The sequence below is a fragment of the Sphingomonas sp. S-NIH.Pt3_0716 genome (assembly GCF_003950715.1).
GTDB classification, from domain to species: Bacteria; Pseudomonadota; Alphaproteobacteria; order Sphingomonadales; family Sphingomonadaceae; genus Sphingobium; species Sphingobium yanoikuyae_A.
This window is the reverse complement of sequence record NZ_QLJK01000015.1, coordinates 55,931-112,889: the sequence shown is the minus strand read 5'-3', so window position 1 is coordinate 112,889 and position 56,959 is coordinate 55,931. Positions and strand designations below refer to the sequence as shown.

General features: G+C 61.7%; 53 protein-coding genes, 1 tRNA gene and 1 riboswitch (2 of these 55 cut by a window edge). Of the genes, 21 read left to right on the top strand and 33 right to left on the bottom strand.

Going from position 1 to position 56,959, the window contains the following annotated elements:
- The 4 genes in view from BRX37_RS13930 to BRX37_RS13915 are tightly spaced (at most 32 nt apart) and all read right to left on the bottom strand, a layout consistent with a single transcriptional unit that may run on beyond the window.
- Positions 1 to 1,146, bottom strand: the 5' portion of a protein-coding gene (locus BRX37_RS13930) for a CRTAC1 family protein (protein WP_125987652.1). It extends 363 nt beyond the left edge of the window; 1,146 of the gene's 1,509 nt are visible here — the first part of the coding sequence; its start codon is at positions 1,144 to 1,146; the stop codon falls past the left edge of the window.
- Positions 1,147 to 1,165: 19 nt separating this feature from the next.
- Positions 1,166 to 2,467, bottom strand: coding sequence for an MFS transporter (locus BRX37_RS13925; protein WP_125987649.1), 1,302 nt, complete (start codon positions 2,465 to 2,467; stop codon positions 1,166 to 1,168).
- Between the two features lie 32 nt (positions 2,468 to 2,499).
- Positions 2,500 to 3,501, bottom strand: coding sequence for a FecR family protein (locus BRX37_RS13920; RefSeq protein ID WP_125987647.1), 1,002 nt, complete (start codon positions 3,499 to 3,501; stop codon positions 2,500 to 2,502).
- On the bottom strand, positions 3,461 to 4,048 hold the full coding sequence (locus BRX37_RS13915) for an RNA polymerase sigma factor (protein ID WP_026108886.1): 588 nt from the start codon (positions 4,046 to 4,048) through the stop codon (positions 3,461 to 3,463). Before BRX37_RS13915 ends, BRX37_RS13920 begins: the two co-directional genes overlap by 41 nt.
- Before the next feature lie 329 nt (positions 4,049 to 4,377).
- Between BRX37_RS13915 and BRX37_RS13910 the strand changes: the two genes are divergently transcribed.
- The 4 genes from BRX37_RS13910 to BRX37_RS13895 all read left to right on the top strand — a co-directional run bounded on the left by BRX37_RS13910 (position 4,378) and on the right by BRX37_RS13895 (position 14,909).
- A complete protein-coding gene (locus BRX37_RS13910; protein WP_318276685.1) occupies positions 4,378 to 7,095 on the top strand; it encodes a TonB-dependent receptor domain-containing protein in 2,718 nt (905 codons plus the stop codon).
- Between the two features lie 79 nt (positions 7,096 to 7,174).
- Complete coding sequence (locus BRX37_RS13905) at positions 7,175 to 9,262, top strand: acylase (protein WP_318276684.1); 2,088 nt, start codon at positions 7,175 to 7,177, stop codon at positions 9,260 to 9,262.
- A 343-nt stretch (positions 9,263 to 9,605) separates the two neighbouring features.
- Positions 9,606 to 12,467 (top strand): TonB-dependent receptor domain-containing protein, encoded by a 2,862-nt coding sequence (locus tag BRX37_RS13900; protein ID WP_125987682.1) that lies wholly within the window; start codon positions 9,606 to 9,608, stop codon positions 12,465 to 12,467.
- A gap of 171 nt (positions 12,468 to 12,638) precedes the next feature.
- Positions 12,639 to 14,909 carry an arylsulfatase gene (locus BRX37_RS13895; protein WP_125987680.1) on the top strand — a complete coding sequence of 757 codons (2,271 nt, stop codon included), beginning with the start codon at positions 12,639 to 12,641 and terminating at the stop codon, positions 14,907 to 14,909.
- Positions 14,910 to 14,969: 60 nt separating this feature from the next.
- Here the strand turns inward: BRX37_RS13895 and BRX37_RS13890 are convergent, their stop codons facing one another.
- The 6 genes from BRX37_RS13890 to cbiE all read right to left on the bottom strand — a co-directional run bounded on the left by BRX37_RS13890 (position 14,970) and on the right by cbiE (position 20,204).
- Positions 14,970 to 15,680 (bottom strand): TetR/AcrR family transcriptional regulator, encoded by a 711-nt coding sequence (locus tag BRX37_RS13890; RefSeq protein WP_125987641.1) that lies wholly within the window; start codon positions 15,678 to 15,680, stop codon positions 14,970 to 14,972.
- 121 nt (positions 15,681 to 15,801) lie between these two features.
- Positions 15,802 to 16,554: a precorrin-6A synthase (deacetylating) gene (gene cobF, locus BRX37_RS13885; protein WP_125987678.1), complete on the bottom strand. Its 753-nt coding sequence runs from the start codon at positions 16,552 to 16,554 to the stop codon at positions 15,802 to 15,804.
- A complete protein-coding gene (locus tag BRX37_RS13880; RefSeq protein ID WP_125987639.1) occupies positions 16,554 to 17,858 on the bottom strand; it encodes a cobyrinic acid a,c-diamide synthase CobB in 1,305 nt (434 codons plus the stop codon). Before BRX37_RS13880 ends, cobF begins: the two co-directional genes overlap by 1 nt.
- A complete protein-coding gene (gene cobM, locus BRX37_RS13875) occupies positions 17,855 to 18,640 on the bottom strand; it encodes a precorrin-4 C(11)-methyltransferase (RefSeq protein WP_125987637.1) in 786 nt (261 codons plus the stop codon). Before cobM ends, BRX37_RS13880 begins: the two co-directional genes overlap by 4 nt.
- Complete coding sequence (locus BRX37_RS13870) at positions 18,637 to 18,999, bottom strand: cobalamin biosynthesis protein (RefSeq protein ID WP_125987635.1); 363 nt, start codon at positions 18,997 to 18,999, stop codon at positions 18,637 to 18,639. The genes cobM and BRX37_RS13870 overlap by 4 nt, the downstream gene beginning before the upstream one ends.
- Complete coding sequence (cbiE, locus tag BRX37_RS13865) at positions 18,996 to 20,204, bottom strand: precorrin-6y C5,15-methyltransferase (decarboxylating) subunit CbiE (protein WP_125987633.1); 1,209 nt, start codon at positions 20,202 to 20,204, stop codon at positions 18,996 to 18,998. The genes BRX37_RS13870 and cbiE overlap by 4 nt, the downstream gene beginning before the upstream one ends.
- Here cbiE and BRX37_RS13860 point away from each other — a divergent pair.
- Positions 20,203 to 20,967, top strand: coding sequence for a cobalt-precorrin-6A reductase (locus BRX37_RS13860; RefSeq protein WP_125987676.1), 765 nt, complete (start codon positions 20,203 to 20,205; stop codon positions 20,965 to 20,967). The genes cbiE and BRX37_RS13860 overlap by 2 nt on opposite strands.
- Here BRX37_RS13860 and cobJ read toward each other — a convergent pair.
- From cobJ to BRX37_RS13835, 5 genes are all read right to left on the bottom strand, one after another.
- Positions 20,928 to 21,710: a precorrin-3B C(17)-methyltransferase gene (gene cobJ / locus BRX37_RS13855; RefSeq protein WP_125987631.1), complete on the bottom strand. Its 783-nt coding sequence runs from the start codon at positions 21,708 to 21,710 to the stop codon at positions 20,928 to 20,930. The genes BRX37_RS13860 and cobJ overlap by 40 nt on opposite strands.
- Positions 21,707 to 22,429, bottom strand: a complete 723-nt coding sequence (gene cobI, locus BRX37_RS13850) for a precorrin-2 C(20)-methyltransferase (protein WP_125987629.1) — start codon at positions 22,427 to 22,429, stop codon at positions 21,707 to 21,709. The genes cobJ and cobI overlap by 4 nt, the downstream gene beginning before the upstream one ends.
- Complete coding sequence (locus BRX37_RS13845) at positions 22,426 to 23,055, bottom strand: precorrin-8X methylmutase (RefSeq protein WP_125987627.1); 630 nt, start codon at positions 23,053 to 23,055, stop codon at positions 22,426 to 22,428. Before BRX37_RS13845 ends, cobI begins: the two co-directional genes overlap by 4 nt.
- On the bottom strand, positions 23,055 to 24,365 hold the full coding sequence (locus tag BRX37_RS13840; RefSeq protein ID WP_486056635.1) for a cobalamin biosynthesis protein CobG: 1,311 nt from the start codon (positions 24,363 to 24,365) through the stop codon (positions 23,055 to 23,057). The genes BRX37_RS13845 and BRX37_RS13840 overlap by 1 nt, the downstream gene beginning before the upstream one ends.
- 22 nt (positions 24,366 to 24,387) lie before the next feature.
- Positions 24,388 to 24,599, bottom strand: a riboswitch (cobalamin riboswitch).
- A 177-nt stretch (positions 24,600 to 24,776) separates the two neighbouring features.
- Positions 24,777 to 24,851, bottom strand: a tRNA-Gln gene (locus tag BRX37_RS13835).
- Between the two features lie 162 nt (positions 24,852 to 25,013).
- Between BRX37_RS13835 and BRX37_RS13830 the strand changes: the two genes are divergently transcribed.
- From BRX37_RS13830 to BRX37_RS13820, 3 genes are all read left to right on the top strand, one after another.
- The gene (locus BRX37_RS13830) at positions 25,014 to 25,523 is read left to right on the top strand and encodes a MarR family winged helix-turn-helix transcriptional regulator (RefSeq protein ID WP_037512438.1); all 510 of its coding nucleotides are present in this window, start codon (positions 25,014 to 25,016) and stop codon (positions 25,521 to 25,523) included.
- A 169-nt stretch (positions 25,524 to 25,692) separates the two neighbouring features.
- Entirely contained in the window at positions 25,693 to 26,016 is a 324-nt protein-coding gene (locus BRX37_RS13825; protein WP_010338154.1) for a hypothetical protein, read from the top strand.
- Positions 26,017 to 26,313: 297 nt separating this feature from the next.
- Positions 26,314 to 26,694: a hypothetical protein gene (locus BRX37_RS13820; RefSeq protein ID WP_164522461.1), complete on the top strand. Its 381-nt coding sequence runs from the start codon at positions 26,314 to 26,316 to the stop codon at positions 26,692 to 26,694.
- 332 nt (positions 26,695 to 27,026) lie between these two features.
- Here the strand turns inward: BRX37_RS13820 and BRX37_RS13815 are convergent, their stop codons facing one another.
- The 6 genes from BRX37_RS13815 to traA all read right to left on the bottom strand — a co-directional run bounded on the left by BRX37_RS13815 (position 27,027) and on the right by traA (position 37,338).
- Entirely contained in the window at positions 27,027 to 29,177 is a 2,151-nt protein-coding gene (locus tag BRX37_RS13815; protein WP_234780514.1) for a peptidase domain-containing ABC transporter, read from the bottom strand.
- Entirely contained in the window at positions 29,138 to 30,139 is a 1,002-nt protein-coding gene (locus BRX37_RS13810) for a beta-barrel domain-containing protein (protein ID WP_318276683.1), read from the bottom strand. The genes BRX37_RS13815 and BRX37_RS13810 overlap by 40 nt, the downstream gene beginning before the upstream one ends.
- Before the next feature lie 264 nt (positions 30,140 to 30,403).
- Complete coding sequence (locus BRX37_RS13805; protein ID WP_125987621.1) at positions 30,404 to 31,708, bottom strand: hypothetical protein; 1,305 nt, start codon at positions 31,706 to 31,708, stop codon at positions 30,404 to 30,406.
- A complete protein-coding gene (locus tag BRX37_RS13800; RefSeq protein WP_125987619.1) occupies positions 31,674 to 32,768 on the bottom strand; it encodes an MvdC/MvdD family ATP grasp protein in 1,095 nt (364 codons plus the stop codon). The genes BRX37_RS13805 and BRX37_RS13800 overlap by 35 nt, the downstream gene beginning before the upstream one ends.
- Positions 32,769 to 33,512: 744 nt before the next feature.
- The gene (locus tag BRX37_RS13795) at positions 33,513 to 34,274 is read right to left on the bottom strand and encodes a DUF6118 family protein (RefSeq protein WP_010338149.1); all 762 of its coding nucleotides are present in this window, start codon (positions 34,272 to 34,274) and stop codon (positions 33,513 to 33,515) included.
- A 16-nt stretch (positions 34,275 to 34,290) separates the two neighbouring features.
- Positions 34,291 to 37,338 carry a Ti-type conjugative transfer relaxase TraA gene (gene traA, locus BRX37_RS13790; RefSeq protein WP_010338148.1) on the bottom strand — a complete coding sequence of 1,016 codons (3,048 nt, stop codon included), beginning with the start codon at positions 37,336 to 37,338 and terminating at the stop codon, positions 34,291 to 34,293.
- A gap of 173 nt (positions 37,339 to 37,511) precedes the next feature.
- Here traA and traD point away from each other — a divergent pair, with 173 nt between their 5' ends.
- The 4 genes from traD to BRX37_RS13770 are packed head-to-tail and all read left to right on the top strand — an operon-like array spanning position 37,512 to position 40,021.
- Positions 37,512 to 37,817 carry a conjugal transfer protein TraD gene (traD, locus tag BRX37_RS13785; protein WP_010338147.1) on the top strand — a complete coding sequence of 102 codons (306 nt, stop codon included), beginning with the start codon at positions 37,512 to 37,514 and terminating at the stop codon, positions 37,815 to 37,817.
- Between the two features lie 22 nt (positions 37,818 to 37,839).
- Complete coding sequence (locus BRX37_RS13780) at positions 37,840 to 38,109, top strand: conjugal transfer protein TraD (RefSeq protein WP_010338145.1); 270 nt, start codon at positions 37,840 to 37,842, stop codon at positions 38,107 to 38,109.
- 56 nt (positions 38,110 to 38,165) lie between these two features.
- Positions 38,166 to 39,389, top strand: coding sequence for an aspartyl protease family protein (locus BRX37_RS13775; RefSeq protein WP_234780512.1), 1,224 nt, complete (start codon positions 38,166 to 38,168; stop codon positions 39,387 to 39,389).
- Positions 39,389 to 40,021, top strand: a complete 633-nt coding sequence (locus tag BRX37_RS13770) for a hypothetical protein (protein WP_010338143.1) — start codon at positions 39,389 to 39,391, stop codon at positions 40,019 to 40,021. Before BRX37_RS13775 ends, BRX37_RS13770 begins: the two co-directional genes overlap by 1 nt.
- Here BRX37_RS13770 and BRX37_RS13765 read toward each other — a convergent pair.
- From BRX37_RS13765 to BRX37_RS13750, 4 genes are read right to left on the bottom strand one after another with little or no spacing between them, the layout of a single operon-like run.
- Positions 40,013 to 40,546 (bottom strand): RNA polymerase sigma factor, encoded by a 534-nt coding sequence (locus BRX37_RS13765; RefSeq protein WP_010338142.1) that lies wholly within the window; start codon positions 40,544 to 40,546, stop codon positions 40,013 to 40,015. The genes BRX37_RS13770 and BRX37_RS13765 overlap by 9 nt on opposite strands.
- A complete protein-coding gene (locus BRX37_RS13760; RefSeq protein WP_125987617.1) occupies positions 40,543 to 41,121 on the bottom strand; it encodes an RNA polymerase sigma factor in 579 nt (192 codons plus the stop codon). Before BRX37_RS13760 ends, BRX37_RS13765 begins: the two co-directional genes overlap by 4 nt.
- Positions 41,114 to 42,037: a HEPN domain-containing protein gene (locus BRX37_RS13755; protein WP_010338140.1), complete on the bottom strand. Its 924-nt coding sequence runs from the start codon at positions 42,035 to 42,037 to the stop codon at positions 41,114 to 41,116. Before BRX37_RS13755 ends, BRX37_RS13760 begins: the two co-directional genes overlap by 8 nt.
- Positions 42,034 to 42,678 (bottom strand): hypothetical protein, encoded by a 645-nt coding sequence (locus BRX37_RS13750; protein ID WP_010338139.1) that lies wholly within the window; start codon positions 42,676 to 42,678, stop codon positions 42,034 to 42,036. The genes BRX37_RS13755 and BRX37_RS13750 overlap by 4 nt, the downstream gene beginning before the upstream one ends.
- A 136-nt stretch (positions 42,679 to 42,814) precedes the next feature.
- Between BRX37_RS13750 and BRX37_RS13745 the strand changes: the two genes are divergently transcribed.
- Together BRX37_RS13745 and BRX37_RS13740 are read left to right on the top strand one after the other, a co-directional pair.
- Positions 42,815 to 43,021, top strand: coding sequence for a ribbon-helix-helix domain-containing protein (locus BRX37_RS13745; protein WP_201038986.1), 207 nt, complete (start codon positions 42,815 to 42,817; stop codon positions 43,019 to 43,021).
- Positions 43,022 to 43,278: 257 nt separating this feature from the next.
- Positions 43,279 to 43,638 (top strand): lysozyme inhibitor LprI family protein, encoded by a 360-nt coding sequence (locus BRX37_RS13740; RefSeq protein ID WP_010338138.1) that lies wholly within the window; start codon positions 43,279 to 43,281, stop codon positions 43,636 to 43,638.
- 165 nt (positions 43,639 to 43,803) lie between these two features.
- On the opposite strand, the gene BRX37_RS13735 is transcribed toward BRX37_RS13740, so the two are convergent.
- Together BRX37_RS13735 and BRX37_RS13730 are read right to left on the bottom strand one after the other, a co-directional pair.
- Positions 43,804 to 44,229 carry a hypothetical protein gene (locus BRX37_RS13735; protein WP_125987615.1) on the bottom strand — a complete coding sequence of 142 codons (426 nt, stop codon included), beginning with the start codon at positions 44,227 to 44,229 and terminating at the stop codon, positions 43,804 to 43,806.
- Positions 44,230 to 44,632: 403 nt separating this feature from the next.
- Positions 44,633 to 46,534, bottom strand: a complete 1,902-nt coding sequence (locus BRX37_RS13730; protein WP_218964264.1) for an alpha/beta hydrolase family protein — start codon at positions 46,532 to 46,534, stop codon at positions 44,633 to 44,635.
- A gap of 165 nt (positions 46,535 to 46,699) precedes the next feature.
- Here BRX37_RS13730 and BRX37_RS27295 point away from each other — a divergent pair, with 165 nt between their 5' ends.
- Positions 46,700 to 46,960 (top strand): hypothetical protein, encoded by a 261-nt coding sequence (locus tag BRX37_RS27295; RefSeq protein ID WP_029547499.1) that lies wholly within the window; start codon positions 46,700 to 46,702, stop codon positions 46,958 to 46,960.
- A gap of 348 nt (positions 46,961 to 47,308) precedes the next feature.
- Here BRX37_RS27295 and BRX37_RS13725 read toward each other — a convergent pair whose 3' ends face one another.
- From BRX37_RS13725 to BRX37_RS13705, 5 genes are all read right to left on the bottom strand, one after another.
- Positions 47,309 to 48,508 (bottom strand): MFS transporter, encoded by a 1,200-nt coding sequence (locus BRX37_RS13725; RefSeq protein WP_010336345.1) that lies wholly within the window; start codon positions 48,506 to 48,508, stop codon positions 47,309 to 47,311.
- Between the two features lie 118 nt (positions 48,509 to 48,626).
- On the bottom strand, positions 48,627 to 49,091 hold the full coding sequence (locus BRX37_RS13720) for a hypothetical protein (protein WP_080572796.1): 465 nt from the start codon (positions 49,089 to 49,091) through the stop codon (positions 48,627 to 48,629).
- A gap of 213 nt (positions 49,092 to 49,304) precedes the next feature.
- On the bottom strand, positions 49,305 to 49,766 hold the full coding sequence (locus tag BRX37_RS13715; protein WP_143560213.1) for a hypothetical protein: 462 nt from the start codon (positions 49,764 to 49,766) through the stop codon (positions 49,305 to 49,307).
- Between the two features lie 427 nt (positions 49,767 to 50,193).
- Complete coding sequence (locus BRX37_RS13710; RefSeq protein ID WP_010336343.1) at positions 50,194 to 51,948, bottom strand: ParB/RepB/Spo0J family partition protein; 1,755 nt, start codon at positions 51,946 to 51,948, stop codon at positions 50,194 to 50,196.
- Between the two features lie 434 nt (positions 51,949 to 52,382).
- A complete protein-coding gene (locus BRX37_RS13705) occupies positions 52,383 to 52,922 on the bottom strand; it encodes an AAA family ATPase (protein ID WP_063141364.1) in 540 nt (179 codons plus the stop codon).
- Between the two features lie 452 nt (positions 52,923 to 53,374).
- Between BRX37_RS13705 and BRX37_RS13700 the strand changes: the two genes are divergently transcribed.
- From BRX37_RS13700 to BRX37_RS13680, 5 genes are read left to right on the top strand one after another with little or no spacing between them, the layout of a single operon-like run.
- Positions 53,375 to 53,614: a helix-turn-helix transcriptional regulator gene (locus BRX37_RS13700; protein ID WP_010336341.1), complete on the top strand. Its 240-nt coding sequence runs from the start codon at positions 53,375 to 53,377 to the stop codon at positions 53,612 to 53,614.
- Positions 53,601 to 53,813 carry a hypothetical protein gene (locus BRX37_RS13695; protein WP_010336340.1) on the top strand — a complete coding sequence of 71 codons (213 nt, stop codon included), beginning with the start codon at positions 53,601 to 53,603 and terminating at the stop codon, positions 53,811 to 53,813. The genes BRX37_RS13700 and BRX37_RS13695 overlap by 14 nt, the downstream gene beginning before the upstream one ends.
- 49 nt (positions 53,814 to 53,862) lie before the next feature.
- On the top strand, positions 53,863 to 54,132 hold the full coding sequence (locus BRX37_RS13690) for a type II toxin-antitoxin system Phd/YefM family antitoxin (protein WP_010336339.1): 270 nt from the start codon (positions 53,863 to 53,865) through the stop codon (positions 54,130 to 54,132).
- Positions 54,129 to 54,560 carry a type II toxin-antitoxin system VapC family toxin gene (locus BRX37_RS13685; RefSeq protein WP_010336338.1) on the top strand — a complete coding sequence of 144 codons (432 nt, stop codon included), beginning with the start codon at positions 54,129 to 54,131 and terminating at the stop codon, positions 54,558 to 54,560. The genes BRX37_RS13690 and BRX37_RS13685 overlap by 4 nt, the downstream gene beginning before the upstream one ends.
- Positions 54,560 to 56,200, top strand: coding sequence for a recombinase family protein (locus BRX37_RS13680; protein WP_010336337.1), 1,641 nt, complete (start codon positions 54,560 to 54,562; stop codon positions 56,198 to 56,200). The genes BRX37_RS13685 and BRX37_RS13680 overlap by 1 nt, the downstream gene beginning before the upstream one ends.
- Positions 56,201 to 56,252: 52 nt before the next feature.
- Here the strand turns inward: BRX37_RS13680 and BRX37_RS13675 are convergent, their stop codons facing one another.
- Complete coding sequence (locus BRX37_RS13675; RefSeq protein WP_004207882.1) at positions 56,253 to 56,831, bottom strand: helix-turn-helix domain-containing protein; 579 nt, start codon at positions 56,829 to 56,831, stop codon at positions 56,253 to 56,255.
- Positions 56,832 to 56,846: 15 nt separating this feature from the next.
- On the opposite strand from BRX37_RS13675, the gene BRX37_RS13670 reads away from it, so the two are divergent.
- Positions 56,847 to 56,959, top strand: partial view of a DMT family transporter gene (locus BRX37_RS13670; protein ID WP_010336335.1) — the 5' portion only. 790 nt of this gene lie beyond the right edge of the window; 113 of the gene's 903 nt are visible here — the first part of the coding sequence; its start codon is at positions 56,847 to 56,849; the stop codon falls past the right edge of the window.

Here is a 56,959-nt window from a genome sequence, read left to right as displayed (position 1 = left end):
CAGATCGAGCGCACCGTCCCGGTCATAATCGACCCATTGCACGCCATGGTCGCCGACATTGAGCTGCGACGTTTCGGTCAGAACCTGCCGGAAGCCCTTGCCCGCTTCATTATGGAAGAGGCTGTCCCTGGGCTGCTGCTGGTCGCGCGGGCCATGATAGGAGGTGACATAGAGGTCGAGATAGCCGTCATTGTCATAATCACCCCACACCGCGCCGACGGCATGATTGTCGATGCCGACCCCCATCTCCTTGGCGATGTTGGTGAAGGTGCCGTCACCATCATTATGGTAGAGCGCATTCACGCCATAATTGGGCACGAACAGATCAAGATAGCCGTCATTGTCATAGTCGCCAACGGCGCAGCCGACACCGCCTTCCTCCTTGGAACGGCCCGGATTGTCCAGGCCCAGTTCGGGCGCGACATCGGTGAAGCTGCCGTCGCCATTGTTGCGCCACAGCGCATCGGCCGCGCCTGACTGATTGGCCAGGAAGACGTCCAGAAAGCCGTCGCGATTATAGTCGAACCAGCAGGCGCCCACGGTCGGCCGGCTATCCGACACGCCGGTGCCGGCCAAGACCTGCACGAACTTGCCCTTGTCGTTGCGATAGAGGCTGTTGGGGCCGATGCGATTGGCAGCATAGACGTCGAGGTCGCCGTCATTGTCATAGTCGACCCAACTGGTCTGGCGCGCGGAACGGTTGGGGATGGTCAGCCCCAGTTCGGGCGCGACATTGGTGAACTTCCTGCCGCCTTCGTTGCGGAACACAAGGCTCTGTTCGCCCGGCATGGTCGCCCCGCCCAGCAGGTCGATCCAGCCGTCGCCGTCATAATCGCCCCAGGCGACGCCGCGCATTTCCGGGCCGGATGTGGGAAGTCCCAGTTCCGGCCCGACGTTCACGAACGTGCCATTGTCATTGCGATAGAGGCGGATATCGCCCCCCTTGAGCGAGACAACGAGATCGAGGTCGCCATCATTGTCGAAGTCGGCCCAACTGTTGGACAGGGATCCGGCGATGGCGAAATCGCCCGGCTGTATGGAGGTGAAGGGCGGCTCGGCAGGCGGTGCCGCATCCTGCGCCGTTGCCGGCTGGCACAGCAGCATCAGCGGCAGGATATGGCAAAGCGTCCGGTTCAGCGATGGCATGGATATTCCCCTCTTTCTGTCAGATTTGGCTGGTTTTGCGCGTGTCGGGCATGCGCAGATAGACGATCAGCGACAGCGCGATCATGGCGGTGACGTACCAGTAGAAGCCGTCTTCCATCCCGGCATGCTTCATCCAGAGCGCGGCATATTCGGCGGTGCCGCCGAAGAGGGTGTTGGCCAGTGCATAGGGAAGCGCGACGCCCAGCGCCCGGATATTGGCCGGGAACAGCTCTGCCTTCACGATCGCGTTGATCGAGGTGTAGCCGGTGACGATCACCAGGCCGCCCAGCACCAGCAGGAAGGCGCCGAAGGAGGAGGTGACGCGTTCCAGCGCCGTGAAGATCGCGGTGGTGAACAGGACGCCGCTGATGCCGAAACCGATCAGCAGCGGTTTGCGGCCGATGCGATCGGACAGCCAGCCGGCCATGGGCTGCAGCAGCATGTAGATGAACAGCGCCGACGCCATGATCGCGGTCGCGGTCTGGCGGCCGAAGCCGGCGCTGTTGACCAGGAATTTCTGCATATAGGTGCTGTAGGCATAGAAGGCGAGCGTGCCGCCGGCGGTGAGCGCCATGACCAGCAGCACTTCGCGCGGATGGCGGCGGATGAGGTTGAGGCCGCTGGAGCGGGGCTGTTCGCTGACCGCCGCGCTTTCCTCGAAGGCTTCGGTTTCCTTGAGGCCCCGGCGCAGGCGATAGACGCCGACCGCCATCACTCCGCCGATCACGAACGGCACGCGCCAGCCCCAGCTTTCGAGCTGATGTTCGGTGAGGAAAAGCTGGAGCAGCAGCAGGACGCAGAGCGCCAGCAACTGGCCGGCGATCAGCGTCACATATTGGAAGCTGGAGAAGAAACCGCGCTGGTCGCTCTGCGCCATTTCCGACAGATAGGTGGCGCTGGCGCCATATTCGCCGCCGATCGACAGGCCCTGCATCAGGCGCGCGAGCAGCAGCAGGGCCGGCGCGGCGACGCCGATGCTGGCATAGCCGGGGATGGCGGCGGTCATCAGCGATCCGCCGGCCATCATCATGTCGGACAGGGTGAGACCCGCCTTGCGCCCCCTGCGGTCGGCATAGATGCCCATCGCCCAGGCGCCGATCGGCCGCATCAGGAAGCCGACGGCAAAGATCGCCGCCGCATTCAGCAACTGGGCGGTGCTGTCGTCCGAAGGGAAGAAGACCGGCGCGAAATAGAGGGTGAAGGCGGAATAGACATACCAGTCATACCATTCGATCAGATTGCCGATCGATCCGCCAAGGATGGATTTCAGGCGATCCTGGCGGGAAAGACTGGCTGGGGAGAGAGACGCAACATGTTCCATCCCCGTTGATACGGACGGCCCGGTGCGTTCTGCTAACTGCCTTCGGCGGACACCAAAATTATCGAATTGTCGCTGCCCGGAACGGCGCGGATGCCGAAGCCGCTTTCGAGCGCGTCGACGAAATCCTGCGACCGGTCGAGGCGGAAGGCACCGCCGACCCGCAGGCTGGCGATCGCCGGATCGCCGATCACCAGCGGGGTGGGGCGATAGCGGTTGAACTCCTCGATCGCCTGGGCGAGCGTGTCGCCCTCGAACTCGACCATCCCTGCCTGCCAGGCGGTGCGCTGCCGGATCTTGGCCGGTTCCAGATGGGTGACAGCGATGCTGCCGCTGCGCACGGCGGCGCTGCGCCCGCTTTCGATCCGACGGACGGCGGAGTCGCCGTTGCGCACCGCCACGATCCCCTCGATCACGGTCAGTTCGGTGACATCGGCGCGCAGGCGGACGTTGAACATCGTGCCCACGGCGCGCACCAGCGTCCCGTCGGCATTGACGATGAAGGGCCGTTTCTTGTCATGCGCGACATCGAACTGCGCCTCGCCCTTCAGCAGGGTGATCTGCCTGATGTCGTCGCGCAGGGCGACCTCGACCGAGCTGTTGGTGTTGAGATGGATGCGGGAGCCGTCGGCAAGCTGCACCGTGCGGGTCTCGCCCAGGGCTGTGCGATAATGATCGACCGTGCCGAGCAGGCGCAGCGCGACGGTGGAGGCGACGCCGATCGCGGCGGCTGCGGTTGCCAGGCCGATGAGCAGGCCACGCCGGCCGACCAGGTGCGGCCGGATTTCGGCAACGGGTTCTTCCGGGGCGGGATCTTCGGGCAGCGCGATTGCCGGCGCTGCAGGTTCGTCCCGCTGACTGACGGGCAGTTCATTGAGCCGCTCGGTCAGTTCCCAGCCGGCCTCCGCCTTGGCAAAGGCGAAGCCATGGGCAGGGTCCAGCGCCACCCAGGCATAGGCGTCATTCCAGTCTTCCGGGGCGTCGCTCGCCCGCGCCTTAAGATACAGACGAGCCGCTTCGGCCTCGATCGCCTGCATGTCCTCCGCGCTTCTGTAGCGACCAACCAAATCCAGAACCCTCAAACTGTCCGATGGCTTGCATTATCTTCACAGCCGCGCGCGTCAAATGCTTGTCCACTGTAAAGACGGATAGCTCCATCTCCTCTGCTATCTCCTTGACCGATTTCTCATGGACCCGGCGCAGGATGAAGGCCCGCCGGCATTGCGCCGGCAGCGTGTCGAGAATGGCCTGGAGATGGCGCAGTTCATCGCGCGCGTGCAGCGCTTCCTCGGTCGAATTGTCGGTCTGGAGCACATCGAGTTCGGCGACCAGTTCGAGCGACACGATCTTCTCGCGCCGGGCCTCGTCGATCAGCAGGTTGCGCGCGATCTGGAACAGGAAGGCCTTGCCGCTCTGTGCGCGGTGAATGTCGCCATTAGCATAGGCGCGGGTCATGCATTCGGCGACGATGTCGTCCACATCCTGGCGATGGGACACTACCCGGCGCAGGCGGGAGCGCAAGGCGCCCTCATGGGGCAGGATGGCCTGCTTGAACCAGTCCAGCCTTGCCCTGATCGAGTCCACGTCCACAGCCACGCTTGTCCCCCTGTGCTTATCATTCTCCCCTCCGGCGCGCCCGATCCGGCGCTGCGTCGAGGCAGTGCTAGACCGATAGCGAAGGCCCCCTCGTCACAAAAATGAGATATTTTTAAGCGTCGTTAGCAGAAACGCGATCGGCCTCCGTATCCACCACCGAAGGGCAAATAATTTCGCAGCCCAATCATTTCACGGGGGATATGATGTCGCGTAATTTTCGGAACGTTTCTCTGTGCGCGGTCGCAACAGTTGTTGCCCTCAGCACCCAGTCGGCGGCAGCCGCGGAGCCGGCGAAATTCAAGATTCCGGCCCAGTCAATGCAGACGGCGCTGACGCTCTTCGCCAAGCAGTCTGGCATCCAGCTTCTCTTTCCCTATGACCAGGTCGCCGGCCTGCATGCCCAGTCGGTCAACGGCAAGATGGCGCCCGATGTCGCGTTGCAGCGGCTGATCGCCGGATCGGGGCTGAAGATCACGCTGTCGAACAACAATGTCATTGCCTTGTCGCTGAGCGCCCAGGCCCACAAGAGCCGCGCCGTCGAAGTCGCGAGCCTGGGCGTCACCGCCCTTCCCTTCGCGATGCAGGCCAGCACCGTACCGCAGGCCAGCACCGCCGCGGCCGAGGAAGCCCCCGGCCCGGCAATCGTCGTGACCGGGTCGCGCGGCCAGGCCCGCACCGTCACCGACAGCCCGACGCCGATCGACGTTATTTCCGGCGCGGATCTGACCCGCACCGGCAAGGCGGGCGTGTTCCAGGCGCTCAACACGCTGGTGCCATCCTTCAACCTGCCGGTGCGAGCGGGCGGCGCCACCTCCACCGTCATCGCGACCGGCGGCCTGCGCGGTCTCAATCCCGACCAGGCACTGATCCTGGTCAACGGCAAGCGTCGCCACAAGACCTCGCTCATCAACGCGGTGTCGACGCTCTACAACGGCTCGGTCCCGGCCGATCTGGACATGATCCCGACCGCCGCGGTCGATCATATCGAAGTGCTGCGTGACGGTGCCGCCGCTCAATATGGGTCGGACGCCATCGCCGGCGTCATCAACATCATCCTGAAGGATGACAGCAGCGGCGGCTCCGCCAATTTCACCGCCGGCCAGAATTTCGACCGGTCCGATGGCGAACTCTATCAGGCCGACCTCAATTTCGGGATGAAGCTGGGCGAGAACGGTTTCGCCAACCTCTCGCTCAACCTCAAGAAGCAGGAAATGTCGAACCGTGCGCTGCCGCTCGCCGACTGTTCGGTCACGGCCACCACCACCTGCCTCTATCCGCTGGTGAACGGACAGCTCGATCCGCGCGACGCAGCCGCAGTCGGCACCGAACGCATCGTCACCACCAGCTATGGCGTCATGCCCTCCCGCAGCATCAATACTGCGCTCAATGCCGGATATGATCTGGGCGGCGTCGAACTCTACGCCTTCGGCACCTACAGCCAGCGGCGGTCGGACCTGTGGTACAGCTATCGCTACCCCAAGGACATCAACAATGTCATGGGCATCTACCCCAACGGCTATCGCCCCCATATCATGATCGACGAGGAGGATTTCGAACTCACCGTCGGCGCGAAGGGCGAAGTCGCGGGCTGGGACTGGGACTTTTCCACCGGCTATGGCCGCAATCGCGCCCGCCAGTCGTCGGAAGGCACGCTCAACCCCTCGCTGGGCACGCTCAGCCCCACCGAATTCTATATCGGCACGCTCAAATCATCGGAGTTCGTCACCTCGCTCGACGTGACCCGCGGCTATGATGTGGGTGGCGGCAACCTGCAGGTGTCGGCCGGCGCGCAGCAGCGCCATGAACGCTACCAGACATTCGCCGGGGATGAGGCCAGCTATGCCGTAGGCCCGGCGATCGTGTCGGGCATGACGCCGGGCGCGCAAAGCTCGGCCGGCTTCCAGCCGGGCGACGCGGCCTATATGTCCCGCGACAATGTTTCGCTGTATGCCGACGTGGCGTGGGATCCCAACAAGGATATCACGATCGGCGCCGCTGCACGCTTCGAACATTATGACGATGGCAGCGGCAACACGCTGATCTGGAAGGTCAATGGGCGCTATGCCGCGACCGACTGGATCGCCTTTCGCGCGGCCGCCAATACCGGCTTCCGGGCGCCCGCCGTCGCCCAGCAAATCTATACCCAAACCACCAACCAGTTCCGCACCGTCAACGGTGTTCCCAACCAGTTGCTGCAGATCAAGACTCTGGCCGTCGACGATCCGGCCGCGATCGCGCTGGGCGCCAAACCGCTCCAGCCCGAAACATCGTTCAACATCTCCGCTGGCGTGGTGCTGACCCCGCTGCCCAATTTCAACCTGACGATCGATGCCTATCAGATCGACGTGGATGACCGCATCACCATCACCAGCACACTGACCGGCACGGCAATCTCCAACATCCTGATCGCCAGCGGCGTACCCGAAGCGGAGGCGCGGACGCTGACGGCGCAATATTATACCAACGCGATCGATACCCGCACCCGCGGCATCGACGTCGTCGCATCCTACAAGCATGGCCTGTTCGACACGGTGAACATGCAGTGGAATCTGGGCTTCAACTACAACAAGACCAAGATCACCCACATCATCGACAATCCGCCCGAACTGGCCGCGCTGGGCAGCGACTATGTCCTGTTCGATCGCGCGCGTCGCAGCAATATGACCAACAATCTGCCGCGCACCAAGCTGTCGATCAGCAACCTCGCCACCATGGGCGACTTCACCCTGTCGTCGCGCCTGACGCGCTTCGGCGGCTTCAAATCCTATCAGAACGGCGTCACCAGCAATGGCGTCACCACCTATCCGAATGATCGCAGCTATGGTGCCCAGTGGATCACCGACCTGGAGGCCAGCTGGCAGGTCACACCACTGGTCAACATCGCGATCGGCGCGAACAATATCTTCAACGTCTATCCCGACAAGAACCGGGCCAGCGACGTCAGCGCCACGCTGGGCCAGGGGCTCTATGCCGGCACCTCGCCGATCGGGTTCAGCGGCGGCTTCTATTATGGCCGCGTCGGCCTGAGTTTCTGATCCATCACCGACCAAGGCGCCGCTCCGCACGGGGCGGCGCATTTTCTGCACTGACGGGAGAATGATGGCGATGCGCCATATGACGATCTGGCTGGCGGCCCTGGCTGCTTCCTCCGCGATGACCGCCTCGGTAGCGGCCCCCTCCACCCGTTGGGGCGGCGGCGAAATATTGTGGGACAGTTTCGGCGTGCCCCATATCTACGCAAAGACCGAGGAAGGCGGCTTCTACGGCTTTGGCTATGCCCAGGCCCAGAGCCACGGCAACCTGCTGTTGCGCATGTATGGCGAAAGCCGCGCTCGCGCTGCCGAATATTGGGGCGAGAAATATGAGAGCCAGGACAAATGGCTGGTCGCCAATGACGTGCCGGCCCGCTCCGCCCAGTGGTTCAGACAGCAGACGCCGCAAATGCAGAAGAATCTCGAAGCCTTTGCAGCCGGGGTGAATGCCTATGCCGCCGCCCATCCCGACAGAATCGCGCCGGAAGTGAAGGTCGTGCTACCGCTCCGGGGCGTCGACATCATCGCCCATGCCCAGCGGCTGATGAATTTCGGCTATATCGCATCCGACCGGAAGGTGCTGACCGATCCGTCGATCAACGAGGCCGGCGGGTCGAACGCCTGGGCGGTCGCGCCTTCGCGCTCGGCCAGCGGCAAGGCGATGCTGCTCGCCAACCCGCATCTGCCCTGGGCGCCGAGCCAGCTTACTTATTATGAGGCACAGATCACCGCGCCGGGCCTGGCCATCTACGGCGCGACACAGGTCGGCCTGCCGGTGTTGCGCTTCGGCTTCAACAATGATCTTGGCTTCACCAACACCGTCAACACGATGCAGGGTTTCACGAGCTACAAGCTGGTGCTGGAAGGCGATGGCTATCGCTTCGACGGCAAGACGCTGCCGTTCGATACGGTGACGAAGAGCTACAAGGTCAAGCAGGCGGACGGCACGCTGAAGAGCGTCAGCTTCGAACAGAAGAGCACGGTCCATGGCCCGGTCTTCACCCTGCCTGACGGCAAGACGACGGTCGCGCTCAAGGTCGCCGGCCTCGACCGGCCCGGCGTGCTGGAGCAATATCTGGAGATGGGCAAGGCGCGCGACTGGGGCGCGTTCGAAAAGGCGCTGCGCAAGATGCAGGTGGTGATGTTCAACATCATCTATGCCGACCGCGCCGGCCATATCCTCTATCTCGACAACGGCCTGCTGCCCAAGCATGCGAGCGGCGACCTCAAATATTGGTCGGCGCCGGTGCCGGGCGATACCTCGGCGACGCTGTGGAAAGATGTCCACAGCTATGACGACATGCCCAAGCTGCTCGATCCGGCGACCGGCTTCGTCCAGAACGCCAATGATCCGCCATGGCTGGCGACCTGGCCCCGTGCGCTCGATCCCAAGAGCTTCCCTGCCTATGTCGCGCCGGTCGGGCCGATGAGCCAGCGGGCACAGATGTCGGTCAAGCTGATGAGTCAGACGCCCAAGATCAGCTTCGACGATTTCGTGTCGCGCAAGCTGACCACCACCTCGCTGATGGCGGAACGGATGTTGCCCGACCTGCTGGCAGCAGCCGCCGGATCGAACGATGCCGAGGTGCAGGCGGCCACGGCGTTGCTCAAGGGCTGGGACCATCGGTTCGAACCCGACAGCCGCGCAGCGCTGCTGTTCGAAACCTGGGCCGGCCTCTTCGCGCCCAAGAATTTCACCGACCAGTCCAACTATGCCGTCAAATGGACTCTGGACGACCCGCTGGAAACGCCACGCGGCCTGAAAGACCCGACGGCGGCCGTCGCCATGCTGAAGGAAGCGGTGGCGAAGACGAAGCAGCTATACGGCGCGATCGACCGTCCGTTCGGCGATGTCTCGCGCTTTCATATCGGCGATGTAAGCGTGCCGGCCAATGGCGGCTTCGGCAATACCGGCGTGTTTCGCACCATCACCTGGGGGCCGATGAAGAATGGCGAGCGCACGCCCGTCCATGGCGAGACATGGGTTTCCATGGTCGAATTCGGCACGCCGATGAAGGCCGTCGGCCTGATGAGCTATGGCAATAGCAGCCAGCCCGGTTCCTGGCACAATAGCGACCAGTTGCAATTGCTGGCCGACAAGAAGTTCCGCACCCTGTGGATCAGTCGTGCTGACGTGGAAGGGCATCTGGAAGAGAAGACCGCGTTCTGACAAGCAGCGCGCGCCGGGGTGCAGGTGCTGCATCCCGGCGCGCGCGAATGGATGCGGCTGTGCTGCATCACGCAGGCACAAAGCCGCTCCCCTTTTACCCCTCTTCGCCCATCAAAGCCTCGTCGTCGCAACCCCGCGTTGCGGCTCAGTGATGCGCACGCCCCCTGCCCAGACCGCTCGCCATCCGAAAATATGACCCTCAACGCATATTTGCGTTGACTTCAATCAACTGCGTTAATATCAAAATTGCACTATCGGATAAAAATAAACCGAGAGGATGGGGAGAAGTGCAATGCGAGGACGAGCGTCTTCATTATTCCTGACGGGTACCGCCCTGTTCACGATGGCCAGCGCGGCCGCCGCCCAGGAGGCCGCGCCGCCGGCGGACGCCCAGAGCGGACAGGCATCAGCCCAGGATATCGTCGTCACCGGAACCCGCATCGTGCGCGATGGCTATACCGCGCCGACGCCGGTGACCGTCGCATCGACCGAAGAGCTGGTGAAGGCGACCCCATCCAACATTCCCGACGCGCTCAACAAGCTGCCGCAGTTCCAGAACTCGTCCAGCCCGTCGCGCAGTTCGATGAACTTCGCCAATACCGCGGCGCACGGCAATGTGCTGAACCTGCGTGGCGTCGGGCCGTTGCGCACGCTGATCCTGTTCGATGGCCAGCGGGTGGCGCCCACCACCTATCTCGGCACGGTCGATGTCAATGTCATCCCCAACCTGCTGATCCAGCGGGTGGACGTGGTGACCGGCGGCGCTTCGGCGGCCTATGGCTCCGACGCGGTCTCGGGCGTGGTGAACTTCGTGCTCGACAAGAAATTTACCGGCCTGACCGGCGTCGCCCAGGGCTCGACGTCGCAGCGCGGCGATAATCAGGGCTATCGCTTCGGCATCGCCGGCGGCTTCGACTTCGGTGGCGATCGCGGCCATTTGTTGCTGAGCGCCGAGACTTTCAAGAATAACGGCATGCTGCGCAGCGACCGCAAACTGGGACGCGGCGCCTACAGCTATGTCGGCAGCACGGTCGGCTGCACCAATCCCAATGCTGCGGCCGATCCCACCGCCTGCTCGCCGGGCGGCTCGCTCAATCCCTATATGATCGCCTCCGGCGTGACGCTGAGCGCTGCATCGGAATATGGCAAGATCACGTCGGGGCCGTTCACCAATTACCGGTTCGACGCCAATGGCGCGCTGGTGCCGTTCAGCAACGGCACGGCAACCGGATCGCCGGGCTATTTTGTCGGGGGAGACGGGTATGCGATCTCGCCTGACACGCAGGCGGTCGCCCCGCTGCACACCTATCAGGCCTTTGGCCGGGCGAGCTGGGACTTCACGCCGGACGTGACCGGCTATGTCCAGGGCAGCTTCTCGCGCAGCGACCTGTCTTACACCTCGCTCGCCAACAGCCTGGTGCCGCCGACGGCCGCCACGCTCTACAGCGGCAATCCCTATCTGCCGGCCGAACTTCAGGCCGCCTTCACCCCGACCAGCCAGTCGATCACGCTCGCCCGCTATGGCGCCAATTCACCCCGGCCCCACACGACGGAACGCACCGATTACTGGATGGTCAATGCCGGGTTCGAAGGGACGCTGGCGGACAAATGGAAATGGAATGTCGCCTTCAACCATGGCGACTCCAATTTCTCGGTCGCACAGGAAGGCGTCTGGAATTGGCAGCATTTCTATGCCGCGACCGATGCCGTGCGCAATGGCAGCGGCCAGACCGTCTGCCGGGCCAGCCTGAGCGCCGATCCGACGATCGCGGCCCGCTATGCCAATTGCCAGCCCTTCAATCTGCTAGCCACCGGCGACGCCTATGCCAGCCAGCCTGGCTATGACTATGTCGTGGGTACGTCGCGTTACCGCGCCCGCATCTGGCAGAACGCCATGTCGGCCAGCATCCAGGGCGCCCTGTTCGACCTGCCCGCCGGTCCGGTCGACGTCGCGCTGGGTGCGGAATATCGCCGCCAGAGCCTGCGCCTGACCAGCAATGCCAACCCCGCCGATCTCGACACGACGGCCGAACGCAGCGCCTATTTCGCCGGCCTGCGCGGCGTGCCTTCGTCGGTTTATCATTATTGGCTGACCAATGTCGGCGAGGCGTCGGGCGACCTGAGCGTCAAGGAAGTGTTCGGCGAACTGGCGGTGCCGCTGCTCAAGGACCAGCCCTTTGCGCAGGAACTGAGCCTGAACGCCGCCGGCCGCTATACCGATTACAGCACGTCGGGATCAGTCAAGACATGGAAGCTGGGCGCCACCTGGAAACCGATCAGCGACCTGCTGCTGCGCGGGTCGGTCTCGCGCGATATCCGCGCGCCCAATCTGTTCGAGCTGTTTGCCGGCGATCAGAGCGCGATCAGCCTGCTGGTCGATCCGGTCAGCGGCATCACCGCCAATGTGCCGCAGGTGACGGGCGGCAACCCCGATCTGAAACCGGAAAAGGCCGATACGCTGACCTTTGGCGCGGTCATCACGCCGTCCTTCCTGCCGGGGCTCAGCCTGTCGGTCGATTATTACCGGATCAAGATCAAGGATGCGATCGGCACGTTGAGCCTGACCCAGATCGTCAACAATTGCAGCCAGAGCGGCGGCACCGCGCCCGAATGTGCGCTCGTCACCCGCGACACGCCGACATCCTTCCCCAGCCAGATCCGGGTGGCGCCCGCCAATATCGCCTTCCTGGAAACCAGCGGCATAGATTTCGACGCGTCCTACCGGACCGAACTGGCGGGCGGCAATCTGGGCCTGCGCCTCTATGCCAGCTATCTCGACACCTATCAGACCCAACAGTCATCGACCGCGCCGGTACTGGAATATGCCGGGATCAGCACGATCAGCAGCACACCGGAAGGCCGCCCGCGCTGGCGTGGCACGCTCAGCGTCAATTATGAGATTGGCCGGGTCGGCGTCTTCCTCAACCAGCAGTTGATCGGCAAGGTGAAGCTGGGCATCCCCGGCGGCCTGGAAAACGGCCTTGGCCAGACGATCGGCGCGGTCGGCTATACCGACATGACGCTCAGCTACCGCTTGCCGGTGGCCAACGGCCATGTCGAATTCTTCGGCACTGTCAACAATCTGTTCGACAAGGATCCGCCGTTGATCCCCGGCACCATTCCGGGCGTCAACATCGCCACCAATTTCGCGCTTTACGACACGGTAGGCCGCGCCTTCACGGGCGGCATCCGCTTCAAGTTCTGAAAGCCGGACGGCGGCCTGGTGCCGCCGTATCTCTCTCCCTGGGCGCCGGCTGCCAATGCAACCGGCGTCTCTTTTTTGTCCAAGGAGGTCGCTTTGCCCCATGTTTCAGTCCGCCCCGTCCGTCGCCCATGCGGCAGGGTCTTGAGCGCGACATCCTCCCTCGCGCTGCTCATGGCGCTCTCAGCGCCTGCCGTCGCCCAGACCTCCGATGCTTCGGCCGCGAAAATCTACGGCCGCACGCCGGCGGAATCCTCGCCGCCCAGTTGGCCTCAGCCAGTCCGCGCCGCCAAGGGGGCTCCCAACATCCTGATCGTCATGACCGACGATGTCGGCTTTGGCGCCAGCAGCACCTTTGGCGGCCCGATTCCGACGCCAACCTTCGACGCGCTCGCGCAAGCCGGGCTGCGTTATAACCAGTTCAACACCACCGCCATCTGTTCGCCGACCCGCGCCTCGCTGCTGACCGGGCGCGATCCGCAGGCGGTGGGCATGGGCTATGTCGCCAACTGGGCGACCGGCTATGATGGCTATAACAGCGTGATCCCCAAAAGGGCCGGCACCATGGCCCAGATCCTGAAGGAAAATGGCTATAATACAGCGATGATCGGCAAGGGGCATGTCACCCCGGAATGGGAAATGAGCCGCGCCGGACCATTCGATCGCTGGCCCACGGGCCTGGGTTTCGAATATTTCTACGGCTTCCTGGGCGCCGACAGCAGCATGGCCGAACCCAATCTGGTCGAAAATACCGCGCATGTGCAGGCACCAGCCGATCCCGCCTATCATCTGGAACATGACCTGGCCGATCATGCTATCCGCTGGATCGACGAGCAGCATGCAGCCGCCCCGGACAAGCCCTTTCTCCTCTATTATGCGACCGGCACCGCCCATGCCCCCAACCAGCCGCCCGCCGACTGGATGGCACGCTTTCGCGGCAAATTCGATGCCGGCTGGGACGCGATGCGGGCGGAAACGGTCGCCCGGCAGAAGCGGCTGGGCGTGATCCCGCAGGGGGCGGACGATGCGCCCCGGCCCGACACATTGCCGCGCTGGGACAGCCTGACCGCAGACCAGAAGCGTCTCTATGCCCGCTACATGGAGGCCTATGCCGCCTCCCTCGCTTATGCCGACGCGCAGATCGGCCGCGTCATCCAGCGGCTGCGCGACAATGGCGAGATCGACAACACGCTGATCATCTATATCCAGGGTGACAATGGCGCGAGCGCGGAAGGCAGTTTCGACGGCAAGCTGTTCGAGCAGTCGGCGCTGAGCGGGGTGAAGGAAAATCCCGATTATGCCCTTGCCCATATCGACGATATCGGCACGCGCAACGCCTATAATCTGATCCCCGGCGGATGGGGCTGGGCGCTCAACGCTCCCTTCCCCTGGGCCAAGCGCTATGGCTCTCATTTCGGCGGCACCCGCAATGGCATGGTGATGTCCTGGCCGCGCCATATCCAGGATCCGGGCGGGCTGCGCAGCCAGTTCCACCATGTCAGCGACATCATGCCGACCGTGCTGGAGGCCGCCGGGGTCAAGGCGCCCGAGATACTGGACGGCATACCGCAAAAGCCCATCACCGGGATCAGCATGGGTTACAGCTTCGCCGCCAAGGACGCCCCCTCGCACCGCACGACCCAGGTGTTCGCGATGGCGCAGAATCTGAGCGTCTACAAGGATGGCTGGGTGGCCGCGACGGCGCCGATGGTGACGCCGTGGGAACGCACGCCGCCGCCGCCCGTGCCGATCGACCAGCGCGTCTGGCAGCTATATGATACCCGTTCGGACTTCAGCGAAGCGCATGACCTGGCCGCCGCCAATCCGCAAAAACTTGCAGCGCTCAAGGATCTGTTCTGGGCCGAAGCGGCGACCGCCGGCATCCTGCCGATCCATGGCAGCGAAGGCGGGCAGAAGGGGCGCCCCGACCATAATGCCGGGCGTGTTCTGTTCACCTATCATGGCCCGGTCGGTCCCATTCCGGAGAGCGCAGCGCCCGGTCTGGTCGGCCATTCCTTCACCATCCGGGCGCAGGTGAGCGTGCCGGCCGATGGCGGCCAGGGCGTCATCGCCGTGCATGGCGGCCGTTTCGGCGGCTACAGCCTGTTCATGGACAAGGGGCAACCCAGCTTCACCTATAATCTGACCCCCGCCCATATGAGCCGGATTGCCGGCACCGCGCCCCTGACTGCGGGACGGCACGATATCGGCCTGCGCTTTGTCATGGACCGGGAAGCGCCGACCAGCGGCGCCACCGCCACGCTGCTGGTGGATGGAAAGGAGGTCGCGCGCGGCCGAATCGACCGCACCTTCGCGCTCGTCGTGTCGCATACCGAGGATTTCGAGGTCGGCCAGGACAGTATCAGCCCGGTCGATCCTGCCTATGATGTGGTCAGCAGCCACTTCACCGGGACGATTGAGCAGGTGGATATCAGCCTGCCCTAGGGGCCCTTTGCTTTCCGCATTTTGCGAGCCGTCAGCTGTGCCAGCTGACTTCAAAATGCTCTAGCAATAGCGCGCCAGCCAGGCCTCCACCGACACCGGCAGGCCCGGTTCCCCCGGCGGGGCCAGCAGGCTGGCGCGCGCGCTCATCATCACGTCGCGGACATGCGCCTCCAGCGGCACGGTGCGATCCTCGGGCGGCATATGGTCCCAGCGGACCAGCAGGCTCTGCAGCATCATGTTGCACAGCAGGATGCGGTTGCGCGCGACGTCGGGATGCACCCCCTCCATCAGCGCGCGCAGATGGCCGATCACCCGGAACAGGTTCTGTGCCCTGTCCTCGACCGCCGCGAACAGGCTGGAGGTCAGCGACCAATATTGGGTCGCGAAATGCAGCAGGAAATGGGCATAGGGATGGGATCCGGCCTCATCCTTCAGGTCGAGCTGCGGCAACAGCAATATGCCCAGCAATGCCATCGGATCGCGCAGATGGCCACTCGCTTGCGCCTGCGCCAGCATCCGTCCGCGCACCGGATCCATCTGCTCCACACGGGCGCCGAAGACGGCGGCGAGCAGCCCATCCTTCGACCCGAAATAATAGGTGACGGCATTGGTGTCGCCACAGCGGGCGGCCGTGGCAATCTCGCGCATCGACACGGCATCGATGCCGCGCGCCGCAAAAAGCGCCTCTGCCGCGCGGACGAGCCGCACCATCGGCGGCTCTGCATGGCGCACCCGCTTCCTGGCGACGCTCAACTCTGGCAAGGCAATCATCTCCCGGCAATTGCGGGGCAAATTATTGCCGGATGGCGCTGAAAACCAGCCCCTTTCGACAAGCGGGGAGCGCGGAATTTAGCAGCACCGGCCCGCTTTCGCGCATCGCGCCGCCGCCGGATCATGCCCCCCTGCGCATCAGATAGATGTCCATGATCCAGCCATGCCGGGCCCGTTCCTGCGCGCGGAGCCCCGCGATCCTGTCCCGCACGACCGCCAGCGGCCCTTCGATCAGGAGTTGATGCTCCATGCCGAGATAGGCCCCCCACCAGATATGGATGCCGGCGGGATCGAGCGCATCGAAGGCGCAGCCCTGATCCAGCATCACGGCGACGCTGTCGCCGCCGGCCGGCCAACCATCGTCGCGCAGCCGGCGCCCGGTCGTGATGACCACCGGCGCGCCCAGCCGATTGAGCGGGATGGCATGAGCCGCAGTCAGCGCCTGCAGGCTGGTGATGCCCGGCACGACGCTTACCCGGATCGCCAGCCCCCTCTGCGCCAGCCGGTCGGCGATCCGCAGGCTGCTGTCATAAAGGGAGGGGTCGCCCCAGACCAGCAGGGCAAGGCGGCCGCCATCGGGCAGGTGGCGCGCGATCTGTCCGGCCCAGGCCTGGGTGATGGCATCGTGCCAGTCCTGTACGCCGCCCATATAGTCGCCGCGCGCATCGCGCACGGGGAGGTCGAACTCCACCACGCGCACCGCCCGCGTCAGCACGGCCGCGCAGATGGTGCGGCGCAGGTCGACAAGGTCGGACTTGGCGCTGCCCTTGCGCGGCAGCAGGATGAGGTCGGCGCTGTTCATCGCCCGCACCGCCTGGGCCGTCAGATGATCGGGATTGCCGGTGCCGATGCCGATGAGGTGCAGCTCGATCATCATGCGCTCGCGATCATGTGGAAGAAGGAACCGCTGACCCAGCCGCGCCGCGAGCCGGTTTCCGCGACCGCAGCACCATCGGCGTCGGTCACCCGCATCAGCGGCGCGTCATCTTGGCCCAGGATGGTCGAATAATGGAATTCATGGCCGCGCAGCATGGTGCCGGCGCACAGCCCCGCGACAGGCGCCAGAAGCTGCGCCCGCCGATAGCCCAGATGCAGGCGGCGATCCGCATGGCTGGTGACAAGGCGGAGCAGTCCGGCCATGCGATGGACGGTGCCGTCCCGGTCGATCAGCGCCTCGCCCAGCACCATATAGCCGCCGCATTCGCCATGGACCGGTCGATCCTGAGCATGGCGGCGCACGCCCGTCAGAAAGTGCTGCGCGGCGGCGATGGTCCCGGCGTGCAGTTCGGGATAACCGCCGGGCAGCCAGATCAGGTCGGCATCCGCCGCTGGCGCCTCATCGGCCAGCGGCGAGAAGGGCATGATCTGCGCCCCGGCCTGTCGCCAGCCTTCGAGGAGATGCGGGTAGAGGAAGGAGAAAGCCACGTCCTGCGCCACCGCGATCCGTTGCGCCGGGGGATCGGGCAGACGCCCGCGGGCCGTGACGCCGTCCGAGCGGGCCGCGTCCCGAACCGCGGCGAGATCGACCCGCTCCCGCATGAGTGCGCCATGGCGCTCCAGCGCCTGATCGAGCCCCTCCTGCTCGCCGGCCTGCACCAGCCCCAGATGCCGCTCGGGCAGGCTGAGGTCCGCGTGCCGGGGCAAGGCGCCGAACACCGCAATGCCCGCCGCCGCCAGCCCTGCCCGCGCCAGCCGTTCATGGCGCGGGCTCGCCACGCGATTGAGGATGACGCCCGCAATCGTCACATCGGGATCGAAACGGGCAAAGCCGAGCGCCGTGGCCGCACAGGATTGCGCCTGTCCGGATATGTCGAGCACCAGCAGCACCGGCCAGCCCATGCGGCGCGCCACGTCGGCGGCGGTGCCATGGCCGGCCGCACCCCGACCCGCCACCCCGTCGAACAGGCCCATCGCCCCTTCGGCAACGATCATGTCGGCATCGCCGGCCTCGGCCGCCACCCGGTCCAGCAGCGCGCCGTCCATCGCCCAACTGTCCAGGTTGAAGGACGGCCGGCCACAGGCGGCGCGATGGAAGGCCGGGTCGATATAGTCCGGCCCGCATTTAAGCGGCTGCACCGTCACGCCCGCGTCGCGCAGCGCGCGGAGCAGGCCGAGCGTGACGGTCGTCTTGCCGGTGCCCGATGCGGGCGCCGAAACGAGCAGGCCCGGCACCGTCACTCGAATGACCCGGCATAGCGCGATCCGGCTTGCTGCGGCCGGAAACGCCGGTCATAGCCCTGCGCGTAGAGGCTGCTTTCGGCAAAATCCGCCGCGTCCAGCGCCGGGCCGACGAGGATGATGGCGGTGCGCTCCATGCTGCCCGCGACCGCCGCCTCGATCGACGAGAGGGTCGCCCGCACGATCCGCTGGTCGGGCCAGCTTGCCCGCCACACCACCGCGACCGGGCAGGCCGCGCCATAGGCAGGGCTGAGATCGGCCACCACCTGCGCCAGATTGTGGATCGACAGATGGATGGCCAGGGTCGCGCCCGTCACCGCGAAATTGGTCAGGCTCTCGGCCGGCGGCATGGTGCTGGCCCGCCCCGGCGTGCGCGTCAGGACGAGCGACTGGGCCAGTTCAGGCAGCGTCAGCTCCACCTCCAGCGCCGCGGCCGCCGCAGCGAAGGCCGGCACGCCGGGGGTCACGGTGAAGGGGATGTCGAGCGCCCGGAGGCGGCGGATCTGCTCGCCCATGGCCGACCAGACCGACAGGTCGCCGGAATGGAGCCGCGCCACATCCTGCCCGGCGGCGTGGGCGGCGGTGATCTCCGCCATGATGGCGTCCAGGTCCATGGGCGCGGTGTTGACGATGCGCGCGCCGGGCGGGCAATGGCCCAGCACCTCTACCGGGACCAGCGACCCGGCATAGAGGCATATCGGGCTGGCCGCGATCAGATCGCGGCCGCGCAGGGTCAGCAGGTCGGGCGCGCCAGGGCCGGCGCCGATGAAATGGACGGTCATGATGATGCTCCTTGAGCGATGGCGCAGGTCGCCATGCGATCGGGGGAAAGGCTGCGGGCTGCGCGCAGGCGGGCGCCTTCCCCCGCGCCGGCCAGGGCACAGGCCTCGGCGACGCTGCCGGTGCCGCGCACGGCCAGCGAGGCCGGCGACCGGGTGATGGTGGGCAGGGATGCGAGGCGATCCGCCGCAATGGCGATGAGCGGCAGCGCCAGTTGCGCGGCGAGTTCCGCCAGTCCCTCGGCCTTGTCCGCCAGCGTGGCGAGATGGGTGACATCCCGTCCGCCGCCGGCCGCCGCCAGCGCCGCGCGCAGGGAGGCGGTGGTCGCGCCGGCACGGAAACCGAAGCCCGCGACGATCATAGCGTGACGCTCCACTGCACCACCGGATAGCGCGACCGCCAGCCATGGCGATTGCCGAGCGGCGCGGCGTCGGCCAGTTCGATGCGCAGCAGGCTGCCGCCCCGCCGCCCGTGCCAGAGCGCCAGCAGCGCCTCCGACTCCAATGTCACCGCATTGGCGACCAGCCGCGTGCCGGGTGGCAGCAGCGCCTCCAGCCGTTCCAGCAGCGCCTGCGACAGACCACCACCGATGAAGACCGCCTGCGGCATCGGACCATCAGGCAGCACGTCCGGCGCGCGACCGATCATCAGCTCCAGCCGATCCACGCCCAGCGCACGGGCATTGGCGCGGGCGCGATCCGCACGGACCGGATCGGCCTCCACCGCGCAGGCGCGATTGGCGGGATGGGCCAGCAGCCATTCAATCGCGATCGACCCCGACCCGGCGCCGATGTCCCACAGATAGTCCCCCGGCCGGGGCGCCAGCGCCGACAGGGTCAGGGCGCGCACCGGCGCCTTGGTGATCTGTCCGTCATGGTCGAACAGCGCGTCGGGACGACCGCTGGCGACGGTCAGGACGGGACCGTCACCGGCGACCTCCAGCCCGACCGCCACGGGATGGGCGATGTCGGCCGGTATCGTCGCCTCGGCCTCGATCGACCGGATCCGTTCGCGCGGGCCGCCGAGGCTTTCCAGCACATGGAGGCGCGACGCGCCAAATCCCCTGGCCGACAACCAGGCGCCAAGCCCCGCCACCGCCGCCCCGTCGCGCAGCAGCACCAGCGCCCGCGCGCCCGGCGCAAGGTGCGGACGCAGCCTTTCCAGCGGCGCGGCATGCAGGCCCAGGCACGCGACATCCTGTATCGCCCAGCCCAGCCGCGCCGCCGCCAGCCCGAAGGTGGAGGGCGCGGGATGCGCGCACCATTCATGGGCCGCCAGATGGCGCGCGATGCTGCTGCCCGCGCCGAACCAGAAGGGGTCACCCGACGCCACTACCACCACCGGCCGGCCACGATGCGCCAGCAGCCGCGCAATCCCGTCCGCGAAGGGCACTGGCCATTCGACCGTCGGCGCGCTAATCCCGCCCAGCAGCGCAAGGTGCCGGGCCGGCCCCATGACCAGGTCCGCCGCCGCCAGTGCCGCGCGGCTTGCCGCAGACAGGCCGTCCATCCCGTCCTCGCCGATGCCGACGATCGTCAACCAGGGGGGAGAATTCATGTCATCCATGCCCAATATCCTGCTGCTGGGCGGCACGACGGAGGCAAGCGCGCTGGCGGCCTTGCTGGCGGCGCGCGGCATCCGCGCGACCTTCAGCTATGCCGGACGCACGGCCAGCCCGCGGGCACAACCCCTGCCCGTGCGGGTCGGCGGCTTTGGCGGGGTGGCGGGACTGGTCGCGCATCTGCGCGCGGAAGGCATCACCCATCTGGTCGACGCCACCCATCCCTTTGCCGCGACGATGAGCGCCCATGCGGTGGCGGCTGCGCATGGGGCGGGGATCGCCCATGCCGCACTGACCCGTGCGCCCTGGACGCCGGTCGCCGGCGATCGCTGGACCACGGTGCCGGACATGGCAGCGGCTGTGGCCGCGCTCGACGGCCCGCCTCAGCGGATCATGCTGGCCCTGGGGCGCATGCATGTGGAGGACTTCGCCGCCCAGCCCCAGCATCATTATCTGCTGCGCTTCGTGGATGCGCCGGACGCAGTGCCGCCCCTGCCCGATCATGCCCTGATCGTGGATCGCGGCCCGTTCACGGTGGCGAACGACACCAGCTTGCTGCGGGACCATCGCATCGACCTGATCGTCGCCAAGAATGCCGGTGGCACGGGCGCAGCCGCCAAGCTGAACGCCGCGCGCGCGCTGGGCCTGCGCGTGCTGATGATCGACCGGCCGCCGCTGCCCGAGCGGCAGGAGTTCCACCGGCCCGAGGATGTGCTCGACTGGATCGCTCATCCCGCCGCCTCGTCGGGGATGCCGCGCGGCGTATAGAGGATCGGCCCGCGCGCCCGCTCGATGATGCGGGTCCGGCTCGACCCGACGATCACCATGGTGCGCATGTCCGCCATGTCCGCGCGTGCCTGCCCCAGCGGCACGATATGCAATGTCTCCTGCGCGGTGGTCACGGCGCGGGCGAAGAGGATCGGGCGCGCGTCGCCACAAAGCTCCCGCAACAGCGCCAGCGTGCGCACGAACCCTTCCGGCCGCGACGCCGACCGGGGATTGTAGAAGGCCATGGCGAAATCCGCCTCCACCGCCAGCCGCAGCCGCTTTTCGATCAGGGCCCAGGGCTTGAGATTGTCCGACAGGTTGATCGCACAGAAATCATGGCCGAGCGGCGCGCCCGCACGCGCCGCGGCGGCCAGCATCGCGGTGATGCCGGGCAGCACGCGAATGTCGATGTCGCGCCAGGGAGCGGGTCCGGCCTCCAGCGCCTCGAACAGGGCGGATGCCATGGCAAAGACGCCCGGATCGCCCGAGGAGACGACGACGACCCGCCGCCCCTGCGCCGCCAGCTCCAGCGCATGGGCCGCCCGATCCAGTTCCACCCGATTGTCCGAAGGATGCAACATCAGCCCCGCACGCGGCGCGACCCGCGCGACATAGGGGATATAGCCCACCACATCGGTCGCGGCAGCCAGCGCGGCGTCGACCTCCGGCGTCACCAGCGCTTCGTCCCCCGGCCCGAGCCCCGCGATCGCGATCCAGCCCCCCTCTCCCGCCGCGAAACTCATGGCCGGCGCCCCTGTCCGTGGATCAGCAGGATCGAGAAATAGGGCGTGACCCTGTCGACATCGGCCAGCCGGGTCACGCGCTGTTCCGGCATGGCGGCATGTTCGACCAGCCATGCTTCATCGCTGCGCCCGGCCGCCGCCACCGCACGGCGCAGCTTGGCGAGGTGCCGGCCGATCTTCATCACCACCAGCGCATCGGTATCGCGGATGCGGCGGACCAGTTCCTCTTCCGGCAGCGTCGCCATCGCGACGGTCAGCACATCGTCCCCCCAGGTGATGGGCAGGCCGGTCGCATTCCAGGCGCCCGACATGCCCATGATTCCGGGGACCACTTCGACCGGGACCAGCCCCGCCAACCGGCTGTGCAGATGCATGAAGGAGCCGTAGAAAAAGGGGTCGCCCTCGCACAAGACGACCACATCCTCCCCCGCCTCCGCGATCGCCAGCAGCCGGCCGGTGCAGTCGGCATAGAAGGCGGCAAGGCAGTCGTTATAGCGCGGATCGGTGAGCGGAATTTCGGTCGTCACCGGATATTCCATCGCCAGTTCGATCGCATCGTCCCGCAGCATGCCCTGCGCGATGCGGCGCGCCTGTCCCGGTCGGCCGGCCTTGCGGAAATAGGCGACATGCCGTCCCCCCCGCACCAGCCGGTCCGCGCGCACGCTCAGCAAGTCCTGCGCGCCGGGGCCAAGGCCCACGCCATAGACGGTGCCGCTCATTCCGCGCGGCTCGCCAGCGCATTGATCGCCGCGACCGTGATCGCGCTGCCGCCAAGCCGCCCGTCGACGACGCAGCAGGGGACCGGCTGCGCCGCCCACAGTGCCGCCTTGGATTCCGCCGCGCCGACGAAGCCGACCGGGCAGCCGATGATCGCTGCGGGACGCGGACAGGCCGGATCTTCCAGCATGTCGAGCAGGTGGAACAGCGCCGTGGGCGCATTGCCGATGGCAACCAGTGCCCCGGCAAGATGCGGCCGCCACAGTTCCAGCGCGGCGGCGGACCGGGTATTGCCCATCGCCCGCGCCATGTCCGGCACGGCGGTGTCGTGCAGGGTGCAGAGCACGGCATTGTCGGCGGGCAGGCGCGCGCGCGTGACCCCTTCCGACACCATGCGCGCATCGCACAGCACCGGTGCCCCTGTGGCCAGGGCCTGCCGCGCCGCCGCTGCAAAGCCCGGCGAAAAGCGGATATGGGCCGCCAGGTCCACCATGCCCGCGGCATGAATCATGCGCACGGCGACCGGCTCCTCCTCGGCAGCAAAGCGCCCGAGGTCGGCTTCGGCGCGGATGGTGGCGAAGGACTGGCGATAGATTGCCGCGCCATCCCTCTCATAATCATGGGGCATCAACAGGCTCCGAAATGGGCAAGAAGGTCGGTGGCGGTGAGGTCAGGACGGTCGGGCGCCGATCCTGCGCGGGCATGGAAGGCAAGGTCATAGCGCCTGTCCCGCCCCGTCAGCACGATGTCGGCCGGCATCGAACAGGCACAGCCCTTGGCGCAGCCGGAGACATGAAGGCGGCCCGCCACATGTGGGGCCAACTGGCGGGCGAGGCTGCGCGTCTCCACGCTCGCCTGCGGACAGGCAGGCGCGCCAGGGCAGGTGTCGAGATGGTTCGTCGGGGCGGCAGCGTCGGCGCACAGACCGGGCAGCTGCCCTTCGGCCAGTAGCATGCGCCACGGGGTCAGCCGCATGGCCGGCGCGTCGAGAAGATGCCGCGCGTCGATCCGGCCGAAGGGAAGACCATAGGCCATGCCGCCATCCCATGCGCCGGGGACCAGTCGCGGGCGTGGCGACGCCGCCTCTGTCGTGCCCGTTGCCCAATCCGGCAGGGGCGCATCATGCCGGGCCATGCGCCCCGCGCGCGCGCCGTCGCTCTCCACGAACCATCGGGCGAGCGCGAGCAGCTCATCCACTTCGCCGCCGCTATCCACCGGCACGCCTTGTGCCCGCCCCTCCGCACGTAAGATCAGGCCGCCATCGCGCGCCCGTTCGATGCGAAAATCCCCCGCTTCGCCGGGCAGGAGCGGCGCGGCGCCGGCATCGATCACGAAGCCCATCTTGCCCGGCAAGTCCGGTAGTTCGTCCAGGCGATCGAGCAACTGACTGGCGATGCGATGGCTGTCGTCGCCTTCGCGCCAGTCCGGCGCGACCATCATCATGCGCGCGCCCTCGCGCCGGGCATCGCGGTCCACCAGGCCAAGGTCGAGCAGCCGGTCGAGCAAGGGGCGCCAGCTTTCGTCGCGCACGCCGCGGATCTGGAGGTTCGCGCGCCGGGTCATGTCGATCAGGCCGTTGCCATGGGCGATCGCCGCTTCGCCCAGCGCCGCCATATCGTCGGCCGAAAGACGGCTAAGGCGCGGCTTCACGCGCACGATCAGCCCGTCGCCCGCCGACATCGGGCGCCAGGCATCGGGACACCAGCCCCGAACGGCCGGCCCGTGGGCTACCGCATGGTTCGCGGTCGCCCTATCCCTGCCCGCGCCGGTCTGGCTCACAGGCAAATCCTCCGCGCGCCGGGACGCAACCAGGCGGGGCTTGCCGGCATCGCCGGTCGGCGCGAGGCGGCAGGCAGGCGCGACAGGCGCCCGACACCACGCGGCCGTGCAGCCCCAGCCACACGCTTCGCCGCCCAGACGGAAGAGAGACCGTGCCATGACCAATCCCTGGGTCAGGACAAGAGCGACCGAAACGCCGGCAGGTCTCCTGGCTCGCGGGTCGTTGCGGGATGCACGCCTTCCCGGACGCCCTGTCCAGTGGCTGCCCTCATGGGCTCGTGCATCGCGCTATCCGCTTACAGTTGCAGGGACAGCCACGGAATAAGGGGCCAGGCCCCCGCACCGCATTCCCGATTAAGTTCCTTGCGGAACACCGGCGTCAGTTATGCAATGCGCCAGCATGAACCGGCGCATCGATGATGCCCTAGTCGAAACATCGGGCTTCGCCAAGACGCGGAATGGGTATCGGCAGTCCCGCTGCCGGCTCGACGCCCAAGGCATACCGACGGAAGATGCCGAAACGGAAACCGGAAGCAAGGAAAGCGACGCGGCGTCGGATACCGAAAATTATGGCTGGGGCGGCAGGATTCGAACCTGCGCATGGCGGCATCAAAAGCCGCTGCCTTACCGCTTGGCGACGCCCCAGCAATGCGCCGATCCAAGTCAGCGCGGGACCGCCATATAGCGGCTGATGCACGAAAGAAAAGCCCTCCTGACGATGGACTTCGCCTTTCCCTTTCCTTCCCGCCCAACCCATCTTAGGGATCAACGCCACGCCCCCTCCCCTCCAGCCGGAAACCCGCGCCGATGTCCGTCCAAGCCCCCTCGCCCAGCCAGATCGCACCGGCCTCGCCGCTGTTCCTGCGCGAGGACGAAATCCGGCGCGGCATCGAGATGCTCTATTTCGGCTATTCCGCGCTCACCCGCTCGATCGACGAGGGGCTGGCGGCGCAGGGCCTGGGCCGCGCCCATCACCGCGCCCTTTATTTCATCTCGCGCCAGCCTGACCTGACGGTGAAGGATCTGTTGCGCCTGCTGGCGATCACCAAGCAATCGCTCGGCCGGGTGCTCAATGACCTGATCGAGCGCGGCTATATCGAGACCCGGCCCGGCAGCAGCGACCGGCGGCAGAAACTGCTGCGCCTCAGCCCCGCCGGCCGCGCGCTGGAGGCCGAGCTTTTCCGCGCGCTGCGCGAGAAGATGGCGGCCGCCTATGCCCAGGCCGGACAGGGTTCCGTCACCGGTTTCTGGCGGGTGATGGAGGGTCTGATCCCCGATGCCGACCGGTCGATGGTGTTCGGCCTCAGCGGCGGCTGATCGCGAAACCACGCAACCTTATGGCCGCTGCCGCGCTTTTAGGAGCGTCGTGCGGAAAAGTGGGAACCGGTTTTCCGCTTGAAACGATGCGACAACAAGGAATTTGGCAGCGCCGCGTCAGATATGATGCGGCGCTGCCCAAGCCTTGCCAACGCAATGAGGAGACATCATGCGCGCACCCCTTCTGGCCATCACGGCCCTGTCCGCCCTGGGCCTGAGCCTGTCCGCCTGCTCGGAAAAGGCGTCGGACAATCTGGAAAATGCCGGCTCCGCGATCGGCAATGACGTCAGCAACGCCGTCGACGATGCCGGCGCCAAGATCGACAACGGCCTCGACCGCGCGGGCGCCGCGATCGACAATGGCGCGGACCGGATCGGCGCCGCGACCGACCGGGCGGCCGACGACGCCAAGCGCGAGGGCAAGGAAGCCAAGCAGGATGTCGGCGCCTCGCTGGAGCAGGCCGGCAAGGACCTGCGCAACGACAGCCATTGAGACGTGCCGGGCCTCCCCATGGGGAGGCCCGGCCTCGGGCCGCGAGGCTATATCCGGGCGGCCTGGACGCGACTGGAAGTGGCTATTTCCCTCTTCGTCATCCCGGCCCCTTCGACAGGCTCAGGACAGGCTTGATCCGGGATCGCTTCAGCGCTCCCCATCCGCCGTAGCCCAGAATGGGTTCTGACTTTCGTCAGGGTGACGGATGTGGAAATTGTCGGAATTCGACCACTTGCGGCCGCAAACGGAACGCCATAGATTTATCGAATGCGGACATTCCTAGCGATTGCAACACTCTTGCTTCTGCCGGCATGTGATGCTTGGCCGACCATTGTAGATAATCACGCTTCAAGGCCCATCTCTGTTCAATATCTTCATCAGGACTATGATTATTGGTCCGCGCCATTTCCCATCAGGGCTGGTCGAGCAATGCCGTTTGCTCAAGCGCACTGGATTCAGGAAATTAAGGGCATCAAAATTAAGGATGGCAGGCTCAATTATAGCTGGTCCAAAGTGGAAATTGATCGCCTCGCACTCGCATGTCCCAGTAGCGAAATAGCCAGAAGAGTGTCTTTCGCCGGTAATTGCTATCTGATCTATCTCGGAGACGGACGCTTAAAGGCGATGACAGCCCTGCCGGATGGCATAAAATATGAAGGGATCGGGAACGACAGCTAAGCGCGTTCCTCGAAAGATAGCCGACTGTCCCCTTCCCACCCAACTCCGTCACCCCAGCGAAGGCTGGGGTATCAGGCGGCAGCAGAAAGAGGCCAGCCGTCTAGCGCTATCCGTTTATGCCGCGTGCGCCGGCCTGAGATGCCAGCCTTCCCAGGACCACCTTTGTTGTAACTCGCTGGAAATTGCGATCTGATCCATCAGAGGGGCGGGGGATGAAGGCTCAAGGTCCCGATGGCGTGATCTGTCTACAGAGACCGCAGGGAGTCTCACAGAGGCGAATAAGGAACAAGGGGCGGGTCAAATGCCTTGCTTAAATCAATTGTATAGCAATTCTAACCCTCCGATCTGGCAACCTCAGACAACTTTCCACGACTCAAAACAAGAATCCGATCTGCTGCTTCTATCGTTTCTCGCCGGTGAGCAATAACGATGCGAGTGATCCCCATATTTCCAACAGCTTCGTTGACGGCTCGCTCGTGGAGAACATCTAGGTGCGCAGTGCCTTCGTCCATGACGAGAATCCGAGGCTTCCGATAGAGGGCTCTCGCGAGGAATATGCGCTGTTTCTGACCACCCGAGAGGGTCGACCCCATATCACCAACCAGCGTTTGGTAGCTCATTGGCATCCGGGTTATGTCATCATGGATAGCAGCAGTCATCGCAGCCGCAACTACACTGTCCATATCAATATGATCATCAAAAAGCGCGATGTTATCCGCCAAGGTTCCCGCAAACAGAGTGTCATCTTGTAGAACTGCTGCAATCTGGCGCTGAAAATTTCGTCGCCCAAATTGCCCCAAGGGTAAGCCATCCACCAACATAACGCCTCTTTCAGGTTCAATAAATCCTATCAATAACTTGACTAGCGTTGATTTTCCGCCACCTGACATACCCGTTATAGCGACATGCTCGCCTGAGTTAATTTTTAGATCGAGGCCACTCAAGATGAACGGATCGCTTGGGGAGTATCTATAAAATATGTTTTGCAAATCAATAGAGCCATTCAAATCGCAGCTTGAATCTTTCATGTCGTTAAAACCAACATCCTCCCTAGAAAGAGCAATGTCAGAAATACGCTCAAGATGAAGTCCCGTCATGCGAAGGGCAATGCTCTGATCAATTAGTGATGATGCCTTTTCAATAAACTGAGTTTTATAAGACATATAGGCAAATACCATGCCTATGCTGAATCCATCACCATTCATGACCATTCCAACCGCCAGCCAGATGCTGATAACGTTTTCCAAGCCGAAAATCAAAATATTAGATGATGATTGCAAAATACTTATTCTAGAAGTAACAACATCACAATTCACTGCGTCTATCAGGCGGTTCTGCCAAATATGATGGCGTGACATTTCTTGTCCAAATAGCCGTAATGTTGTAATTCCACGAAGAGATTCTATCAAATTGCTTTGTTCTCTTCCATGGGCAATAATAGACGACTCTCGCGCATTTTTCTCAAGTGAAAACGAAACAATTCTCACAAGTGCATATGCAGAAAATGATATGATTGTCACTGCGCTAAGCGCAGTGCTATAAAATATCATTAGTGCTAGTGTAAATACAGCCATAATACCGTCTACTACGCCTGCAACAGCTCCTTGCGTCAGCATGGACTGTATCGGAATGATGGATTGAAAGCGTGATAATATATCGCCCGTATGTCGCCTCTCGAACCATTCAATTGGAAGGCGAAGAAGGCGGCGAGCGATGTTCGAGGCTAAGGTCATGCCGAGCGAACTGCCCGCTACGAGCAGGACATATGATCTAAGAAAAGTGGCAATGACATTTATGATCGAAAATAAAGAAAATCCCAACGCCAAGACAGTAAGCAAATCGTGATCGAACGCGGGAAGCGCCTGATCTAAGGCCAACTGCATGTAGTATGGCGAAACGAGAACAAAAGATTGAAGAACTAAACTTAGAACTATTATCTGGGCCAGGGCGCGTTTCATGCCGGTCATGCGCTGCCATAAGTGTGACAGCTTTAACCTATCTTGCTTTTGCGCTACTACAAAGGAGTCATTGGGGCGGAGTTCTAACGCTACGCCAGTGAAATGATCCGAAACTTCTTCAATGGGAAGCCACGATGAACGCCCGTCTGGATTATGAATCAGAGCCTTACTACGACGAATGCGTTCGAGTACGACGTAGTGGTTCATATCCCAATGTAGGATCGCTGGGAGACGTAGATTTTTGAGCTGGTCTAAAGGCACTTTAACTGCGCGCGGCGTCAAACCAATTTGATCAGCTAGCCCCATCAATGACTTTAACGCAGCTCCGCGCAACGAAGGCACAAAACGGCGCCGCATCGTCCCCAAGTCTGTGCGCAATCCGTGATAATCAGCTACCATGGTCAAACAAGCTAGACCGCATTCGGCAATTTCCGTCTGTCGGACTAAGCGGACGCGTGATTTCAAGAAAAGATCGAACGCAGGCTTCATCGCTTTTGAACTGCCAATAATGGTTCGAAGAGCCAAGCCAACAATGTTCGCTCTTCAGTGATGATTCGGGCAGTAAGTGTCATACCGGAAATGAGTGGTTCTCTCCTCCCATAGGCAGGAACAGCACGTTGATGCAACGACACCGTTACCGGATAGGCTGATAGATTAACGCCGGTTTCTGACTGACGTGAGATAGGGCTTGCCGCTACCGTCAGAACTTTGCCTCTAATACTTCCGAACCGCTGATATGGGAATGCATCTATTGCGATCCGAACCTCTTGGCCAGGCTTCACAAAGCCTATGGCCGAACTTGACACTTCCAATTCCGCGCGAAGTTCAGATCCGGACGGGAGGATGGTCATCAGCGGCGATTGCGAAGTGACGGATTGTCCTACGTTGGCCGTCAATGCTGTCACACGACCTGCAAGCGGGGCACGAAGGACATATGAGCGACTGATTGCCGCATTGGCGGCCTGTTGCGCAACCCCGGCACGGGCCGCCGCAACACTCGCTTTCTGCGCACGGCCTTGCGAAGCGGCTTGCGCTGCACTGCGCTCATTCTCAAGCATTGAAGCACGCTTAGCGGCAAGAGCCTGTGCCAATTGTGAAAGCCCCTGTTGACGAACAAGTAGCGCCTCTTCCCGTTGTTGCATGTCCCGGACGCTTATGAACCCCCTTGCAGCAACCGGACGTATCCGATCGAGTTCGCGATGAGCCGATGAGACGAGATTTTGCTGAATCGCAATCTGCGATTGGAGATGTTTTACCTCTTCTACGAGACCGGCATGTTGCGCCGCGAACTGCCGCAATTGTGCGCCTACAGCTTCTTCGGTAGCAATTTCCTGGGCGAAGAGTTGAGAATCTTGCGCGGCGATGGCAGATTCCACCCGCACAGCGGGAGTTTCAATGCTCGCGCTATCTTCCTCTGCGCGTATCAGGGCCAAGTAAGCTCCTGACTTCACCTCCTGCCCCTCTTCCACAGGCAGCGACGCGATCACGCCACTTCTCCCAGGAACAATTAGCGATATACCTGCCGCTGGGACTATCGAACCAGACGCTATCTCAACCCGAGTATAGCTGGCCAATGATAGAAATATCAAACAGGATAATACAATCCCTACAATAAAATATCCTACTAATTGCCAAGACACCGGAACGAATATTTCGACGTTGCCTGGAAGCTTATTTATTGAGGAGTCTGAAACGTCTTTCCGAAACATAGCCTCATGAAAACCTCTATAAATATAGATTTAGTAGATAAATTACATTGTAGAGCCAATTAATTCAATTCCTCTATGATCAGAAAAATATTTTACAATCACTCGTCCGCCCGACGTTGTCCATATTCTCGGTTTTTCTTCACCAGGCTCATAAATTACTTGGTCTATGGGAACGGATTCTATATCTTGACCTTTCCTAAACGATTGCAAAAGAGTGGTTTTGGAATGGTCAAATTCTTTAAACTCACGAAACTGCCCGACGAAAAAAATCCGAAAATCTTTCCAGTTTGGAACATTAGCGCTAAATGAAACGCAAGGATGTACTACAGAGGCGCTAACTTGGCCCGCATAAGGTGGAAACGTAACAGCCCTGCCGTGCTTTGTAAATATCACCGGCTTAGTCCACATTGCTCGTTGAGAGCAATCATTGTTACGCATTCGACCATTAGCTGCAACTTGATCAATAGAAAGTAGGCGGTAGTGATACCCTATTAGGTATCCAGCCATCATCTTTTCCCCATCATCACGGACTGATGTAACAATATGATCGAATCCAGCTATAACAATGGTCTTTCCTCTAATTTCTTTTATGGAATCATGCAGCTTTTTTGCTTGATTTTTCTCACGAAATCTTACAAAATTTCCAGAATTGCTAGCAATATCTTGTTCTTCATCGGTAAGTTCATATGCTATTAATTTATAATTTAATTTTTTAGCCAGTCGAACCAAATTTGCAAATACAGGGTCACGGACATACTTTCCGGCTTTTCCATTAACATCCGGTAGCGATACCGAGTTTTCAAATTCTACTTTATCGGCATTAAATGCTTCAGCAGCTATTTTTGTGTATCCGATGGATCGAAGTTTCTTTAAGATTTTTGCGACAAAAAATCTATGACTTGAATCGAAATGGGATTCGTTAAATAGGACAATGTCAGCATCTTTTGCTTTTTCTGTTATATAAGTCTCAGCGTCGCGCGCTTCGGCCCCATCAATGAAATTAATTATATTCAATTTTTGGGCTGGCTTATCTGAGTTGTATATAGCCATGGAGTCTTTGTATCTTCCAACCATGGCATTGTTTTCAGCCTGGCGCATGGCAATATCAAAGCCTACACCTGAATCCTCTTTGGCAGCATAGTGCCGTAGGTCAATCCGATCGCGAAGATAGCAAAGTGAATCGTCTAAATCCCATTTAAATATGTTAAATGGTTCTTCGGTAAATCTAGAACTACATTTATTCAAATCTGAAGCTTCTCCAAACTCACACACCGCAATCATGGCGCCGATACCAAACGTACCGACACCAAATTTACTCAGGAACAACTGACGAATGTATGAATTCATGAATTTTCGGCTCCTCAGCCATAACTAAATTGGCAATCTTGTCAAATTCATGCAGATACACGTGAGGCTTGTTGTTATATACGAAATCATCCGACCTCGATATTAGGAACTTACAAAAGGCATCAAGGAGAGGCACGCTGGGGCAGTCATATTCAAGCCAAAGAAACTGGCCTGAAGGATTGATTTCGAGAAAGACCCACTCTTCGTTGGGGGTCACTATAAAATCAATGGAGCCCGTCACAAGGCTAAGCTCCTTCATCAGGCCTCTGATGCGGTCAGATACAAATTCCGGAGTGTTTATAGGGGTTACAATTCCTCTTGTGTATTCCGGACGTTTTCGCCAATCTAAAAGTGAATTTTTATCTTCTTGGGAATCAATTTTAAATGAAAATATTGTTTCCCCAAATATAACTGATCGAACTTCAAATTTTTTTTCAACATATCTCTGATATATTCCTGGACATGCTGCAATGCTATCTGCCAATTCGTCATTCCACTCAACGAGTTCTGTAAGAAACTCAGCATGAGATCCGTCGCTATGGACCCATGTTGCTGGTGTCGAAGTTTTAAATATAGTGCGCGGATTGTTTTTTATAAAAGACTTTATTTCCAATGGGTCATTGGATATGATTGTCTCTGGGATATCAAATCCCACTGCCCTAGCAATGATCAATTGGAATGCCTTCAGCGATCCAGAATGAAACTCGCCCGGTGGGTTAGCGCAGAAGCAATCGTTATACCCGGAAATGGAGATAATTGATTTTTGGAGTATTCCCCACTCTTGTTCGGCAATTTTTCTATCAGATGGATGTAAGCTTCCCGGAAGATGGACGCCCGCTGGACGGCGCCACCAAATTGTATCAGATTCGCTGATCGGGAATGAAAGATTACTAGCTGTAATCGTAGATTTACCATCAAACCCAGGCCTTAGGGTGATTTTGTGATGATCAGCTAGGGCCGTGAAATATAATATCTGAGGATTGTATCCGATTGTTCTTAATCCCCACGCCACGGCTAAGGCGTGGGGATCATTTTTGAATGAAACTATGGTTATCTTCACTTAAGGAATCTTAACCGAGCTATCATCAAAACTTTCACGGCAACCTACAGTTGTGTAGTGATTGCAGGTTCCATCATGCTCATGTCCTCCACCTCCGGATACGAGCGAAATTTCTTCTGCTGTTAACTCCCGGGCAAGATGACGCGCGAGAATCCTTGTTTCTTTGCGTTCCACTGTTCACCTCCGGTATTAATGACATTTCGGCATGGTTGCTGAATGTCAGGGTCATACTCTCATATTTGGATGCATCGAAATCCAGTCGATCAAATTCAGATCGGCGTATAATTATACCGGCCTGCCTCATGTTTATGATATTTTTAAAATTTATTTTGATCCAATAGCCTATTCATTGGGACGATCTGCTCTGGATCTTAGAAAAAAGGCTTGAAATCATTTGATTTTTCTCTGGAATATACAGCAATGAGTTAATGATATTGTTTCTGTAATGTGTCTTACAGTTTCTGTCGCTGACTACCTCTACACTTATTTCGGAGGTCTGCTAAATTAGCAGGATCGCCGCCCGCTGGTCTGCGACTGGCTTTTCAATGGATTTTCCCGGACTGAAAGCGCCACTGTCAACCTATCGAGTGAGGCTTACGAATTCGTTCTGGTTGTTGACGAAATTCAGCGAGATATTGAGGGTTTCAAGATGGCCGGTTGCGGCTGTGAAGGGTTGCAGATCGCAGCCTTCCCAAATATGCGTAAACCGCGGTTGGCTTCATTGGGTAACGCCAAGCAATACAGTCAAGATTGTGGTGTCTCGACCCTGACGGTGCAACGCACCATCTCCTTAGCCTTTGCCGCCACCTCCTCGCACGCGGCAATGGCGTCGCGGTTAGCCTGCCGCATTTCGGCAGCGTCAACAATAGCCTGCCACCCCTCCGGGTTCCCGACCCGCATCATGCGAATGCCCGCATCCCACAGCGTCGGTTCGCCCATCGTGCGACGCGCAACCCGCTCAGGCCAGTGCCAGTTTTGCGGGCCGAGGCTGGCCGCCCAGCCCGGATAGATCAGCCATAGGAGCGACACGGCGAGGATAGCTCCTCCGATGGCATAGAGAATATGCCATTGCTGTTGCTCCCTGGTGCGAACCGTGCCGACGCCCCTGTTCATGGCCGCGATGGCCTGGCGATGAAGCTCCCGCGCGTCTCTGATGGCTATCCTGTCGGCCTCGCGCGCCGCTTCCGCCGCTGCCATTATCCGCTCGGCCATGCTCTCCGGCGTCATTTTGAGCGCTTCGGACTCCTTGATCGCCTTCATCTGCTTGGCAAACTCCGCGATATTGCCGTTGATTCGGCCAAGCGTCGGATTGTAGTCGGGAACGTCGAGGCTCTGCTTCTCGACCGCGATATGCTCCAGGGCGCGCGTCATCATCGCCATGCGCCCTTCAAGCCGCTCCTCCATCTCCGCTACGCGCGCCACAAGGCGCGCGAAGGCTTCCGCCGCTGAACCTGCCTGCGGTTCGCGGCCAGGCTGGTTCGGCTTCATGTCGTCATTGTCGTCCATATCGTCTTCTCCTGGTCTAGCGTTCCATGCCGCGGCTAATGTCGCGGTCATGATCGAAAGGGATGGAGGCGGCGAGGTCGCGGCCGATACTGCGGCCCATGTCCTGACCGATCTCAAGGCCAAGCTCGCGGCTGCGCAGCCCCAGCACGGATTCAAGCTGGGCGTCGCGCTCAAGGCTCTTCGCCATGTCGGCCATGTGCTGCGCTGTGGTCTTCGCGCCCCGAAAATCGCCGTCGCGCATCAGCTCCCCATGGGCACGCTGCAATTGCTGCCAGCCCTCTATGAAGCGGTCGGCACGTTGGAACGGGTCGATGCGGATTTCCGCTTCCAGTTGCATCGCCCGCATGGCGGCCTGGCTGAGACCTTCCGCCGCCTCGCGGATCAGTTCAGGGCCGCCCCGAAACGCGCTGTCCAAATCGGTGGAACCTTGGGGCCGGATCGCGTCCAGGGCGTCCCGCGCCTTGTCCAGCGCCTCGCGCTGGTGGGGCATGGCGTCAATGCCCTGCGCGCGGGTCTGCCGGATTGCATCAACCGCTCTGGCGTAGCGCTCGACCGCGCCGCGCAGGCCGCTTGCCCGGAGCGGCTGCGGGTTGCGGTCGTGCTGCTGCTGGCGGGCCGGATCGGGCTGGGACACGAAACGGCCAAGGTCGAGGCCGTCGAACATGCCGCGCCGGGGTTCGGGCGCGGCCGATGGCTCGCGTTGCTGGCCGGACAGGGACAGGCGCAACCCGTCGAAGATTCCGCGGGCCTTCTCCGCGCCTGCGCGGGCCATTTCCGCGATGCGCTCGCCAACGCCGATGCCGCGCCGCTCCGCGAACTCTTGCGTCGGATCGCGCTGGGCCGGGTCGCGGCGGTCATAGTCGCCCGCCATGTCTTTGGTCCGCTCGCGGGACAGGATGCGGACAAGGCGGGACTCGTCCTTGAAGTCGTCGCGGCCGTAATGAACAGCCAAGCCGTCCCGATGGCGGGACATGCCGACATAAGCGCCGTGACGGTCCATGCCCGGTGTTGCCAGCATATGCGCCCGGTCAACCGTCATGCCCTGCGCCTTGTGGATCGTGGCCGCGTAACCATGATCCACATGGGCATAATCTTTCATGTCGAACGCGACGCTGCGCCCGTCATCGGTGCGGACGGTCATGCTCTGCTGGTTCACCTGTTCGACGGTGCCAAGCGTGCCGTTCTTGACTTCAAGGCTGCGCTCGTTCTTGAGGAACATCAGGCGGTCGCCGATGGCAAAGGCACGGTCGCCGCGCTCGGTTTTCATGCGCACATCGTCGCCAAGCTGCCCCGCCACGCGCATCCGGTCGCGGGCGGCTTCGTTCAACTCGCGCACCTCGTCATTGGTGTGCGTGAGGATGATCCGGGTTTGATCGGGCGCGGCAATGCGTTCGCTGTCCCAACGCTCGACAAGCTCGCCGCGCGCCTGCTCGCGCGTCTCGGCGGCATGGACCATGCCATGATCGGCATAGGCCCGGATCGCCTCGCCGGTCCTGCCGGTAGCAAGCTGACGGGTGGCGTCGCGCTGCCATTCCTCGTGCTGGCGGCGCACCTCTGTAATCTCGACGCCGCCATGCCGCTCGTTGATTGCCCGGAAGGCTGCGCCCGCCTCGATGGCCTGCAATTGCTGCGGGTCGCCTACCAGCACGATCTTTGCGCCGGCGTCGGCGGCATGGGACAAAACGCGCTCCATCTGGCGCGTGCCGACCATGCCCGCCTCGTCGATCACCAGCACGTCGCGGGCGGTGAGTAAGTCGCGGCCCTGCGACCAGCCATGTTCCATGCTGGCGATGGTGCGCGAGGCAATGCCGGAACCGTTTTCCAGCCCTTCGGCGGCGATGCCGGAAAGCGCCGCGCCCCGCACCTCGAACCCCGCGCGCTCCCACGCCTCCCGCGCAACGCCAAGCATCGCGCTCTTGCCGGTGCCTGCGTAGCCGACGACCACGCTCAACCCGCGTTCCCCTGTCACATGATCGAACGCCGCGCGCTGCTCGCCCGCCAACACCAACCCGCGCCCTTCCGCGCTGGCCAATACGGCAGTGCGGTCCTTCTCGTCCACGCGATGCCGCTCGCGCTCGGCCATCAACTCGCTGGCGCGCTGCAAACGCTGCTCGGTTTCGATCATTTCGCGGCTGGTGAACCGATCATCGCCGCGCCCATCCTTGCCCAAGGCGACAAGTTCCGGCGACGCGCGAACGGCGCTCATCGCCCGGTCATATTGCTCCTTGCCGTCGCTGTGCCGATGCACGAACATGGCGAGGTCGCGCGTCGTGAATGTCGCCTGCTGGTGCGTGATCGCGTCCAGCGCCACGCGCGGGTCGGCAATGATGCGTTCGCCGTTACGCTGCGCTGTCTCGCGGTGATCCTCGATCCGCTCGGATTCAAGCCCGCGCTCGCCCATGCGCTGTGCGGCGGGGCCGATCTTGTCTTGCGGCTCAAGCTCGATGCCCTGCGCTTCCAGCGAGCGGTGATCTATGCGGGCATCAATATCCAGTTCGGCGAGGCGCGCGTTGACGTGATCCGCCCACCGCTCGCGCCATTGTTCGACAAGCTCGGTCCTGTTCCAGTCGCGTTCCTTCGCGCCGAAACCATCTTTGCCCACCTCGCGCATGGTGAGCATGACATGGGCGTGAGGCTTGGGCTGGTCGTCCGCGCCAATGGCTCCCCTGAGCGAAGTCGAAGGGTCCCAATGCACATTCAGGTCGGCAATCATGCCGCGCGCGACGAACTCCTGACCGACGAAATCGCGGGCAAGCTCGATGCCCTGTTGCCGGTTCATCTCGCGTGGAATGGAAAACTCCACCTCGCGGGCAAGCTGCGCATCCTTGCGCTTCTCGGTCGCCTCGACCTCGTTCCAAAGTGTGGCGCGATCCGAGAAGCGTTCCGGCGCACCTTCGGGCAGCATGATTTCGCTATGCTCGACGCCGGACTTGGCGCGGAAATCATGGTCTCGGTCCAGCCGCTCGTCGTGCAGCCGCTCGCCTGCCCGATAGGCGGCGGCTGCAACGGCGCTGCGCCCGCTGGCGCGACCGATGACCTGAACCGAGAAGTGATAGATTGCCATAACGGCAATCCATCTACGCCACTAAGCGCACGTCGGCACGACGTATAAGCGCGCCCTCCTCGAATAAATTCCGAGCAGGGACTAGGCGGTGTCATCCCGTCTCAGCGACTCTACTGCGTCACCGCCTGCCTTCTTCTATCATAGGCGCATCATCACTCAATGGAGACTTTGCGATGCGCAAGCCCAAGGACTTCGATTCGGAACTGAAAGCCCTTGCCGACAAGACGAAGGCGATCAAGGAACGGCGCGTGCGCCAGCTTGGCGAACTGGTCACGGCAACCGGGGCCGATGCGCTCGACGCCGATCTATTGGCCGGGGCGCTACTCGGTGCCGTCGCCAGCAAGGATGCTGCCACAAAGGAGGGCTGGCGCAAGGCGGGCGCGGCCTTCTTTCAGGGCAAGACACGTCAGGCTGCGTCGCGATCTGACCAACGGCCGGAAGGCACTCTACCGCTCGACGGCGGCGCGGCACCGCGTTGAGGCCCGAAAGGCGAGAACTGACATGCGCGAATGGATGGTCGAGCGCAGGGCGCGCACGAAGCAATTGATCGAACTGGGCGGCCTTGTTGTGAAGGCTGGCCTCGTCGATCTCACCGACGATGATCGCACGACGCTTTACGGGGCGTTCATTGCGATAGCGAGGAAGCTGGAGTGCGAGGATCGCGATCAGGTGCTTGCCTTGTGGAAGCGTAGCGGCAAACGTGCGTTCGAGGCCGAAGCGGAGCAGCAGAACCATATCGCAAGTCGATCTCACGAAGACCGCCGCCAATAGGGCCAGTCTTTTGCTTCAGCAGGGTTGACTTGGGTCTCAGATCGAAATCTTCTCGCATGGCGCAATCGATCACTGGCGTACGCCCGATATTTCGCACGGAAGGGAACCGGACCGCCATGCAAAGGCGTGATGTTTTGAGCGGATTTGCGTTCACCCTGATCGCGGGGCTGGCAAGGCCCGTTCTCGCTCAGGAAGGGCGTGTGATCGTCAGCAAGATCGCTCTTCTGGATGGTCGCGTGGTGACGCCGGTGACGATTGCGGGCAACGGGCCGTATCTGTTTCTGCTGGACACAGGCGGGGCCGGTAGCCTGATCGATGCGAAGCTCGCTCGCGAGTTGAAGCTCCAATCGACGGGTTCGGTCAGGACGCGCGGCGTCGGTGGGCAAGCCGTGCTTGGCAGCTACACCGCACGGGACGTCATATTCGGCGGCGGAGCGCGCCAGCCCGTCGTGTCTCTTTCGGCCATAGACGGAGGTTTCGGTCCTCGTGTGCGCGGCTCTTTGGCCGCTGGCATTCTCACGACCGTCGATAGCGATCTCGATATCGAAGCAGGCGAATGGCGAGCCTATCCGGATGGTCGTCCCGAACGTGTTGGCTTTGTGAAACTGGAACGCGCAATTCGCAGCGACAGTATACTAGGCCGCAACGCTGCTTCGCCCCGCTTGTACGGCGATATACAAGTCAACGGCATGGTCCTCGATTGTCTGCTCGATACAGGCGCGCCAGGTGCCATCTCGATCAGCTACGACAATGCGCGCCGCCTGGGGTTATGGGATGATGCGCGGCCCTTCACCCCGCAGGCGACAAGCGGGATTGGTGGCAGTGGCGGGATCGGCAGAATCGTGCGGGCCGATAACGCCCTATTTGCCGGTCAGCGTTTCGATCGACCGCTGGTCCTGCTGCGAGGCCCCTCGGACGGCGCGCGGGGTCATGACGGCATCGTCGGTCTGTCGATGCTTCGCGGCTTCAACCTATCGACGGAAGTCAGGACACGTTCCCTTTGGTTGCAGCGCCATTCCGATGCCGCACCATTGCTGGAGCGTTATGGAATGTCGGGTCTATGGCTGGAAAACAAAGGGAATGAAATCCGTGTTGCGGTCGTCGGGACCGGCAGTCCTGCCTCGGCGGCCGGTATTCAGGTCGGGGATCGGATTGCCGGTCTCGATTTCCGGTCGGCGATCGCGAGTATAACGGGGCCTCCGGGTAAAAGCGTGGAGCTATCCGTCGCGAGCGGCGATCAGACGCGATCCGTTCGCTTCGCTTTGACCCCGTTTTTGTAATGTCCGTGCTGATCGATCCCGCCTTTCCGATGGTGCTGCGTAACGATGCCGTGCGCGTCCATCGCAACGCTGTGCGGCGGGATTTCGCGGTCAGCAAGGACACCTATGATCTTTACGCTCTGGCAGGCCTGACCAAAGGCGAGGAAAATCTCTGGGCGAAGTTCTCGACGCTCGGACAGGGCAAGGCCCGGTATGATCTGTTGCAGAAGCTGATTGCACGTCAGCCTGCTCTTCGGCTGGGATTGCTGCTGGACGATCTCGCCGAAGCCTTGCTCCTTGTCGGTGTCGCCGATCTGCGCACGTGCGACGGCGCACTTCTGGTGCTGGAATGGATAGACGATAACTTCGGCGCCCCGCTGCTCCCACCATCGGTTTTAAATGATTTCAGGCCGAAATTGCGGGCGCTTCGGCGACGGCGGTTCGGCTGGGTAGTGCCGCCGCAAAGCGGGGGCAAAGACCACGGGGCGGCAAGGGAAGGCGATGGCCCGATGGAGTATCCCCGTGTGTGGCTGTCAGAAGCGCAACTCGAACGTTATCGCGCCGATGCTGATTGGGCAGCAATTTTTGATGACGACGCGTCGCCCGGTAGGGCTGTCGTAAAGCGCAGCACCCGTCCGGGAAGTTCAGACTGAATGCTCTTGCCGGAACCTTTCGATATGGCGCCTGGCTCTTATCATGTGCCGTTGGACAATCCATAGCGGCGCATTCATTTGGGCCGCGATTTCAGTGTAGGTGAAGCCATCCAGCCGCGAGAGCAGAAAGATGCGGCGGGTGTCCGATGGAAGTTCGTCCAACGACGCTATGCACAACGCTAGTAACTCGCGATCTTCGAGGACTCTGTGCTGGTCGGCTTCCTTGCGCGCATTGCTTCCTTGATCGAGCGGAACCTGTAACCGGACGGATCGCTGCGGGGCGCTGTCCGCATGGTCGCGCACGAGGTTCCTTGCGATGACCTTGAGATAGGCTTCGGGGCTGTCGACCTCGCTGATGTTTCCCAGTCGGGCGAACCGCACAAAGCTCTCCTGCGCCAGTTCGGACGCCAGATCGAGATTGCGCGTCAATCCCCGCACATATCGCCAGATGGTACGGAAATGCGCCCGGTAAATTTGGTCCACGCGCCGGTCGGCGTCTGGCGGGTTTGCCGGTTGCGCGGTCATCGCGCTCTCCGCCTGACCACTTCCGCCAACCATTCCCCGAAGGTCATCGGACGCCATGCAAGACGCGCGCTGGCAAGCAACACCCGGCGCATCATGTCCCATCTGGACAGCCCCTTGCGCCGCGCGATCTCGTCGATGTCGCGATTATCGACCAGCGTCAGAAAGCCCGTCTCGAACGCTCTGTCAGGCAAGGCGTTCACGAGCGATCGCAGGACGGTCACGTCATCATCGGCGCTGTCGTCCCAGGGGATCGGCAGGATTATGCCGACATGGCGCAGCCGCCGCGCGCAATAGCGGCGATGCCGCTTGCGCAATCTTTGTTCCGCGCCGATGATAGGCTCGCGCTGTCGGGGGCTGTGCGGCCTTCCGTCAAGCGCCGCATCGATCGCCAGCAAGGCCTCGCTCAAACATGCTTGCACCGCCGTGATAGGGATCGTGAGCCGTCTGCCGATCTCGTTATAGCCAAGCTCGTCCACACGGTGCAGCAGGAACACGGTCCGCAACAGCGGTGGCAGACTGTCCACCGCTCGCCTATAGGCGGCGCGTGTTGTCGCATCGGCTTTCCGCTTACGCATGGCACATCTCCTCACTCGTGGGAGCGGGGCCGTTCAGCCCTGTGCTGCACTGTACAACTACCATCGCGTGCAGGATCGCGGTGCGTTCCATCGCCCATGCCAGTTCTTCACGGCTGATCCGGTAGCGGCGCCCATAGCGCACTTCGATATAGGCACGGCGGATGCAGCCGAAGGCGCGGCGCTCGAACGGCGTTTCACGCGGCCATGCCTCGCGCAATCGAATGTCCAGCGCTTCCGCGCTTTCGCGCAATTCGTCCAGCGCGTGGGTGCGCGGCCCATGCAGGGTCAGCGACCACAGCACACACTGATAGAGATGCTCGCACGCCTGATGCAGCAGCAGCGCGGCCATCGGCGCATTATCCTGCCGTTCGTAGAAAGCAGCGCCGGTCAGGAAGTCGCTGGCGCGCGTATGCCAATGGGCATATTCTTTCAGCCCGAGGGCGCAGCGATCCGGGCCGGACATGCTGCGTGGCGGTTGAAGGCGCAAACCCTCCGACTGATACAGCGCGATGCCCTGCGCGGCGATGCTGACGAAATGCGGGACGCCATCCGCAAGCGCGCCATTGAACCGCTCCAGACTTTCGACAGTGAGCCGCACCGGGTGGGTGATCTCGCCAAACTCCCATGCGCGCCCCAATCTGTCGCGCACCAGCCGCCAGTCTCGTTCGCTGCGCGCCAGCCGAGTATAGTTGACGATCGCCAGCAAGCGGAACGCTTCTCCCGGCGCGACCGCGCCCCAATCCGTCCCGGCATGGGAGCCGTGGAGGACCAGCGCGAGGACGCGGCCCGCTCGGAAATGTTCAGAGCATCGGCCCTTGGTCGTTTCCTCGAATGCCGCGAACAGGATCGTAGCGACGCGAAGAAGCTCCGTCCGGACCGGTGCGGGCAGATGTTCGCCGTCGGTGCGCAGCATCATGACCGCGCCTCGTTCGATCGGCGCTGACATCCCCTCGGGCGCGGGTGGCCGGTCACGTCATGCACGCGGTCCAGCAAGGCGCGGACAAGCGGTGTGATCGTGGCGGGGACGAAGCCGCCCGTGCGGGGCCGGTCTTCCTCCCAATCATCATAGTGATAGCCCCACTTCCAATAGGGTGAGAGAACCGCCGCGAGCCGCGCCATGTCAGGGCAGTCATAGCCAAAGCCGCACGCATTGGCGTAGGCCAGCGCCTTGGCGATATCCTGCTTTATGTGACGGGCGTTCCATTCATCGGCAAAGCCTACGTCAAGCAGATAGGCGCATAGCGCCTGCTGACAGACGAAACCCGCGAAATGCAGGGCCGGGTTGGAAAATCGGCTTTCGTGGAAAGGAACGATGTCTGTCAGCGACCAGCGCCGTTCCGCGTTGTGATAGCGGAAGCGGCTGATGCTTCGCCCCTCTTTGGTGCGCGAAATCGTCGCCGGTTCGTCGTCATAGCGTTGGTAAAGCGACGCCAGCGCATTCGCCCAGGGCGAGGTGATGGCCGATGCGGTGACAGGAGCTATCGCCAGCCCATGCAGCAGGGCGCGTCGCGATGTGCCGCTATTCGATTCGCTGGAACGATTTTCGAGCTTCGCCATTGCCACGCCTCCATCGGCTGTGCCCTTCAAACTGCCTCGCGCAGCCAAAGAACTATCCGATATCGCTTATACGGCCATTGGCAGCTATTTTTCAATAACCGATATCCCTTAATGAACTTGCGATTGAAAGGGCGTCATGGCCGGTTACGAGACTTCCATGGGAAGACCGCCGCTTGGAGTTAAAACGACTGTCGTTCGCCTGCCTGATGGCTTGGCGGAGCGAATTGACGATCTGATCGGCCCCAATCGGCGCGCCAAGTTCATACGCGAAATCGTGGAACGCGAAGTCGAGCGGCTGGAAGGTGAGCGTGAGGCAAAATTCGGCAAGCCATCTTCAACCTGACGGGAAACCCTCAAGGTGCGGTTGTCGGGCACATCGCCAATCCGGCGGTGATTTTCGGACACTTCCAGCGCTTACCGGCCTTCGCCGCACCGTGATTTACGAGACCACCGCAGAAATGCGCGCATTTTGACTGAAATCGATGTGATTTTCGACAGCGTGAAAAGCTGCCGGTCGCCCACCGACCAATGCCGGACGCTAAAATCCTCGACACGCCTATTGGAAAGCTGCCATCAGTTTGATGCACGTATGAGGAGCCAATGATGTCACTCGCAATGATTTTGGCTCTCCAAGTTTCTCTCTCCGGTTTGCCCGATGACTTGAAAGAGGGCTGCAACGACAAGGATGGCACAGTGGCGCTGTCCTCTTGCTATTCCGATCACGCCAGTCTCTGGGATAAAAGAATGCGCGCAGCATACCCGGTCGCATTCGAACATGCCCAAGGGGAACAACGTAATGCGCTGAAGAAGGCGCAGGCAGCTTGGGTTAAATACCGCGATGAAACATGCGAATTCTACAATCTTGAACAAGGCAGCATACACGTCATTTTGAGCGCGTATTGCCAACTCGACCTCACTCGCCGCCGTGCGTTGGAGTTAGAGGAATACGTCCTTCCCTAAAGTACTCGCACATGCCCAGCTATCGACGTTGGCATGCCATGGCCTATCCGCCCATCCAATCCATCAACCGATGCGGTGACAGACAAGCAGGCTTTTGCCGCCATGCCGCTCACCGTGTGATTTACCACAGGGCAGTCGCGCTCGCCGCATGGCCACTTATGACATTTATTTTCTACGAGAACATGCGTAATCAAAATATGGATAATCCATGCTGAAATCATCGTAAGGTGAGAACTGCGCGTCGTTATCGTATTCAGCTATTACTTTCTCATTCGTGCCCCATGAGACCCATCTGGCCATTTTTTTCTTACATTTAATTTCAGCAACGCCAAAATTTTGTTCAATGAATATATCGCTTTTGATGTAGGTGCGCTTCACGGTAATAGACGAGACATCCTTGATATGTCTTACCGCCAGGATGTCCCACGTGACCGCTGCTGTGCGCTCAGTGACAAATGTAGCCAATGCGCCGTTTGCGGTTTTGGAAGAAAGCACAAACGGACTTCTAAGCCTTTGGACCGGTTGAGCAGTAGCATTAGCGCCAATGACGGATGTTAGGATGGTGGTGAAGCAGATCAGCGTTTTAAACATGATTCTTGAGTAGCACTTTGGTCTTACTGGATCGCTAACCGGAGTCAGACTGACCTACCAATCCTTTCCTACGTCATCGTCATTACACCCATGCATGACAATCAGGCGTTTCCGTCAGCATCCGCTTTGAAGCATCGCGTATGGCTGAGTGATTAACCAGCTACGATCGATCCCGCTCGGTTCGCTTCCGATTAGGAGCATTGCCGCCCGCAGGTCGTCTGGCAAGGTTGGAAAAGCGGTCCCATTTAGCGCAGGCGCGGACCACGCCCCACGCCTCGATACTCTCGTCCGCGACGACAAGATGTCAACGGCGAACAGGATCGTAATGCATGCGTCTATGCGCGCTACGAGCGTCGAGCTGGCGGACGACAAAGCCGCCATCGACCACGGGCCGCATACTTTGTCAGTGCTGATCTTTCAAATAGCGATCAAACCAGGTGATTAGCTCATCGTAGAGATTGCGCACATTTGCTGGGGAGAGCGCAATGGAATGGTTCTCTCCGTGGTAGCGCAGCAGGCGCGCCGGCTTTCCTTGCTGATCAAGCAATGTGAACATCGCCTCGGCTTCGGCAACGCTTCCCCGTATGTCGAATGTGCCGTGCGCCATGAGCAGCGGGGTATGGATCGTTGAAGTGTACATGATGGGCGAATTGGCCGCGTAAATCCGTGGATCACGATAGGCCTGTTCTGGCATGCGCATGGCAGTCGTCACGATCGTGGGATTAACTCCCTTGTCCTGAGCAATGCCTGGCCAACCGTCGCCGCTGCGATCAAACGCTCCGTACGTCGTGTGCATGTCCGCGATCCCATCGATAGCGGCGGCTGCCGCGAAGCGGTCGGTTTGGGTGACAAGCGAGTAGGTGGCGTAGCCGCCGAAACTCTGCCCAAAGAGCCCGACACGTCGCGGGTCGCTCCCTTCCAGTTCGATGAGTTTGTCCACAGCTGGCAGCACCCCTTCTTTCATATGGAGGTAGGGGCCACCGGATAGCTCCTGTGCGCGCGGCATCGATGGGACGAGGACCGTATACCCTTTCGCCGCATAAAGTTGGAGGTTGTAGATCCCAGGCAAAAGGCGGTCGTCCCAATAGTCCTGCTTGCCCCGGATCATGGTGCCCGGATAAACCCATACCAAGACTGGGTGGCTTTGACCGTGACGATGTCCGGGCGGATGGATCACCAGGGCCTTCAGCGGTGCGCCGCCTTCACTGACATAATCAATCGTGGAAATTGTCCCCCAGTCGACTGAGGCCAGATGGTGGTTGACCCGGAAAAGCTCCAGCGTCCGACCGGTGCCGGCCGGTCTTCCTTGTAGCACCATCCCCCGATCAGTCAGTTCCCGCCATATTGAACCGTACCTGTCCTGAGCGAGAAGCTGTGCGCTTGAGGGCAATTCAAGACGCTTCGACTTGGTCGGGGGAGAGGCTGGACGCGGTTTGCTCCCTGCCGACAGATACCACCAAGTTTCGGTTCCCTCGCTGGCTGAAATCTGCCGTCCGCGTATGAGCAAGGAGCTGTTTTTGAGCCATCGGGCAGAGAGCTCGTGGTCAACCGGACCGGCGTCCCAAGCCCGATCGACAAAGTTTGGGGCGACGGAAGAGACTTTCCCGGAACTTGCATCGAGACGAAACACATGCACATCGCGGGTACTGCCGGACGCCCGCGCGCGCAAAAGCAACGCGGTACTGTCAGGAGACCAGTCCAGCAGGTCCAGTGGATAGCGTGCCTCTTCCGGCACCGTGACCCGGCGCGGCGGAGACTTGGCGGTGAGGTCGATGAGGATGAGTCGCTTATCCGATGCGGTTTCATCATTGTTAAGAGGTTTCGGCCCGACCTCCTGAGGCGGGATCACGTCAGCAGGGGCCAGGACAGCCGCTGTCTTGCGGTCCGGGGAAACTACTAGGGAGAGCATTCCACGAAAAGGAAAGGCCGGGACGCTAGCGAGAATCTGCCGTTCGCCACTCGCTACATCAATCAGGGAGATTTCCACCTGATACTGTTCTCGTGTCTTAGAGAGATTTTCCCTCCCGCTGTCAGCGACGTCGACGGTGCTTGTCATTCCATCCCGCAGCGTTTGGGCGATCTCACCGGCAAACTGCAGTGGGCGCGTGTTCTGGGTGAGTAGTGATGAATTCTGCCCGGCAGGCATCTGCAGGACGAGCAACCTGTGTTCGTCGAGCCAGAGAAATGGTGCGCGTTCGCCTGCCCCCTCCGAGGGTGTACATCCCAGCGACTGGCGCTTCGCGTCTGCTCCTCCACGCAAGTCCAGCGCATTAAGCGGAGAGCCGTAACGCGTCATGGTCATCATGGGCTGCTGCGAAATGCGCCGGATCCCGTCTGTAGCGCGGCTCCACATGTATAGGCGAACGGCATCCCCGCCATGTGGCTCGGCTCCTTCGGGGCGGGTCGATAGAAAGGCGATCCTTTTACTGTCCGGACTCCACTGCGCGCACCAGTTTCCGGCCGCTGCCGCATGCCCATCAGTGAGGTTCCGACGGTCAGATCCATCCCGCCGAACAAGCCAGACATCGGCGCGGGACGGATCAACTTCATAAAAGGTGCGACCGGCCACTTCCCCCTCTCCGGCTGGCCGTTGCACAACGACAGCAAGGTCCTCTCCATCGGGAGAGGGGGCGACCTGCTCCATAGCTACCGTGCGAAGGACATCGTCTATCGTCAGGGGGGCCGCATTTGCCGTTCCGGAGATCAAAGTGATGGCCGTAAAGGCCAGTGAGACGTAAAATGATCTGCGCATGCCCCAGCTTTGATCCCACTAGTGAATATGGCCTCTCAATAGAGGCGCCCATCTTCTCAAAGGCAAGATTTTCGGCTCGTTGCTGCCGACCCCGATGTCGGCAATGGGGCGTATCGGTGGAACGCCTCTACGCCACTATCGGCATCATTTCCCAGTCCCGAGCGGCCGTGGCGCAGCGCCTGCTGTATTGCCAACCCGATCTCTAGCCGGAGCCAATCGGCGCGATGCTCTTCGGGTACCGCGTTCGTCGCCCATTCGGCGTAGGTTCAGTGCCCGTCACTGATGGTAATAACATGCCGCTGCGCGAACCGCTGCGCGGAAAACAGGTCAGTCCCAGCGCGTCGATGCTTTGACGGGTGCTGCGCGCCATCGGCCATTGAACATCCGCCACCCGATTAGACCCGCGCCGACGCCTAATAGGCCGCCGACGAGGTAGGCCGTTGGCGCATTGTCCGGCACGAATAAGCCTCCGGCGATATACCCCCCGATTACGGAGGTTCGCGTCACCGCGCCGTAGATAGCGGCGACCTTTCCATGATCGGCGGGCGGGCATTCCGATTGGAGCAGGGTGCGGACCGCGACATTGTGAATGCTGTTCGCGCCGCCGCCCAGGATGAAGGCGACAGCCACGATCGCAAATCCGATCGGTGCAAGGCCGATCAACAGCATCGTCGCGCCCATGACAGCGGCCGTGCCGAACGCAGTTTGGCCGATCCTATGGCCCATGGCGCGCTGGGCCAGCGCAGCGCCGATCAGCATCCCGCCCGCCCATAGCGCTGTTAACACACCGAAGGCGGTTGGCCCGCTGCCCATTGTCACCATGACGAGGAACACGAATGCAACGTCAGCAATGGCGGTCGCGAACACTTCAAAGCTGAGTGCGCCTGTCACCACCATCAAGCGCCGATTGCGGAGCAGCGGCAGATAGTCCGCAAACAGGGTTTGCTCCTCCTGGTCGCCCCGGTGCGGTTTGCGCCGCAAGCCGCTCGCCAGCACGACGAGCGCAAGAAGGGCAAAACTGAGGGCATCGGCGAAAAGCGCGTTGCGCGATCCGATCCAGCCCACAAGCACGCCACCCGCGACAGGGCCAGCGAGCATTCCAAGACTGCGCGCCAATTCGAGAAGGGAATTGGCGCGCGCGAGCGTCGTTCCCAATCCGCTCGCCAACACTGGTATCAGCGCGAATGTCGCCGCGCTACTGGCCGTGAACAGGACGCTCAGCAGCACGGCACCTCCGAGCGTGAACATGGGGTAGTGGGCTATGAGCGCAATCACGCCCGCTTGCAGCGCCGATGCGATGGCCAAAATACGAGCCGCGTCCCGGCGGTCGATCAACTGGCCTACATAGGGCGCGGCGATAAGGCCGGGAAGCAACTCTGCGATCAGCAGCACTGGCACCGCGTAGGCGGGAGCGTTCTCGGCGGTACGGAACATCAGCGTCAGCAGCGTGATTTCGTCGCCGACGGTCGAAATAGTCAGCGCCGCCAGGACCAGCCATCCCCAGCCTCGCCGGAACTCAACGCCCACTCACTTGCCCTTCCACGCTGGCCCTCTCTTTGCGGATTATTCTGTGCAGACGAGATCGCAATTGACGATCAGGTGAAACCCGGCGCGATCCACGGGGTTTTCGTCAGGCAGGACCAAGCTACTCGACGACGAAAACGGTACGGAGGCTACAATCAGCGGGAGCTTGTTCTTCCTCGTAGAGTCGCACCCGATCAATCGCTTTCAACTGGGATACTGTGAACGGCCGTGACGATTCGAAATAAGCTGCGGCGTGTGAACCATTCCAGATCGCAATTCGGTAGCGGCGGTTTGTCTTACGCTGCCCGAACCGTGCGGGATTGTCTGCGGCGGCGGCCTTAATTATTCGACCGTCCGGACGACGGGCCCAACCGATACCGTAAACGTGCATTTCACCAAATGAACCTTCCCAGCGGAAGCTGCCTCCGTGTATACCTCCGTCCAGGGTTGTCACTTTCTCCCCGTGCAGAAGATCAATTATTGGCGAATAGCCACAGAACCTTGCAGGCCCTTCGATTTCGCTAGCTTTGGCGGGTTCAGGGGCTGCTGCGACAAGCGCAAGAAACCCGATAGACAACAACTTCATACCCGATCCCTTTGAGCTTATATTGCTGGCTTGAGCTACCATCGCCCTCCTCGAAAATAGGCGATAACCCCCGCCTGCCATGTCAACTCCGACTGATTGCAGCCTCGCAGCCTCTGCCCTCGTCTCAGCATCAAAATTACTTGGGCGGCCGGATCAAAGCCGCAATGCCTTCCGCTTCCCGTACATAGAAGGAGTATGGGTGGTGCCCCACTGTCACGACATCGATTTTTTCGGGATATAATATCTGGGTGGCGGCTCGTTCGCTCCCGAACTGGAATCGGTTCTATCAATAGGGCAGATCCGGGAAATCGCATCCTCGAGGCGCTGAGCAGTATCTTTGTCGAGTACCCACGCAGCCCGTTTCATTGAGGTATAAGGTGCATCCTTCACCGATACCTGGCTGCGACCAACTGCCGTTCCACGCCAAAGACCATCTGCATTCCGGGCGACGATGATGCTGTACTCTTGTGTAGCCAAATGGCCGCCTTTGCCGTGCAACATGACCATCGGTGGAACGTTAGGCATTGGTTCATCCATCGCCTGCCGCAACGCGCGATGTTCTTCGATATCAGATGTTGTCGGCTTTAGTTGATCCGTGGCTACGGGGACGCAAACTGGGATCGCGATCGTCGGATCAGCCACAGAAGCCGAAGCAAGGAAAAATAGTCCGATCATTTTTCCAGGATGTATTTTTATCAGGCCTCTGGCAACCTGGAAGGCCGCCGAATATCCCGGCTTCCCCGCTGCTCCTGATCGAAATCCCCGAAAATCATGCGATAGTGGCTGCCCATTTGCACCACGGCCCATTTCGCAGTTGCGGAATTGCTTTCGCAGGTGCAATATCGCGCACGCCGACTGGCTCGGCACCTCTCCTAACTAACTAAGGCCGGCATCCGCGTCGGCCTTTTTTGTTAGCCGAAATCTATTTCAGCTTCGGAATAATAAGATTCCGTCACGGTTGATAGCGGCGCGACAGTCATGCGAAAGCGTCCGGCTTTGCCGGACGCGCGATTTTTCAGCCGCTTGGCCGTGATTTGTTTCCGGGTTGGCCTTGTCCCGAAAGGACACCCGGAGGCGCGCTCGCCTCCGGGTCGCTGCACTGTCAGGCCGCCTGCGCCATGGGCGGCTGCATCTTCGCAGGAACAGTCTCCGGCGTATCGCGCAGCGCCGAAATCTTGCTCCATCGTTCAGCGCTACCGACGCCGCCGCGTTCGGTGTAGGCGGACGGCGGGAAGGTCATCCAGCGCGGCACCCAGCCCTCTTGCTTTTCGCGGCCATTCGTTCCGGCGAGGCAATCGCGAACAATCTGACGCTGTACCTTGGCGCTTTTTGCCGCATTGGCGCTGGCAACCGTGTCGCCTGCCACGTCTGCGATGATCCTGCCGATGACCTCCCTGTCGCGGATGCTGTCGAGCAAGGCGTCGTCGGCCTGCCAGACTGCCGCCATATCCACCTTGAGCAGCGCGCCCAACAATTCGACCGTCGTGCTTCCCGCCGTCAGTGTCTCGCCCATGACGACAGCAAGGACGGACATGACCATTTCGTCGGGAAGGCCCATCAGATGGTTGAACAGCCCCGGCAAGCCATGATCGCCTGCATAGCCGCCCGTGACGGTGGGCGTCTCGGGATCGAAGCCGAGCAGGTCCAGAACCGCGCGGCGCTCGGCGTCGAAGATGGCTTCCGATGCGCTGGCTTCCACGCTCTCCGCGATGGCATCCGTATTGGCCCGCTGCTTCTCCACATCCACCCGCCACAGGGGCGAACCGACAATGGCATGGGCCAGCATCAGGCGAAGCGCCATCGCGGGCTGCGAAAGCAGGGACGCGCGCACGGCGGCATGCCGGTGAAGATCGATATAGTTCTGAGTAGGAGCGCTGACCTCCGGGCGCAGGGGCTTTGATAGGCTTTCTCCTGCCTCGCGCTTACCGGCTTCCTTCCCGGTGATGTAGCCCTCATGGAATGTCACTTCGCCGCGATGGCTGATCGCAATATAGACCCGTCCGCCTTTTTTCTTCTGGCAGCGCTCATGCTCCCATGTGTGGAAATATTCGCCGCGCTCCATTACGACGACCTCCGGCCAACCTGCCTCCCGGTAGGCAGCCGCACGTTCCTCGATCGCGACCATCTGCGCCGTCCAGAAATCGGCCCCACAGGCAAAATAGCTGTCCTCGCCGAACAGGTCGGAGACGATTTCGCCGGAATGGCGCTCAACATCGAACAGCGCGACCTTGGTGGAAATGGCCGCACCGCCCATGAGCCACGCCTTGAGGTTCTGGCCCAAGGGGGCTTGGTCGCTCTCGCTGTCAAGCAATGCCAGCCATTCACGCTGTTGCGCCTTGGTGGCAAGGGTCAGGTGCCGCACGGTGATGGCATCGATACGATCAGCCCGATAGAGATTGCGGATGCGCGGCATCAGATTGCCCAGCGCGAGGGTCCGCTTCACCTGTAGCGCAGTCAACCCGAAGGTCAGAGCGATGTCATCCACGCTGCGCCCCTCCCGAACAAGTCGGGTGAAACTTTCGTGGCGCGTCATTTCATCGGGGTCCAACCTCGCGATATTCTCGATCAGCGAGGCTTCCAGCGCCGCCGCGTCGTCACCTGCTTCCATAACTGCACAGGGCAGCGGATCGATGCTCCCGCTTTCCTCGGCAACTGCCAGTGCGGCATGATAGCGCCGTTTGCCTGCCACGATCTCGTAGGCGTCGGGCGAACCATTTTCCCGCACGATCAGCGGCACGAGCACACCCCGCGCGCGCACCGAAGGCAGAATGTTAGTGAGGTCTGGAGCCTTCTTTCCCCCGCGCATGTTGGCGGAAGACACCGAGAGGCGGGCGATATCGATATGCTTGAGTTCCATGTTCCTTCACTCCTCTTCGCATCATCCCGGCCCCGGAATGCGGGGTGGGCGGCAAGAGCGCACCGGCAGGCGCGGCGACAGAGGCGGACTGCACCCGTAAGGGCTGGAACGAAGAGGAAGACCCGGCGCAGCCGGGTTGCGGGCCGCCGCGACGCGCCTAGAGGGAAGTGACGATCACACCGCTTGCCGGAGCCGGTTTACGCCATCGCGCCCAGGCGCGATGTCTGCATGGGAGTGGCGCAGCCACTTCCCGCGTCAGCGATCGTTACGCCGGAAGGTGCCGAGACGGCGCATAGCGCTGGCTCGGTGGAGCGCAGCGGAATAGAGCGCGGCCAGCGCCCCGGTGCTGAGTCGCCCATAAATCATGCGAGCCAAGGAGTCCAATCCCCACGAATGGGAACAATGGATCGATAGAGGTTGCTTCAGGCAGTCGGTCATGCGTCGATCCGAGACCGGATGAAGGCTGCGCGCTTCTCGACGGATACAAGCGGCAAATGGACAAGCTGATAGCCTAGCGACGTGTAGGCATGCACCATGGCCTCGAATGTTGCCTTCGCTTCATCTTCGCTCTGCTGCCGTTCGGTATCCTGTTCGTAAATTGCAGGCCAGTGAGGGGCGATGAAGACGCGCTCGGCGTAGCGCAGAACTTCTGCGGCATGCATCAGAGCGACCGGAACGTCGAGGCCGCAAAGCTGAAGATAGCCCACGATATCGGGAAGGCCCCGGTCGAAAATCACCTGTCCCTGAAGGGAGCCAGCCTCCTTGTAGGCATGTAATTCCCGGGTAAACATCTTGGCAGCAAACGCAGCGCGATCGGCCCACGGCGAAGCGCTCCCGTCCTTGGCGACCTCATCTATGATGATCGCCCGCCCCGTCTCCGGCATGCAGTGAAAGCCTTGGGTGGACAGAAATTGGATCAGAGTGGTTTTGCCGGAACCTGGTCCGCCCGTGATGATGTGGAATCGTCCGGACATACGCCGTATCTCTCAGCCTCCTTCAGCTTCGCATTCATGAGTTTGACGCCGGCGAACCGGCGAGACAGCCGTGCCACCGCATTCGGCGTGATAGCCTCTTGCGCACGGCGCGCGATTCGCACAATCTTCTGTCTTGGCGGGCAGGCCATCGGGGAAAGGACCGATGGATATGCCGAATACATCATAGCTCAAATGGTCTGAGGCGGATCGGCGAGCGTAAAAAGCGTGGCAATCAGGCAACAATGCCTGAGAAAAACGCATGCGGAACCGAAGCGGGCAAATTCCCGCCAAGTCCCGCTATGACCGCCGATGTCCCTCTCCGTCCCTCCATAGCCCTATGATTGGCATCCGGCCTTTATAAAGGTCGAGCGCGCGCATCTTGTCTTGCGCGGAAACTGCGCCATTCTGGGCTTTAGGGGGCATCGCCAACGCATGATTTGAAAGCCTCCCCAATGTCGAATGCAGAACGTATTATCCGTCTCGATACCGTCCGTGCCCGCACCGGGCTTTCCCGCTCGACCATCTATCGCAAGATAGCCGACGGCACTTTTCCTGCCCAACTCAAGATCAGCGTCCATGGCGCGGGCTGGCATGAGTCCGCCGTCGAGCGCTGGATCGCTAATCCCGCTGGCTACAGGGCCGACAACGACAACCCGTCCTCTCAGGGAAAGGCGGGCCATGGAAAAGGGTGACGATACTGCGGCTCCCAATCGCTTGCGCCCCGCCAACGACAACGAACCGGAATCCGACCTGTCCGGGATGAGTGTCGAAGCCGCGCTATCGCACATCGCGCAAGCCATCGGTCGGCATATCGCGCGCCAGCATATCGGGGCACGCAAAGCGGCCAATGACAATGATTCTGGACCACCACTACGGCCGCCGGAACCTTGACTTTTCGAAGGTTTTGGCTATTATGACCATGATAAATGGAGATGTGGTTATGGTAGTCGAAACGCATCCTGATAGCTGGACGGTAGCGCAGGCCAAGGCGCGCCTGAGCGAAGTCATCGAGAAGGCGCGGCGCGAGCCCCAGGCGATTACGCGTCACGGCAAAAGCGCCGTCGTCGTGGTCGATGCCGAACTATGGGAACGGGTTCAACGTCGCCAGCATCGTGGCAGCTTCGCCGACTTCCTGCTGACCTCGCCGTTGCGCGGATCGGGTCTTGAGGTCGATCGCCTCAAGGATGGTGTTCGCGAGATTGATCTATGAGTTTCCTGCTCGACACCAACATCATCTCAGAGGGAGCGAAGCCGCGTCCTGATCCCGGCGTGATGGATTGGCTGGCGTCGGTGGATGAGGAGGATCTGTTCCTGAGCGTGGTATCGCTAGCCGAACTGCGCCACGGCATCGAGCGCATGGACAAGGGGGCACGACAGTCGGGCCTCGACATCTGGCTGACCGAACAACTGGCGCCGCGATTTGAGGAAAGACTGCTCTCCATCGACAGCGTAACGGCGGATATGTGGGGCCGTATTGTCAATCGAGCACAAGGCGCGGGCCGCCCCATGGGCGCGATGGATGCTTTCATCGCCGCCCATGCGCAGCAGCACGAACTTACACTCGTCACTCGCAATATTTCCGACTTCGAGGCGACTGGTATCCGCCTGTTCAACCCTTGGACCGAAGGGAAAGCCTGATGAATCGCGTTGCCCTGTACGCTCGCTATTCCTCGGATCAGCAAAGCGCGGCATCGATCGAGGATCAGCTTCGCATCTGCCGCGAGCGCGCAGCGCGCGAGGGCTGGCATGTCGTAGGCCTCTATGATGATGCCGCGATCTCCGGCGCCAGCATGATCCTGCGCCCCGGTATCCAAGCGCTGGTGCAGGATGCGCAGGCGGGCAAGTTCGATATTGTCCTTGCCGAAGCGCTGGACCGGGTGTCGCGCGATCAGGCGGATGTGGCGACGCTCTTCAAGCATCTCCAGTTCGCCCGCGTGCCGCTCGTCACGCTCGCCGAAGGCGAGATTTCCGAACTGCATGTCGGCCTCAAAGGCACGATGAACGCGCTGTTCCTCAAGGACCTCGCGAAGAAGACCCATCGCGGACAGCGCGGACGTGTCGAGAAGGGCTTTTCGGCAGGACCGGTAGGCTATGGTTATCGCACGGTGCGGCGACTTTCCTCCGAAGGCGACTTGGTACGCGGCGAATGCCGGATCGAACCGTCAGAGGTTCCCATTGTCGAGCGAGTCTTCCGCGAGTTCGCGGCGGGCAAGAGTCCCCGCGCTATCGCGCGCGATCTGAATACCGACGGCATTCCCGGTCCATCGGGCCGTCCTTGGAGCGACACCACCATACGCGGCAAGCGGAGCCTCGGCATCGGCATCCTCAACAACGAAATGTATGTCGGCGTCCGGGTCTGGAACCATAAGCAGTCCGTCAAGGACCCGCACACCGGCCGGAACGTGCGTCGTCCCAATCCGGAGTCCGAATGGGTTCGAGCCGAAGCGCCTCAGCTCCGCATCATAAGCGATGATATTTGGCAGGCGGTAAAGCATCGGCAGGACGTGCTTGGCGAGCAATATAAGCCGATGATCGACGGCGTTCATGCGGCGCAGGCCAGCCGGATGCATCAGGCGCGGCGCCCGGTCACGCTCCTATCCGGCCTTGTAGAATGCGGCCTGTGCGGGGGCAAGGTCGGTCTGGCGGTCAATGGCCGCTTTGGCTGTATGAACTATCATCGCCGCCATACCTGCGCCAACAGCCGCACCATTCGCCGCGATGCGCTGGAAGAGCGGGCGCTTGCGGGTCTGCGTGAACGGCTGGTGTCACCGGAAAAGGTCCAGGCGGCCGTTGCCGCCTATGCCGAATATATCAACCGCCATAATCGCGAGCAGCGGATGCAGATTGAAGTCGATCGCCGCTCACTGGACAAGATCGAGCGCGCCATTGCCGGAATCATGACCGCTATCGAGGATGGGCTCTATCAGCCCACGATGAAGGCCCGCATGGCGGAGCTTGAACGGCAGAAGAGTGAAATCGCCGCCCGCATGGCGCTCGCCCCCCAGGCTGTTCCTGACGTTCATCCCGGCGTCGCTGAAATCTACAAGCGGGAGATGGAACGCTTCTCCCAAGCGCTGGAAGACCCGGAAACCCGGCTCGACGCCTCTGACGCCATTCGTTCGCTCATCCACCGGATCGTACTGCATCCCGGCGAGAAACGCGGCGAAATCCATGCCACGCTTCATGGTGCCTTGATGGGCATCCTCGATTTTGCAAAGGAAGATGCCCGATCTGAACCCGTTGTTACGACAAAGGTGGCTCAGGGTTCGCTGGCATGACGGGACAAGGGCCAGTCCGCACCCCGCCCCTCCCGACACTCGCCGGCGCCGCCTAGAACACTACGTTGCGCACGAAGCGCAGCAGGTCCGTTCCGCGATTGACGAAGACATAGGGGCGGTCGCTGCTGAAGATGAGGAAGTCGCCCGCCGCGATCGTGCGCGTGCCGGCATCCATCTCGACCGTCAGCACGCCTTCCACCACATAGAGCATCTCGTGCCAGTTGGCGGCGTCCGCCTCTGCCGGGTAGCGATCACCCGGCGCCAGCGACCAGGTCCATAGCTCCGCCTCGCGCGCGGCCGGCACGGTGCCGAGCAGGGTCGCGCGGCTATGTGCATCCTCGCCCTGCCAGGCGAGGGTATCGATCCGGCTATTGTCGGGCATGTCGGGCGCGCGCACGACGTGCGAGAAACTGACGTCCAGCGCCTGCGCCAGCCGGTCGAGCGTCGACAGGCTGACATTGGCCTCGCCGCTCTCGATTCCCACCAGCATGCGCCGGCTGACTCCGGCCGCGCTGGCCAGCGCATCCTGGCTCAGCCCCTTGGCGGCGCGCAGGCGGCGGATATTGCCCGCGACATGGGAAAGAACGTCCGGGCGCGGGACTTCGACTTGACTGTGCAATATATTGCTCATAACGCGATGTGCATTATGTTGCACAATGCCGCCCTCGACAAGAGCCCTGCGCCCCGGCTGATGATCGGCCGTCCCGAACTCGCGCTGATCGGGATCACCGTGCTGTGGGGCGCGACCTTCCTGATCGT

Coding starts and splice junctions, on each gene's coding strand:
- BRX37_RS13685 (WP_010336338.1), top strand. CDS start 54,129: ATGAGTTTCCTGCTCGACACCAACATCATCTCAGAGGGAGCGAAGCCG.
- traA (WP_010338148.1), bottom strand. CDS start 37,338: ATGGCAATCTATCACTTCTCGGTTCAGGTCATCGGTCGCGCCAGCGGG.
- BRX37_RS13735 (WP_125987615.1), bottom strand. CDS start 44,229: ATGTTTAAAACGCTGATCTGCTTCACCACCATCCTAACATCCGTCATT.
- cbiE (WP_125987633.1), bottom strand. CDS start 20,204: ATGGATGACATGAATTCTCCCCCCTGGTTGACGATCGTCGGCATCGGC.
- BRX37_RS13705 (WP_063141364.1), bottom strand. CDS start 52,922: ATGTCCGGACGATTCCACATCATCACGGGCGGACCAGGTTCCGGCAAA.
- cobJ (WP_125987631.1), bottom strand. CDS start 21,710: ATGAGTTTCGCGGCGGGAGAGGGGGGCTGGATCGCGATCGCGGGGCTC.
- BRX37_RS13925 (WP_125987649.1), bottom strand. CDS start 2,467: ATGGAACATGTTGCGTCTCTCTCCCCAGCCAGTCTTTCCCGCCAGGAT.
- BRX37_RS13755 (WP_010338140.1), bottom strand. CDS start 42,037: ATGATGCTGCGCACCGACGGCGAACATCTGCCCGCACCGGTCCGGACG.
- BRX37_RS13765 (WP_010338142.1), bottom strand. CDS start 40,546: ATGACCGCGCAACCGGCAAACCCGCCAGACGCCGACCGGCGCGTGGAC.
- BRX37_RS13710 (WP_010336343.1), bottom strand. CDS start 51,948: ATGGAACTCAAGCATATCGATATCGCCCGCCTCTCGGTGTCTTCCGCC.
- BRX37_RS13715 (WP_143560213.1), bottom strand. CDS start 49,766: ATGATCGGACTATTTTTCCTTGCTTCGGCTTCTGTGGCTGATCCGACG.
- BRX37_RS13720 (WP_080572796.1), bottom strand. CDS start 49,091: ATGAAGTTGTTGTCTATCGGGTTTCTTGCGCTTGTCGCAGCAGCCCCT.
- BRX37_RS13730 (WP_218964264.1), bottom strand. CDS start 46,534: ATGATGACCATGACGCGTTACGGCTCTCCGCTTAATGCGCTGGACTTG.
- BRX37_RS13700 (WP_010336341.1), top strand. CDS start 53,375: ATGTCGAATGCAGAACGTATTATCCGTCTCGATACCGTCCGTGCCCGC.
- BRX37_RS13845 (WP_125987627.1), bottom strand. CDS start 23,055: ATGCCCCATGATTATGAGAGGGATGGCGCGGCAATCTATCGCCAGTCC.
- BRX37_RS13750 (WP_010338139.1), bottom strand. CDS start 42,678: ATGGCGAAGCTCGAAAATCGTTCCAGCGAATCGAATAGCGGCACATCG.
- BRX37_RS13740 (WP_010338138.1), top strand. CDS start 43,279: ATGATGTCACTCGCAATGATTTTGGCTCTCCAAGTTTCTCTCTCCGGT.
- BRX37_RS13870 (WP_125987635.1), bottom strand. CDS start 18,999: ATGATCGTCGCGGGCTTCGGTTTCCGTGCCGGCGCGACCACCGCCTCC.
- BRX37_RS13680 (WP_010336337.1), top strand. CDS start 54,560: ATGAATCGCGTTGCCCTGTACGCTCGCTATTCCTCGGATCAGCAAAGC.
- BRX37_RS13830 (WP_037512438.1), top strand. CDS start 25,014: ATGTCCGTCCAAGCCCCCTCGCCCAGCCAGATCGCACCGGCCTCGCCG.
- BRX37_RS13675 (WP_004207882.1), bottom strand. CDS start 56,831: ATGAGCAATATATTGCACAGTCAAGTCGAAGTCCCGCGCCCGGACGTT.
- BRX37_RS13760 (WP_125987617.1), bottom strand. CDS start 41,121: ATGCGTAAGCGGAAAGCCGATGCGACAACACGCGCCGCCTATAGGCGA.
- BRX37_RS27295 (WP_029547499.1), top strand. CDS start 46,700: ATGCCCATCAGTGAGGTTCCGACGGTCAGATCCATCCCGCCGAACAAG.
- BRX37_RS13690 (WP_010336339.1), top strand. CDS start 53,863: ATGGTAGTCGAAACGCATCCTGATAGCTGGACGGTAGCGCAGGCCAAG.
- BRX37_RS13780 (WP_010338145.1), top strand. CDS start 37,840: ATGCGCGAATGGATGGTCGAGCGCAGGGCGCGCACGAAGCAATTGATC.
- BRX37_RS13900 (WP_125987682.1), top strand. CDS start 9,606: ATGGCCAGCGCGGCCGCCGCCCAGGAGGCCGCGCCGCCGGCGGACGCC.
- BRX37_RS13840 (WP_486056635.1), bottom strand. CDS start 24,365: ATGGCACGGTCTCTCTTCCGTCTGGGCGGCGAAGCGTGTGGCTGGGGC.
- BRX37_RS13775 (WP_234780512.1), top strand. CDS start 38,166: ATGGCGCAATCGATCACTGGCGTACGCCCGATATTTCGCACGGAAGGG.
- BRX37_RS13825 (WP_010338154.1), top strand. CDS start 25,693: ATGCGCGCACCCCTTCTGGCCATCACGGCCCTGTCCGCCCTGGGCCTG.
- traD (WP_010338147.1), top strand. CDS start 37,512: ATGCGCAAGCCCAAGGACTTCGATTCGGAACTGAAAGCCCTTGCCGAC.
- BRX37_RS13895 (WP_125987680.1), top strand. CDS start 12,639: ATGGCGCTCTCAGCGCCTGCCGTCGCCCAGACCTCCGATGCTTCGGCC.
- BRX37_RS13890 (WP_125987641.1), bottom strand. CDS start 15,680: ATGATTGCCTTGCCAGAGTTGAGCGTCGCCAGGAAGCGGGTGCGCCAT.
- cobF (WP_125987678.1), bottom strand. CDS start 16,554: ATGATCGAGCTGCACCTCATCGGCATCGGCACCGGCAATCCCGATCAT.
- BRX37_RS13795 (WP_010338149.1), bottom strand. CDS start 34,274: ATGGACGACAATGACGACATGAAGCCGAACCAGCCTGGCCGCGAACCG.
- cobI (WP_125987629.1), bottom strand. CDS start 22,429: ATGAGCGGCACCGTCTATGGCGTGGGCCTTGGCCCCGGCGCGCAGGAC.
- BRX37_RS13805 (WP_125987621.1), bottom strand. CDS start 31,708: ATGAATTCATACATTCGTCAGTTGTTCCTGAGTAAATTTGGTGTCGGT.
- BRX37_RS13910 (WP_318276685.1), top strand. CDS start 4,378: ATGCAGACGGCGCTGACGCTCTTCGCCAAGCAGTCTGGCATCCAGCTT.
- BRX37_RS13920 (WP_125987647.1), bottom strand. CDS start 3,501: ATGCAGGCGATCGAGGCCGAAGCGGCTCGTCTGTATCTTAAGGCGCGG.
- cobM (WP_125987637.1), bottom strand. CDS start 18,640: ATGACCGTCCATTTCATCGGCGCCGGCCCTGGCGCGCCCGACCTGCTG.
- BRX37_RS13770 (WP_010338143.1), top strand. CDS start 39,389: ATGTCCGTGCTGATCGATCCCGCCTTTCCGATGGTGCTGCGTAACGAT.
- BRX37_RS13695 (WP_010336340.1), top strand. CDS start 53,601: ATGGAAAAGGGTGACGATACTGCGGCTCCCAATCGCTTGCGCCCCGCC.
- BRX37_RS13905 (WP_318276684.1), top strand. CDS start 7,175: ATGACGATCTGGCTGGCGGCCCTGGCTGCTTCCTCCGCGATGACCGCC.
- BRX37_RS13745 (WP_201038986.1), top strand. CDS start 42,815: ATGGCCGGTTACGAGACTTCCATGGGAAGACCGCCGCTTGGAGTTAAA.
- BRX37_RS13860 (WP_125987676.1), top strand. CDS start 20,203: ATGCCCAATATCCTGCTGCTGGGCGGCACGACGGAGGCAAGCGCGCTG.